56 protein-coding genes and 1 riboswitch (2 of these 57 cut by a window edge) are annotated in these 56,823 nt (G+C 70.7%); of the genes, 31 read left to right on the top strand and 25 right to left on the bottom strand.

Going from position 1 to position 56,823, the window contains the following annotated elements:
• The 4 genes from BA062_RS34080 to BA062_RS34065 form a co-directional block, all read right to left on the bottom strand.
• Positions 1-334, bottom strand: partial view of a GTP-binding protein gene (locus tag BA062_RS34080; protein WP_110343252.1) — the 5' portion only. It extends 275 nt beyond the left edge of the window; only the first 334 of its 609 coding nucleotides appear in the window; it begins with the start codon at positions 332-334; the stop codon falls past the left edge of the window.
• Positions 315-1,088 carry a DUF742 domain-containing protein gene (locus BA062_RS34075; protein WP_110343251.1) on the bottom strand — a complete coding sequence of 258 codons (774 nt, stop codon included), beginning with the start codon at positions 1,086-1,088 and terminating at the stop codon, positions 315-317. The genes BA062_RS34080 and BA062_RS34075 overlap by 20 nt, the downstream gene beginning before the upstream one ends.
• 71 nt (positions 1,089-1,159) lie before the next feature.
• The gene (locus tag BA062_RS34070; RefSeq protein WP_110343250.1) at positions 1,160-1,618 is read right to left on the bottom strand and encodes a roadblock/LC7 domain-containing protein; all 459 of its coding nucleotides are present in this window, start codon (positions 1,616-1,618) and stop codon (positions 1,160-1,162) included.
• A 3-nt stretch (positions 1,619-1,621) separates the two neighbouring features.
• Positions 1,622-4,714: a sensor histidine kinase gene (locus tag BA062_RS34065; protein ID WP_110343249.1), complete on the bottom strand. Its 3,093-nt coding sequence runs from the start codon at positions 4,712-4,714 to the stop codon at positions 1,622-1,624.
• Positions 4,715-5,353: 639 nt separating this feature from the next.
• Between BA062_RS34065 and BA062_RS34060 the strand changes: the two genes are divergently transcribed.
• From BA062_RS34060 to BA062_RS34045, 4 genes are read left to right on the top strand one after another with little or no spacing between them, the layout of a single operon-like run.
• On the top strand, positions 5,354-6,301 hold the full coding sequence (locus BA062_RS34060) for an ABC transporter substrate-binding protein (RefSeq protein ID WP_110343326.1): 948 nt from the start codon (positions 5,354-5,356) through the stop codon (positions 6,299-6,301).
• Positions 6,301-7,071: an ABC transporter permease gene (locus tag BA062_RS34055; protein ID WP_110343248.1), complete on the top strand. Its 771-nt coding sequence runs from the start codon at positions 6,301-6,303 to the stop codon at positions 7,069-7,071. Before BA062_RS34060 ends, BA062_RS34055 begins: the two co-directional genes overlap by 1 nt.
• A gap of 5 nt (positions 7,072-7,076) precedes the next feature.
• Entirely contained in the window at positions 7,077-7,904 is an 828-nt protein-coding gene (locus BA062_RS34050) for an ABC transporter permease (RefSeq protein WP_168214173.1), read from the top strand.
• 48 nt (positions 7,905-7,952) lie between these two features.
• Positions 7,953-8,837: an ABC transporter ATP-binding protein gene (locus BA062_RS34045; RefSeq protein ID WP_210407078.1), complete on the top strand. Its 885-nt coding sequence runs from the start codon at positions 7,953-7,955 to the stop codon at positions 8,835-8,837.
• Positions 8,838-8,853: 16 nt separating this feature from the next.
• Here BA062_RS34045 and BA062_RS34040 read toward each other — a convergent pair whose 3' ends face one another.
• Positions 8,854-9,255 (bottom strand): nuclear transport factor 2 family protein, encoded by a 402-nt coding sequence (locus BA062_RS34040; RefSeq protein ID WP_110343245.1) that lies wholly within the window; start codon positions 9,253-9,255, stop codon positions 8,854-8,856.
• An 83-nt stretch (positions 9,256-9,338) separates the two neighbouring features.
• On the opposite strand from BA062_RS34040, the gene BA062_RS34035 reads away from it, so the two are divergent.
• Positions 9,339-9,890, top strand: coding sequence for a TetR/AcrR family transcriptional regulator (locus BA062_RS34035; RefSeq protein WP_110343244.1), 552 nt, complete (start codon positions 9,339-9,341; stop codon positions 9,888-9,890).
• A gap of 6 nt (positions 9,891-9,896) precedes the next feature.
• Here the strand turns inward: BA062_RS34035 and BA062_RS34030 are convergent, their stop codons facing one another.
• Complete coding sequence (locus BA062_RS34030) at positions 9,897-12,422, bottom strand: sensor histidine kinase (protein ID WP_110343243.1); 2,526 nt, start codon at positions 12,420-12,422, stop codon at positions 9,897-9,899.
• Positions 12,423-12,642: 220 nt separating this feature from the next.
• On the opposite strand from BA062_RS34030, the gene BA062_RS34025 reads away from it, so the two are divergent.
• A complete protein-coding gene (locus BA062_RS34025; protein WP_110343242.1) occupies positions 12,643-14,289 on the top strand; it encodes a DNA repair helicase XPB in 1,647 nt (548 codons plus the stop codon).
• On the opposite strand, the gene BA062_RS34020 is transcribed toward BA062_RS34025, so the two are convergent.
• Positions 14,290-15,141 (bottom strand): SGNH/GDSL hydrolase family protein, encoded by an 852-nt coding sequence (locus BA062_RS34020; RefSeq protein ID WP_110343241.1) that lies wholly within the window; start codon positions 15,139-15,141, stop codon positions 14,290-14,292.
• Positions 15,142-15,331: 190 nt separating this feature from the next.
• On the opposite strand from BA062_RS34020, the gene BA062_RS34015 reads away from it, so the two are divergent.
• Positions 15,332-16,099 (top strand): DUF4253 domain-containing protein, encoded by a 768-nt coding sequence (locus BA062_RS34015; RefSeq protein WP_110343240.1) that lies wholly within the window; start codon positions 15,332-15,334, stop codon positions 16,097-16,099.
• 60 nt (positions 16,100-16,159) lie between these two features.
• On the top strand, positions 16,160-17,071 hold the full coding sequence (locus tag BA062_RS34010) for a DUF72 domain-containing protein (protein WP_245960147.1): 912 nt from the start codon (positions 16,160-16,162) through the stop codon (positions 17,069-17,071).
• 20 nt (positions 17,072-17,091) lie between these two features.
• Here the strand turns inward: BA062_RS34010 and BA062_RS34005 are convergent, their stop codons facing one another.
• Positions 17,092-17,670 (bottom strand): type 1 glutamine amidotransferase domain-containing protein, encoded by a 579-nt coding sequence (locus tag BA062_RS34005; protein WP_110343239.1) that lies wholly within the window; start codon positions 17,668-17,670, stop codon positions 17,092-17,094.
• 85 nt (positions 17,671-17,755) lie between these two features.
• On the opposite strand from BA062_RS34005, the gene BA062_RS34000 reads away from it, so the two are divergent.
• On the top strand, positions 17,756-18,703 hold the full coding sequence (locus tag BA062_RS34000; RefSeq protein ID WP_110343238.1) for an o-succinylbenzoate synthase: 948 nt from the start codon (positions 17,756-17,758) through the stop codon (positions 18,701-18,703).
• Between the two features lie 10 nt (positions 18,704-18,713).
• On the opposite strand, the gene BA062_RS33995 is transcribed toward BA062_RS34000, so the two are convergent.
• The gene (locus BA062_RS33995; protein ID WP_110343237.1) at positions 18,714-21,092 is read right to left on the bottom strand and encodes a xanthine dehydrogenase family protein molybdopterin-binding subunit; all 2,379 of its coding nucleotides are present in this window, start codon (positions 21,090-21,092) and stop codon (positions 18,714-18,716) included.
• 135 nt (positions 21,093-21,227) lie between these two features.
• Between BA062_RS33995 and BA062_RS33990 the strand changes: the two genes are divergently transcribed.
• Positions 21,228-21,434 carry a PspC domain-containing protein gene (locus BA062_RS33990; protein ID WP_110343236.1) on the top strand — a complete coding sequence of 69 codons (207 nt, stop codon included), beginning with the start codon at positions 21,228-21,230 and terminating at the stop codon, positions 21,432-21,434.
• Positions 21,435-21,486: 52 nt separating this feature from the next.
• Here the strand turns inward: BA062_RS33990 and groL are convergent, their stop codons facing one another.
• From groL to BA062_RS33965, 5 genes are all read right to left on the bottom strand, one after another.
• Positions 21,487-23,115, bottom strand: a complete 1,629-nt coding sequence (gene groL, locus BA062_RS33985; RefSeq protein ID WP_110343235.1) for a chaperonin GroEL — start codon at positions 23,113-23,115, stop codon at positions 21,487-21,489.
• A 202-nt stretch (positions 23,116-23,317) separates the two neighbouring features.
• Positions 23,318-24,763, bottom strand: a complete 1,446-nt coding sequence (locus tag BA062_RS33980; RefSeq protein WP_110343234.1) for a serine/threonine-protein kinase — start codon at positions 24,761-24,763, stop codon at positions 23,318-23,320.
• 75 nt (positions 24,764-24,838) lie between these two features.
• Complete coding sequence (locus BA062_RS33975; protein ID WP_110343324.1) at positions 24,839-25,042, bottom strand: cold-shock protein; 204 nt, start codon at positions 25,040-25,042, stop codon at positions 24,839-24,841.
• A 128-nt stretch (positions 25,043-25,170) separates the two neighbouring features.
• Positions 25,171-25,755, bottom strand: a complete 585-nt coding sequence (locus BA062_RS33970) for an AIM24 family protein (protein WP_110343233.1) — start codon at positions 25,753-25,755, stop codon at positions 25,171-25,173.
• A gap of 6 nt (positions 25,756-25,761) precedes the next feature.
• A complete protein-coding gene (locus BA062_RS33965; RefSeq protein ID WP_110343232.1) occupies positions 25,762-26,439 on the bottom strand; it encodes a TIGR00266 family protein in 678 nt (225 codons plus the stop codon).
• Between the two features lie 72 nt (positions 26,440-26,511).
• On the opposite strand from BA062_RS33965, the gene moeA reads away from it, so the two are divergent.
• From moeA to BA062_RS33945, 4 genes are all read left to right on the top strand, one after another.
• Entirely contained in the window at positions 26,512-27,717 is a 1,206-nt protein-coding gene (gene moeA / locus BA062_RS33960; protein ID WP_110343323.1) for a molybdopterin molybdotransferase MoeA, read from the top strand.
• A 284-nt stretch (positions 27,718-28,001) separates the two neighbouring features.
• On the top strand, positions 28,002-28,733 hold the full coding sequence (locus BA062_RS33955) for a phosphatidylserine decarboxylase (RefSeq protein ID WP_110343231.1): 732 nt from the start codon (positions 28,002-28,004) through the stop codon (positions 28,731-28,733).
• Positions 28,734-28,736: 3 nt separating this feature from the next.
• Positions 28,737-29,702, top strand: coding sequence for a CDP-diacylglycerol--serine O-phosphatidyltransferase (pssA, locus tag BA062_RS33950; RefSeq protein ID WP_110343230.1), 966 nt, complete (start codon positions 28,737-28,739; stop codon positions 29,700-29,702).
• A gap of 24 nt (positions 29,703-29,726) precedes the next feature.
• Complete coding sequence (locus BA062_RS33945) at positions 29,727-31,955, top strand: AAA family ATPase (RefSeq protein ID WP_110343229.1); 2,229 nt, start codon at positions 29,727-29,729, stop codon at positions 31,953-31,955.
• A gap of 185 nt (positions 31,956-32,140) precedes the next feature.
• On the opposite strand, the gene BA062_RS33940 is transcribed toward BA062_RS33945, so the two are convergent.
• Together BA062_RS33940 and BA062_RS33935 are read right to left on the bottom strand one after the other, a co-directional pair.
• Positions 32,141-32,812, bottom strand: coding sequence for a LytR C-terminal domain-containing protein (locus BA062_RS33940; RefSeq protein WP_110343228.1), 672 nt, complete (start codon positions 32,810-32,812; stop codon positions 32,141-32,143).
• Complete coding sequence (locus BA062_RS33935; protein WP_110343227.1) at positions 32,809-33,132, bottom strand: DUF3263 domain-containing protein; 324 nt, start codon at positions 33,130-33,132, stop codon at positions 32,809-32,811. Before BA062_RS33935 ends, BA062_RS33940 begins: the two co-directional genes overlap by 4 nt.
• 186 nt (positions 33,133-33,318) lie before the next feature.
• On the opposite strand from BA062_RS33935, the gene BA062_RS33930 reads away from it, so the two are divergent.
• The 4 genes from BA062_RS33930 to thiD (BA062_RS33915) all read left to right on the top strand — a co-directional run bounded on the left by BA062_RS33930 (position 33,319) and on the right by thiD (BA062_RS33915) (position 37,510).
• Positions 33,319-33,882, top strand: a complete 564-nt coding sequence (locus BA062_RS33930) for a peptide deformylase (protein WP_110343226.1) — start codon at positions 33,319-33,321, stop codon at positions 33,880-33,882.
• A gap of 86 nt (positions 33,883-33,968) precedes the next feature.
• Positions 33,969-34,883, top strand: a complete 915-nt coding sequence (locus BA062_RS33925) for a S1C family serine protease (protein ID WP_110343322.1) — start codon at positions 33,969-33,971, stop codon at positions 34,881-34,883.
• Between the two features lie 159 nt (positions 34,884-35,042).
• Positions 35,043-36,689: a phosphomethylpyrimidine synthase ThiC gene (gene thiC / locus BA062_RS33920; protein WP_110343225.1), complete on the top strand. Its 1,647-nt coding sequence runs from the start codon at positions 35,043-35,045 to the stop codon at positions 36,687-36,689.
• A complete protein-coding gene (gene thiD, locus BA062_RS33915) occupies positions 36,686-37,510 on the top strand; it encodes a bifunctional hydroxymethylpyrimidine kinase/phosphomethylpyrimidine kinase (protein WP_110343224.1) in 825 nt (274 codons plus the stop codon). Before thiC ends, thiD (BA062_RS33915) begins: the two co-directional genes overlap by 4 nt.
• On the opposite strand, the gene BA062_RS33910 is transcribed toward thiD (BA062_RS33915), so the two are convergent.
• The gene (locus BA062_RS33910) at positions 37,478-38,578 is read right to left on the bottom strand and encodes a TDT family transporter (protein ID WP_245960141.1); all 1,101 of its coding nucleotides are present in this window, start codon (positions 38,576-38,578) and stop codon (positions 37,478-37,480) included. The two genes, thiD (BA062_RS33915) and BA062_RS33910, sit on opposite strands and share 33 nt — an antisense overlap.
• Before the next feature lie 70 nt (positions 38,579-38,648).
• On the opposite strand from BA062_RS33910, the gene BA062_RS33905 reads away from it, so the two are divergent.
• From BA062_RS33905 to BA062_RS33885, 5 genes are all read left to right on the top strand, one after another.
• Positions 38,649-39,569, top strand: coding sequence for a LysR family transcriptional regulator (locus BA062_RS33905; RefSeq protein WP_168214170.1), 921 nt, complete (start codon positions 38,649-38,651; stop codon positions 39,567-39,569).
• A 121-nt stretch (positions 39,570-39,690) separates the two neighbouring features.
• Positions 39,691-41,367, top strand: coding sequence for a substrate-binding domain-containing protein (locus tag BA062_RS33900; RefSeq protein WP_245960140.1), 1,677 nt, complete (start codon positions 39,691-39,693; stop codon positions 41,365-41,367).
• 55 nt (positions 41,368-41,422) lie between these two features.
• Positions 41,423-41,860, top strand: coding sequence for a nuclear transport factor 2 family protein (locus tag BA062_RS33895; protein ID WP_210407076.1), 438 nt, complete (start codon positions 41,423-41,425; stop codon positions 41,858-41,860).
• 15 nt (positions 41,861-41,875) lie between these two features.
• Positions 41,876-42,709: a bifunctional hydroxymethylpyrimidine kinase/phosphomethylpyrimidine kinase gene (thiD, locus tag BA062_RS33890; protein ID WP_110343221.1), complete on the top strand. Its 834-nt coding sequence runs from the start codon at positions 41,876-41,878 to the stop codon at positions 42,707-42,709.
• Between the two features lie 10 nt (positions 42,710-42,719).
• Complete coding sequence (locus BA062_RS33885) at positions 42,720-43,532, top strand: ion transporter (protein ID WP_110343220.1); 813 nt, start codon at positions 42,720-42,722, stop codon at positions 43,530-43,532.
• 142 nt (positions 43,533-43,674) lie between these two features.
• Here the strand turns inward: BA062_RS33885 and BA062_RS33880 are convergent, their stop codons facing one another.
• The 4 genes from BA062_RS33880 to thiO all read right to left on the bottom strand — a co-directional run bounded on the left by BA062_RS33880 (position 43,675) and on the right by thiO (position 46,266).
• Entirely contained in the window at positions 43,675-44,103 is a 429-nt protein-coding gene (locus BA062_RS33880) for a MarR family winged helix-turn-helix transcriptional regulator (RefSeq protein WP_110343219.1), read from the bottom strand.
• An 80-nt stretch (positions 44,104-44,183) separates the two neighbouring features.
• Complete coding sequence (gene thiG / locus BA062_RS33875) at positions 44,184-44,948, bottom strand: thiazole synthase (protein ID WP_110343218.1); 765 nt, start codon at positions 44,946-44,948, stop codon at positions 44,184-44,186.
• Positions 44,949-44,950: 2 nt separating this feature from the next.
• On the bottom strand, positions 44,951-45,151 hold the full coding sequence (thiS, locus tag BA062_RS33870) for a sulfur carrier protein ThiS (RefSeq protein WP_110343217.1): 201 nt from the start codon (positions 45,149-45,151) through the stop codon (positions 44,951-44,953).
• Positions 45,151-46,266 carry a glycine oxidase ThiO gene (gene thiO, locus BA062_RS33865; protein ID WP_110343319.1) on the bottom strand — a complete coding sequence of 372 codons (1,116 nt, stop codon included), beginning with the start codon at positions 46,264-46,266 and terminating at the stop codon, positions 45,151-45,153. Before thiO ends, thiS begins: the two co-directional genes overlap by 1 nt.
• A riboswitch (TPP riboswitch) is annotated at positions 46,261-46,366 on the bottom strand. Its footprint overlaps the gene before it by 6 nt.
• A gap of 32 nt (positions 46,367-46,398) precedes the next feature.
• Here thiO and thiE point away from each other — a divergent pair.
• Entirely contained in the window at positions 46,399-47,082 is a 684-nt protein-coding gene (thiE, locus tag BA062_RS33860; protein ID WP_110343216.1) for a thiamine phosphate synthase, read from the top strand.
• On the opposite strand, the gene BA062_RS33855 is transcribed toward thiE, so the two are convergent.
• Together BA062_RS33855 and BA062_RS33850 are read right to left on the bottom strand one after the other, a co-directional pair.
• Positions 47,060-47,947 carry a hypothetical protein gene (locus BA062_RS33855; protein WP_210407075.1) on the bottom strand — a complete coding sequence of 296 codons (888 nt, stop codon included), beginning with the start codon at positions 47,945-47,947 and terminating at the stop codon, positions 47,060-47,062. The genes thiE and BA062_RS33855 overlap by 23 nt on opposite strands.
• Before the next feature lie 241 nt (positions 47,948-48,188).
• Entirely contained in the window at positions 48,189-48,944 is a 756-nt protein-coding gene (locus tag BA062_RS33850) for a GntR family transcriptional regulator (RefSeq protein WP_110343215.1), read from the bottom strand.
• A 148-nt stretch (positions 48,945-49,092) separates the two neighbouring features.
• Between BA062_RS33850 and BA062_RS33845 the strand changes: the two genes are divergently transcribed.
• Both BA062_RS33845 and BA062_RS33840 read left to right on the top strand, forming a co-directional pair.
• Complete coding sequence (locus tag BA062_RS33845; protein WP_168214172.1) at positions 49,093-50,109, top strand: SIS domain-containing protein; 1,017 nt, start codon at positions 49,093-49,095, stop codon at positions 50,107-50,109.
• Complete coding sequence (locus BA062_RS33840; protein WP_110343213.1) at positions 50,106-51,041, top strand: N-acetylglucosamine kinase; 936 nt, start codon at positions 50,106-50,108, stop codon at positions 51,039-51,041. Before BA062_RS33845 ends, BA062_RS33840 begins: the two co-directional genes overlap by 4 nt.
• Positions 51,042-51,082: 41 nt before the next feature.
• Here BA062_RS33840 and BA062_RS33835 read toward each other — a convergent pair whose 3' ends face one another.
• The gene (locus BA062_RS33835) at positions 51,083-51,739 is read right to left on the bottom strand and encodes a DUF3159 domain-containing protein (protein ID WP_245960139.1); all 657 of its coding nucleotides are present in this window, start codon (positions 51,737-51,739) and stop codon (positions 51,083-51,085) included.
• 224 nt (positions 51,740-51,963) lie between these two features.
• On the opposite strand from BA062_RS33835, the gene BA062_RS33830 reads away from it, so the two are divergent.
• Entirely contained in the window at positions 51,964-52,770 is an 807-nt protein-coding gene (locus tag BA062_RS33830; protein ID WP_110343211.1) for an SGNH/GDSL hydrolase family protein, read from the top strand.
• Positions 52,771-52,893: 123 nt separating this feature from the next.
• Here BA062_RS33830 and BA062_RS33825 read toward each other — a convergent pair whose 3' ends face one another.
• The gene (locus BA062_RS33825) at positions 52,894-53,253 is read right to left on the bottom strand and encodes a hypothetical protein (protein ID WP_245960138.1); all 360 of its coding nucleotides are present in this window, start codon (positions 53,251-53,253) and stop codon (positions 52,894-52,896) included.
• Between the two features lie 339 nt (positions 53,254-53,592).
• On the opposite strand from BA062_RS33825, the gene istA reads away from it, so the two are divergent.
• The 4 genes from istA to BA062_RS33805 form a co-directional block, all read left to right on the top strand.
• A complete protein-coding gene (gene istA, locus BA062_RS33820) occupies positions 53,593-54,810 on the top strand; it encodes an IS21 family transposase (protein WP_210406951.1) in 1,218 nt (405 codons plus the stop codon).
• Positions 54,810-55,601 carry an IS21-like element helper ATPase IstB gene (gene istB / locus BA062_RS33815; RefSeq protein ID WP_110339647.1) on the top strand — a complete coding sequence of 264 codons (792 nt, stop codon included), beginning with the start codon at positions 54,810-54,812 and terminating at the stop codon, positions 55,599-55,601. Before istA ends, istB begins: the two co-directional genes overlap by 1 nt.
• Before the next feature lie 240 nt (positions 55,602-55,841).
• Positions 55,842-56,519 (top strand): OmpA family protein, encoded by a 678-nt coding sequence (locus BA062_RS33810; RefSeq protein ID WP_110343209.1) that lies wholly within the window; start codon positions 55,842-55,844, stop codon positions 56,517-56,519.
• 14 nt (positions 56,520-56,533) lie between these two features.
• Positions 56,534-56,823, top strand: the 5' portion of a protein-coding gene (locus BA062_RS33805; RefSeq protein WP_110343208.1) for a hypothetical protein. It continues 55 nt past the right edge of the window; only the first 290 of its 345 coding nucleotides appear in the window; its start codon is at positions 56,534-56,536; its stop codon lies off the right edge, out of view.

Here is a 56,823-nt window from a genome sequence, read left to right as displayed (position 1 = left end):
TCGCGCCGAGTGCGAGGTCGTCCCACATGAACCAGAACCGGTGCTGACCCGGTGTGCCGAAAACGTAGAGGACCAGGTCGGAGTCCAGCGAGATACGCCCGAAGTCCATCGCGACCGTGGTGGTCATCTTGTGTGGCGTGGCGGAGAGGTCGTCGACCGAGAGGCTCGCCTCGGTCATCGACGCTTCCGTCGTCAGCGGGGCGATCTCCGAGACCGCGCCCACCAGCGTCGTCTTGCCGACGCCGAACCCACCGGCCACCACGATCTTGGCCGACGAGGTCGGACCGCTCGCCGCAGACGTAGTCGCGTCGGAGTCAAATTCTCCGAAGGCCACTGAGCACCCTTTCCATGAACTCGATACTGGGCCGGTCCCCCACCATGGAGGTCGCGGAGTGCACGAGCACCAGTCCGAGACCTGCAACGTCACCAACCAGAACCCGCACCACACCCAGCGGCAGCTTCAGAAGCGCCGCCACCTCCGCGACCGAGCGGGTGTCCAGGCACAGGCCGCAGATCGACCGGTGCTCCGGCACCCGGACCCGCTCGAGCCTTCGGCCCTGGTCGCTGGTCGACACCAGCGCCTCGAGCGCGAGGTCGTAGGCGGGCTTGGTCCTGCCCTTCGTACGGAAGTAAGGCCGGACCAGACCGGACGTGGTCTCGGCCGGCCGTTCCGGCTCCACGCTCGCCTGCCTCGGCACCGGCGACGGCACGAGGTCCTGCGAAGGCGGGCCACCGTCGAGCGAGCGCTCGGCGAAAGCCGAGAAGGCCGCCGACTCGTCCGGCTCGACGAGCCCGCCGCCGCCCATGCCGTAGAGCTCGGAGCCGGGACCGCTCATCAGCCGCTGCCGGTACTCGCTCACGTCGAAATCGGCAGGGCCCTGCGTGCCCGTGTCCAGCGGGCTGAGCCATTCGCCCGTATCCGCCGGCCTCCCGGTCGCCGGACCGTCGAACCGTGAGGGACGCCAGTCACGGTCGCCCCAGTCGTCCCGATCGCGGTAGGCCACATCGTTGTCCGACTCGTCCGGCCAGCGTCCGGCCGGCTGGCCTCTGTCGAGTCGGCGGTCACCTCGCGAGTGCCCGGAATCCACGGCGGTCTCCTCAGTGTTTTCTCACTGTGCCTGTCGGACGCGTCGTCGCCGCGCGATCTGGCTGCACCGGCTCACCGCCGCACCGCACCCTGAAGCTGAGCACGAAGCTCCGGCGTCATCTGCTGACCGACCCGGTCGACCAGCAACGTCATTTCGTATACGACCAGCCCGATGTCACTGTCCGGCGAGCCGAGCACGGCGAGGCAGGACCCGTCGGACACCGACATCAGGAACAGGAAGCCGTTGGCCATCTCGACCACCGTCTGTGCGACCGCGCCGCCCTCGAAGACCTGGGCCGCGCCCCGCGCGAGGCTGGTCAGGCCCGAAGCGACGGCGGCGAGCTGATCCGCCCGGTCCTTCGGCAGCCCCCGTGACGCCGCGAGCAGCAGACCGTCGGCCGAGACCACGACAGCGTGTGCCGCGCCCGGCACGCGGTGCACGAAGTCCGTGATGAGCCAAGCGAAGCTCCCCTTCTGACCGGAGCCGCCCTGCTTCGGCGCCCCCGGCTGCGCTGCACCAGCCCGTGTCAACTCTTACTCCTTCGCCCCGTTGTCGGTGGATCGATCGCCCGACCCGCTCGACGTAACAGAATCGAACTGCGTCTCTTCGGCCGACGGCTCCTTCAGCGCGTGGCGGCCACTCTGGTACCCGCGCTGGAAGCTCATCATGCGGTTGCGTGCCGCATCGGCCGATCTGGCGATGGCGCCCTGCCCCGGCTTCCCGACCGTGGTGTCCCTGAACGCGTCGCCCTCGGTCGGCCGGATCGAGCCCGGCACCAAGTATGCGTTGGGCACCCTCTTGGGTAGGCCGGCGGGCGTGATCTCCTCGTTCTTCGACTCCAGCAGGGCGTGTGCCGCCTGCCATCCGCTGTCCGAGACACTCCGCCACTCTTCCTCGGACGTGGCCTCCGGCTCCTCGGCATAGCTGTCCGGCTCCACTTGCTGCTCCGGTTCGGCTTGCTCCTGCTCCGGCTCTTCCTCGCTGAACCAGCGCGAGAGTACGGACTGATAGATCGGCAACCTCCTGGTGGGAACGTCGTCCTCCAGTGCGCTGCCGTCGCCCCCTGCCGGCTCCTGCTGGGCCGGCTGTTCCGGCGTGACCGGAACGTAGCGCGGTTCGCGCTTCGGCAGGGCGAGCGTGTAGTCACTGTCACCGGACCCGTGTCCGCTGCCGTTGGCGGTCTCCGCCTCCGGCTGCTCTGCGGGCCACTGGGGCTCCTGCTCCCGCGCGGGCGGGGGCGGCTCCGGCGGCGAGGGGCTGACGAACGGACCGGCCGCCCTGGTGGTACCGCCGACGAGGTCGTCGAGGCTGATCGGCTGGTCGAGCGGCACCAGCCCGTTCGCGTCGCGCTGCGGCTCGCCGGACGACGGCGAGGCAAGCGCCTGCGGGTTCGCGGGCGCGGGCGCCGTCGGCGGCAGCTGTGTGGTCTCGGCCGGATCGGTGAAGCTCGTGATCGGCGGCAGCGACGGCGACGAGATGTCCTCGTGAGAGCCGTTGCGCTGGGCGCTGATCCTCGGCGGTGCCACCGGTTCCTCGGCCTGGGGCGGGCTTGTGAGCAGTTCGGTCGGGACCACGACGCGGGCGATGACACCGCCTTCGATGTCCTCGTTCTCCCGCAGCCGGACCTCGATGCCGTGCCTCTTGGCCAGGCGCGCGACCACATACAGCCCCATGCGCCTCGTCACCGACACGTCCAGGTCAGGCGGATCGGCCAGTCGCTCGTTCGCCTCGGTCAGCTGCTGCTCGGTCATGCCGACACCGCGGTCGGTGATCTGGATGGCGAGGGCGTGCCGCCTCGTCACCACCGCGCGCACGCTGATCTTGGTATCGGGCTCCGAGAAGTACGTCGCGTTGTCGAGCAGCTCCGCGAGCAGGTGCACGAGGTCGTGGATGGCGCGGCCCTGAACCGCGACGTCCGGGATCGTGCCGACCTCGACCCTGGCGTACTGCTCGATCTCGGACACCGCGGCGCCGACCACATCGGCGGCGGGCACCGGCCGGGAGACCGACTTCGCCAGGCCGGCGCCGGAGAGCACCAGCAGGCTTTCACCGTTGCGCCGCAGGCGGGTGGCGAGGTGGTCGAGCTCGAAGAGGCTCGCGAGCTGGTCCGGGTCCTGTTCGTCGGCCTCGAGCTGGTCGATCACGCCGAGCTGCCGCTCCACCAGGCGCTGGCTGCGCCGGGACAGGTTGACGAAGATGCCGTTGACGTTCTCGCGCAGAAGCGCCTGCTCGGCCGCCATCCGGATCGCCCGCTCGTGCACCACGTCGAACGAGCGCGCGACCTCGCCGATCTCCTCCCTGGTGTACACGGGCACCGGGGCGATGGCGTTGCGCGACGCCTCGATCGGGTTGGGGTCGGCGAGGATGCGCCGGACCGTCTCGGGCAGCCGGACGTAGGCGACCTCCAGCGCGCTGCTGCGCAGCACGCGAAGCGGTCCCAGCATCAGCCGGGCGATGGCGAGCATCAGCAGCAGCGCGGCGGCGAGAGCGGCGAGCACGATGCCGGAGTCGCGCCACGCGGCGGTGGTGGCCGAGTCGGCGAGGTTGCCCGCGTGGGCCCGCAGGTTGTCGAGCAGCTGCGATTCCACCGTGCGGAACTTGTCGAGCGTGACCGTCGTGTTGTTCGCCAGCTCGTTGCTGTTGATGAACAACGGCTCGTCCAGCTCGGCGCGGACGAAGGACTGCTCCCTGATCCGCTGCCGTCCGTCGACCTCCGGACCACTGACGGTGTCGGAGAACAGCTGACGCTGCTCGGGCGAGGAGAAAGCGTTGAACGTCTCGACGGCCGCCTCACCACCGGCGAACGCCGACCGCGCCTGGTCGAGGAGGTCGGCGGGAAACTCGTTGTGCAGAGCGGCGATCTGCAGGGCGGCGTCCTGGCGGGCGACGAACTCCTTCGCCTCGCTGACCGCCTGGATCGTCGTGCCCTCGCGCAGCAGGTCCTGGTCGGTGACCGCGGTGTTCACCTCGCGGCCGAGCCGCACCAGTTCGTCCAAAATCGACGAATAGGTGGACAGCGCGGAAACATCCGAGTAAGGCGAGGAGTTGATGGCGTTGCGAAGGGGCCCCAGCGCGTCGAGCCGCTGGATGCCCCTGTTGTACCGGTCTCTGGCGGCGGGGTCCTCGGTGTCGATCTCGTCGGCGACGCCGCGCAGCTGCGACACGGCCCGGTCGACCTGCAGGATCTGCGCGTCGAGCGCGCCGCGTCTGCGAGGGTCGCCGTTGGAGGCGACCGTGGCCACGGCCAGCGTGCGCTCGGCCTGCAGCTCGTGCACGACCGAGGTGATGCTGATGGCGAGGTCCACCTGCTCCGCCGTCTGCTGGAACTCGTCGGCCCTGTCCAGCGCGTCGAACGCACGCAGGCCGCCGAGCACGAGAGCCGTCGCCGTCGGAATGATCAGCACCAGCGCGAGCTTCGAGCGCACGCGCCAGTTGCGTAGTCCCCGGCGAGAGCGCTCCTGTTCCGCGGCGCCTTCCCGGGCCGACTGGGGAGCATTCGGCGCGGCAGGCGTGCCGGCGCCCGCCGCGCCGGTTCCTTCCTCCGCGTTCTGGTCGAGCACTACGAGCACACTCCCAAGACTCGAGCCAGCAGGTCCTCGGACATCCGCGGCTCGAACGGACGCCATCCACCAGATAACAAGCCTGTTCTCGGCACGACCGCACCACAGGGACAGGGCGACGGGGTTCGCTTCAGCGCAAGCATCGTGTCGGGGCCTTGCCCTTGCACAACTCGCCCGACTACCTAGCTGACCAGGTAGTAGCTCGTCGCCGCCGTCTCGCCAGCGTCTCCGACCTGCGGGAAACGCCCCGTCCGCTCAGCCATGACAGGCACTCTCTCACTGAAGTGGTGGTCTGTACCGAGTTCGCAGAGGCAGAGAGTAGCGAAGACCTGGTGAACATGTAACCCTTACAGGCGAGGGCTGTGCATAAGCACCAACAGGCCTACCGCCAACCGGCGCAATTTTCTTCGCGTCGAGCAGGACGAACACGCTAAGTAGCGCAGCTCACTCATTGGTTCGAACAATCTAGTGACGTGCACCACTTGACCCGGGCCGGTGAGCACCCATTGTGATGTGTTCACTCCGTTCTCTAGAGTGACCGCGTACTGCGATGGTCCAGCTTTGAACCATCCCCAATCCACTCGGTACACAACTACAGTGACCTCTTTGTTCCTCTAGGAGTTGGCCTTGCTTCGACAAACACTCCGCTTGGCACGAGGCTCCAGACGGCGCGCGAGGGTCGGCGTCTTCGCGACCGCCCTCGTCATGCTGGCCTCCACCAGTGGCTGCGGCATGCTGGGCGGATCCGACGACTCGTCGGAGGGCGGCAACGGAAATCTGGAGAAGTCCAAGATCTCCGTGTCGGTCATGCCGACGATCGACCTCGCACCGTTCCATCTCGCGATGAAGAACGGCTATTTCAAGGACGAGGGTCTCGATGTCGAGGTCGTCAACGCCCCGAGCGGCCAGGCATCGCTGACCAAGCTCATCAACGGCGAGGTCGACGTCGCCTACAGCAGTTACACCCCGTTCTTCATCGCACAGAGCAAGGGCGCGGCGGAGTTCAAGTTCGTCGCCGACGCCTCCTCCGCGGGACCGAAGAGCACCATGGTCGTCACCATGCCGAACTCGCCGGTGAAAAAGGTTCAGGACCTCCCCGGCAAGTCGATCGCCATCACCAGCGAGAACACCATGTCCGACACGCTCACCAAGTCGGTCATGAAGACCAACGGCGTCGACTTCTCCGACGTGCAGTGGGTTTCGCTGCCGTTCCCGGAGATGGCGGGTGCCCTTCAGCGTGGTGACGTGGACGCGGCATTCATGACGGAGCCCTTCATCACCTCCGCGGCCAAGACGATCGGCGCCGTTCCGGTGTTCGACACCGCGACCGGCCCCACGAAGGACTTCCCGACGGCGGGCTACGCGTCGCAGGCGCAGTTCGCCGACGAGAACCCCAACGTCGTCGCCGCGTTCCAGCGCGCGCTGGACAAGGCCACGCGCGAAGCCGCCGACCGCAGCAAGATCGAGCCGCTGATGGTCGAGTTCGCCAAGGTGGACAAGGAGATCGCGTCGATGACGAACCTCCTGACCTTCCAGTCCAAGTTGGACGCTCGGCGCCTGCAGCGCGTTCCCGACCTGCTCCTGGAGTTCGGTGGTATTCAGGAGAAGATGGACGCCTCGTCGATGATCGCGCAGCCGGCGGCTGATAGTTAGTGCGCTCCCTGTACCGAAACCTGGCCGGCCTGATCGGCTTCTTCCTCATCTGGGAAGGAGCCGTGAGGGTCGGCCTGGTGCCAGAGCTGTTCGTACCGCCACCGTCCGAGGTTCTGGCGACCACGGTGGACCTGCTCGGCCAGGAGCCCTTCATCCGGGACGTGATCGCCACGGTGCTGGCGTGGGCCATCGCGCTGGGGATCTCGATCGCCGTCGCGGTGCCCGCGGGCCTCGTGCTCGGCAGCGTCGCCTGGCTGCGCACTGCGACCAGGGCGATCGTGGAGTTCCTGCGTCCGATCCCTTCGGTGGCACTGATTCCGTTGGTGCTCCTCGTGGTCGGTGGCGGACCGGAAGCCAAGATCACGCTCGCCGTGTACGCCGCGGTGTGGCCGATCCTGTTCAACACCATCTACGCCCTCGCCGAGATCGATCCGGTGCTGATGGACACCGCCCGCGCCTGCGGCACGAGCCGCTCGCGCATGCTCACGTCCGTCGCACTGCCCCACGCGGCACCGTTCGTCTTCACCGGCATCCGGATGTCCGCGGCCATCGCGCTGATCCTCGTGGTGAGCACCGAGTACGTCGCCGGTGCGTCGAGCGGGCTCGGCAACTTCATCCTCGAGGCCAGTTCCGGTGGGACCAACATGGACCAGGTGCTCGCCGGCACGGTGGTCGCCGGCGTGATCGGGTACCTCATCAACGACGGCCTCGAACGGATGGGCAGGCGCATGTTCCGCTGGAACGAGGCCGTGGGGGAGGCTGCGAAGTGACCCAGGTGACCGACCGCGCCACTCGGCTTCGCAGCCAGGCGGCCGCGGGGATCTCCGGCTTCGCCCGCAACTGGCTGGTGTTCATCGGCGCGGTAGCTGTGTGGGAACTCGCCACCCGCCTCGCGGCGAGCGTCTTCTTCCCGCCACCGAGCCAGATCGTCACCACGGCAGTGGAGTTGTGGTTCTCCGGACCTGCGTCGCAGCTGTTCCTCTCCGAGACCGTCTTCGACCACATCCTGCCCAGCATCGGCAGGTGTCTCGGCGGGTGGGCCATCGCCGTGGTGCTCGGTGTCGGCCTCGGCACGGCGCTGGGACGTTCGCGGACCGGCATGGAGTACGTCGGCCCACTGTTCGCGTTCTTCCGCGCCATCCCACCGCCGACCCTCGTGCCCGTGTTCATGGTGTTGTTCGGGCTCGGCCCCGGGATGCAGGTCGCCACGATCATCTTCGGAGCGATCTGGCCGATCCTGCTCAACACCGTCGACGGGGTCCGCTCGGTGGACTCCGTGAAGGTCGACACGGCGCGGTCGTTCCGCACGCCCGCTCCCTACTGGATCGGCATGGTGGTGCTGCCCGCGGCGCTGCCGAAGATCTTCGCCGGGCTGCGCCTGAGCCTGTCGATCTCGCTGATCCTGATGGTCGTGTCGGAGCTGATCGGTTCGCTGAACGGAATCGGGCACGAGCTCATCTCGTCCCAGCAGCAGTTCGACTTTCCCCTGATGTGGTCGTGGATCGTCCTGCTCGGCATTCTCGGCTACGGTCTGAACGCGGTGCTGCTCACCGTCGAGCGTCGCGTACTCCGCTGGCAACCCACTCGGAACGACGATGGGTGACCGCCCGTTCCGTTTCCTCGCAACCCACAGGAGGCTGACGTGCCGACCATGCTCGAGGTGACCGGCCTCAACCACCGCTACGGCAAGGGCGACGGCGCTCATGTGGCCGTGCGAGAGCTGTCCTTCTCCGTCGACGCCGGCGAGCTCGCCTGCATCGTCGGCCCTTCCGGCTGCGGGAAGTCCACGCTCCTGCGGTGCATCGCGGGCCTGATCCCGCCGACCGGCGGCTCGGTGCGGCTGCATGGCGACGAGGTGTCGGGTGTTCCGGACGACCTCGCCGTGGTGTTCCAGGACTACAGCCGGTCGCTCTTCCCGTGGCTCACCGTGGCCCGCAACGTGGAGTTCCCGCTGCGCTGGCGCAAGCTGAGCAAACAGGAACGGGCCGAGCGTGCTCAGGAAGCCCTCGACGCAGTGGGCCTTTCCGGTGTCGGCAAGAAGTTCCCCTGGCAGCTCTCCGGCGGCATGCAGCAGCGCGTCTCGATCGCCCGTGCCCTCGCGAGCAAGCCGGCTCTGCTGATCATGGACGAACCGTTCGCGTCCGTGGACGCGCAGACTCGGTTCGAGCTGGAGGACCTGCTGCGCCGGGTCCAGCGAGAGCAGCAGAGCACCATCCTGCTGGTGACCCACGACATCGACGAGAGCGTGTACCTGGGCGACCGGGTGCTCGTGCTGTCGAAGTCGCCGGCGACGATCGTCGCTGACCTGGCCGTGGACCTGCCTGCCGAGCGGGACCAGATCGCCACGAGGGAGTCCGCGAAGTTCGTGACGCTGCGCGGCGAGGTCGCGCGGCTGCTCCAGGGCGGGCCCGCGGCCCCGGAGACCGCGGCAGAGACGTCCGACGAGGCCACCGCCACCGCGGACGCCGCCGAATGGGAGGCCACCGAGGAGGCGGCCGCCGAGACCGGCGACTCCGCCAAGGAAGCCAGCCACTGACGGGAACGGCATCACGTCACCCCAGTGCTCCGGCGAGCGCCACGGGGTCGTGGTAGTCGCGCGACCGGACGATCCGGCCGTCGCGCACCCTGACCACGAAGATGTTGTGAACGGAGAGCTCGCGACCGCTCGTCGTGACGGTCACGTCGTAGTCGCACTCGGCGACGATCACCTCCGGATCGGTGGTCTCGTACACGACGAGGTCGCGAGCCCGCATCTCCAGCGGAAGCCCTGCCGCACCAGCGAAGTGCTTCCTGATCGCCTCGCGCCCCACGAGCCGCACCTCTCGCGGCTTGGCGAAGGGCTGCTCCACCACCGCGTCCTCCGCGTAGAGCTCGGGAACCGTGTCCCACTCCCCGTTCATCACACCGCGCAGCTGTGCCTCGAAGACCTCGCGCGGGCTCCTGACTTCGACCATCGGCCACCTCCCGGTAGTATCGGAGTCATGACTCCGCTTGAAGAATACGGAGCCGCGACTCCGGTTGTCAACGAGGTGCCGCGGTGAGCCCGCGCGCGGACGCACTCCGCAACAGGGCCAAGGTGCTCACGGCCGCGGACGAGGTATTCCTCGAGCAGGGCACGACGGCATCCACCGAGGAGGTCGCAAGAAGAGCCGGAGTCGGCGTCGGCACGGTGTTCCGGCACTTCCCGACCAAGGAGGCGCTGCTCGAAGCCGTCTACCTGGAACGGCTCAGGCAGGTGGGCGCGGACGCCGCCGAACTGGCCACCCGCGACGACGCCGGTTCCGCCTTCCACGAGTTCTTCGAGCGGCTCGTCGGGCAGTCCGGCCCGAAACAGGCACTCACGGAGGCGCTGGCCGCGGAGGGCGTGGACGTCGCGGACACGGACTCCCCCGTTCGCCAGGAGGTCCGCGAGTCGCTGGCGACCCTGCTCGAACGTGCCCAGCAGGCGGGCAGGGTGCGCGAGGACGTCGGCGTCGACGAGGTGATCGCATTGCTGATCGGTGCGAGCCAGGCGACGAGGTGGACCACCGACGTCTCGATGCGGGGCCGCACGCTGAACGTCATCCTCGACGGGCTGCGCCCGCACTGAGCGGGATCACTCGGCGCGGGCGTGCCGTCCCCGCCGGACCCCGTCCTGCAGGCTGGTCATCCTCGTGCGCACGTCCTCCGGCGAGCGGCTCACGGTGGGGCTCTCGTCGTCCTCTGTCGGCCACTGGACATGCTCGGCCAGCGGTTCGTCCGAGGTCTGGAACCACTGGGTCAGGACCTCCTGGTACGCGGGCAGGCGGTCGGTCGGGGTGTCGATGGCGAGCGCGGGCTGCGGCTCGGTGATCTCCTCCGGCGACGGTTCGTCGGGCTCGACCGGCCACTCCGGAGGCGGCGCCCACCGCACCGCGGCCCGGTGCGCCGCGGGTTCCCGCCACGCGTCGACCGGTTCCGGGGGCACGGGCAGAGGCTCCGCCTCCGGCCAGTGCCTGGGCTCGACCGGGGGCCACTGCTCCTCCGGCGACGGCCGGGGTTCCGGCTCGGGCTCCGGCTCGGGCTCGGGCTCGGGCTCGGGCTCGGGCTCGGGCTCGGGAGCAGGGACGTGCGCCGGCTCCGGTGACACCGGGGCGGCCGCCTCGACCGGCAACGGCGGCGACACGGGGTCGCCGGGCTGGATCAGGGTGGCCGGCACGACCACCGTCGCGGTCAGCCCCCGGATGTCGGCGGCCGAGAGCCGGACGCGGATCTGGTGCCTGCGAGCGAGGCGCGACACGACGTAGAGCCCCATGCGCCGCGAAACCTCGACGTCGACCTCGGGAGGCTCGGCCAGACGCGCGTTGGCCCTCCGGATCTCGGTCTCCGGCATGCCCGCACCGCGATCGGTGATGTCGATGCGCCACTCGCCGTGTTCGGTCACGGAGCTGACCACCGACACGGGCGCGTCGTCGCCGGAGTAGTCGGTGGCGTTCTCGAAGAGCTCCGAGATCACGTGCACGAGGTCGCTCACGGCCTCCCCCAGCACGGCCAGGCGTGGTGTCGCGGCGACGTTGATGCGCTGGTAGTGCTCGACCTCGGACAGTGCCGCGCCGATGATCTCGTCGGCCGACACCGAGCCGGGCAGCGGACGCCCCGCGTCCTGGCCTGCGAGAACGAGCAGGTTCTCGCTGTTGCGCCGCATGCGCGTGGCCAGGTGGTCCAGCTCGAACAGCCCGCCGAGGATGTCGGGGTCCTGCTCGTGCTCCTCCATGCGGTCGAGCACCGACAGCTGGCGTTCGACGAGGTCCTGGCTGCGCCGCGAGAGGTTGACGAACATCGAGTTGACGTTCTCGCGCAGCATCGCCTGCTCGCCCGCGAGGCGCACCGCCTCGCCGTGCACCGCGTCGAAGGCCCTCGCGACCTGGCCCAGTTCCTCCCTGGTGAACACGGGAACCGGTTCGACGGCGCGACGATGGGCGTCCTCGGGCCGGGGGTCCGGGTCGGCGAGGATCCCCTTGACCGCCTCGGGCAGCCGGTGCTGCGCCACGTCGAGCGCACTGCTGCGCAGCACCCGCAGTGGCCGCAGCAGCGAGCGCGCGATCAGCACGGCGAGCACGGCCGCGACGAGCAACACGCCCAGGATCACGCCGCCGTCGGTCATCGCGGATCTTCGCGCGTCAGCGGCGAGCGCGTCCGAGCGCTGCTGGATCTGGCCGTACAACGAGTCCTGGACCTGCTTGACGAGGTCGACGGTCTCGGTCGCGGCGGCGTCCCACTCTCCAGGGTCGATCTCGGGGAACGCCTCGTTCGCCTCGGCGCTGCTGAGCACCGACTCGACCATGCCGTTCCCGGCGTCGACGGCGGGTCCGCGCACGGTCTCGTCGTACCGCGCCCGCTGGTCGTCGGTCGCGAACTTCGTGAAGTCCTTGTGCGCGGCCGCCAGCTCCGCCTCGGCGCCGAGGAGCGCCCGCATCCGGTCTGAGGGCAGGTCCTGCGCGACCAGGGACTCGGCAACGAGCGCGCGCCGCACCGACAGCTGGTCCTTGACCCTCGCGAGCGCGTTCGCCGCGAGCCGCGTGCGGGCCAGCTCCTGGTCGCTCTGGCCGGGGGCGGCCTGGTCGCCGATGTCGAGCAGCCCGGAGATCAGTTCGTTGTACGAGCGCAGCACGACCTCCGCCGGCGAGGTCGAGTTCTCGCCCTCGAACCGGAGATCGGTGAGCACGCCGAGGCGTTCGTCCAGCAGCCGGAAGCCGTCGGCGGCCTGCTGGGAAAGATCCGGGGTCGCGGAGCCCAGGGTGCGGTCGAAGTCGCCGATCGCCGCGTCGACGCGCTCGCGCTGCGCGCGCAGCCCGGCGAGGTCGCCCAGCCGGTCCTCCGCGACGTACCGCACGGTGAGGGCACGTTCCCGCTGGAGCTCGTGCACCACGGCGGCGACGGTGGTGTCGACGCGGACCCGCTGGGCTCCGTCGGCGAACTCGTCGGCGCGGTCGAGGTCGGCCGCGATGCGGACGCCCACCAACACCACGACGGCGAGTACCGGGATGAGCAACATCGCGAGCAACCGGGTCCGCAGCTTCCAGTTGCCGAGTCGCCAACGGCCTCCGGCAAGCCCGGAATCCGTCGCGTCGGCCCGTTGGGGACGCTTGCTGCGACGGGTCACCTGGCTTCCTTTGCACACCTGTGGGGCTGGTCCCCGGGAAACCACTGGAGGGTAGCGGCCCGCGCGATGGCCGCCGACGACGCCCGCAGGTCCAGCGGGGGATGCCCGGCGATGGTATTGCGTTCCCCTGCCCGAGCTCCACCAGATCGGAAAATCCCTCCCGCCTGCTGGGATCCGAGGGCCGGGCACTTTCCGGCCGGGGGAACGTATAAAGGAGGGCGTGACTGATGGCCCCCTGATCGTCCAGTCGGACAAGACCGTGCTGCTCGAGGTGGATCACGAGCGCGCGGACGACGCCCGGATCGCGATCGCGCCGTTCGCCGAGCTGGAACGCGCCCCCGAGCACGTCCACACCTACCGGGTCACGCCGCTGGCCCTGTGGAACGCGCGCGCCGCCGGGCACGACGCGGAGCAGGTGGTGGATGCCCTCACGTCGTACTCCCGCTTCCCGGTGCCGCAGCCGCTGCTGATCGACGTGGTCGACACGATGGGGCGCTTCGGCAGGTTGCAGATCCAGAACCACCCCGCGCACGGGCTCGTGATGGCGACCACCGACAGGGCCGTGCTCGAAGAGGTGCTGCGCAACAAGAAGATCAACCCGATGCTGGGTGCGCGCATCGACGACGACACGGTGGTCGTGCACCCGTCCGAGCGCGGCCGGCTCAAGCAGATGCTGTTGAAGATCGGCTGGCCCGCGGAGGACTTCGCGGGCTACGTCGACGGCGAGTCCCACCCGATCTCGCTGCACGAGAACGGCTGGGCGCTGCGGCACTACCAGCGCGAGGCGGCGGACGCGTTCTGGGCCGGCGGCTCCGGTGTCGTGGTGCTCCCCTGCGGGGCGGGCAAGACGCTGGTCGGCGCGGCGGCGATGGCGAAGGCGGAAGCGACCACGCTGATCCTCGTGACCAACACGGTCGCGGGCAGGCAGTGGAAGCGCGAGCTCATTGCCAGGACGTCGCTGACCGAGGACGAGATCGGCGAGTACTCGGGCGAAAAGAAGGAGATCCGCCCGGTCACCATCGCCACCTACCAGGTGATCACCCGCAAGAGCAAGGGCGAGTACCGGCACCTGGAGCTGTTCGACTCCCGCGACTGGGGCCTCGTCGTCTACGACGAGGTGCACCTGCTGCCGGCACCGGTGTTCCGGATGACGGCGGATCTCCAGTCGCGGCGAAGGCTCGGCCTGACGGCCACGCTCGTGCGCGAGGACGGCCGCGAGGGTGACGTCTTCTCGCTCATCGGCCCGAAGCGCTACGACGTCCCGTGGCGCGACATCGAGGCACAGGGCTGGATCGCGCCCGCCGACTGCATCGAGGTCCGGGTGACGCTCACGGACGCCGAGCGGTTGTCCTACGCCACGGCCGACAGCGACGAGCGCTACCGGCTCGCGTCGACGGCGCACACCAAGACCGCGGTCATCAAGTCTATTGTGGACAAGCATGCCGGGGAGCCGACCCTGGTGATCGGCGCCTACCTCGACCAGCTGGAGGAGCTCGGCGCCGAGCTAGACGCGCCCGTCATCCAGGGCTCCACCAAGAACAAGGAGCGCGAGGCGCTGTTCGACGCGTTCCGCAAGGGCGAGATCGACAAGCTCGTGGTGTCGAAGGTCGCGAACTTCTCGATCGACCTGCCGGAGGCGTCGGTCGCGATCCAGGTGTCGGGCACCTTCGGCTCCCGCCAGGAGGAGGCCCAGCGGCTCGGCAGGCTGCTGCGCCCCAAGGAGGACGGCAGGCAAGCGCATTTCTACTCGGTGGTCTCGCGCGACACCCTGGACACGGAGTACGCGGCGCACCGGCAGCGGTTCCTCGCCGAACAGGGCTACGCCTACCGGATCATCGACGCCGACGACCTGCTGCGACCCCTGTAGCTACGCGCCGAGCGCGGCCAGCACCTGCCGCGCCTGGTTCTGGGCGCCGAGCGCGTTCGGGTGCACCGGCGCGGCCGGGGACCCGAGCAGGATGCCCTCGACCCACCTGACGCCCGCCGGCGCGCACATGTCGTGCCCGATGCTGCTGGTGTAGGTGTCAACGAAGGTGGCGCCGTGCGTGGCGGCCTGTTCTGCCAGCACCTCGTTGAGCAGCTTGGTGATATCGCGCAGGTAGGGCGCGTCACCGGCCGCGATGGGCACGAGCGGCCAGCACGCGGCTCCCGAGTCCGGCAGCAGGCTGGGGTAGCCGACCAGCACGACGTGCGCCTCGGGCGAACGGTCCTTGATGCCCTGCAAGACAGCGCCGACCTGCGGGCCGACGGCGCGTACCTTCTCGACGAGCCGGTCGGTGCCCGCGGCGTTGTAGTAGGTCCTGCACGGGGCGCCCTTCGGGGCGGTCGCGCTCAGCGCGGCGCAGGTCGTCACCACCTCGATGAACGGGATGTCGTTGCCGCCGATGCCCACGCTCACCAGCTGGGTGTCGGGGCGCAGCGCGTCGAACTGGGGCCGGTTGGCGATGCCCCACTGCGGGCGCGTCATGTCCTCCGTGGTGGCGCCGCCGCAGCTCACGTCGATGAGCTCCGCGGGAGCAAGCGCTTGCGCGACGAGTGAGGGGTAGTTGCGGTCCGACCGCGTGCAGGCGAGGTCGACCTGGTTGGGGATCAGGGAACCCGAGGTGTAGGAGTCCCCGAGCGAGACGTACGAGGAGTAGGCCGGTTGGGCTGCCGCGGCGGGTGCGGCGACCAGCATGGCGGTGAGCGCGGAAAGAACGACAGCCAGGACCCGGCGCATGGGGCCTCCTCGACGCTGAGCGGCTGGCTACTTCTCGGTAGCCTACTGAAAAGTAACCAGAGAGCCCTTGGTTTCGTCAGTCCCCCACCTGAGTGAACCGCGAGCAGATCTCCGCTCCGGCGGCAAAACTGTCACACCCTCGAACTAGTGTTCGAATCACCAAGAGATCGCCAGTACAGAGGGGTTGACCATGACCGTTGTCCACTTCCGTTCGCGCCGCCTGATCCATCCGTCGTCCGACCTCGAGCTGCCGCCTGGCCGGATGCACAACGACCTCTGGCTGTCCGACGAACCGATCGCCGACGCGAACCTGTACCTCGCGTGCGTGGCCGCCTACCCGCGTACGGGGCGCTGGCCGGTGCTGATTCCGCGAGACCCGCGATTCGAGCTGACCGGGGAGGACTGGATCGACGACCGTGGCTGGCTACCACCGGCAGGCGACGACGTGGACCACGTCGACGCCGAGCAGGCCCTGGCCGGCTGGTGGACGGCGCCCTGCTGCGAGGGCAAGTGCCTGGATCCCTTCGACACGGCGTTCCCCGGTCTCGCCCGCAAGTCGCCGCGCCGGGCCGATCCGCTGGCCGAGGCGGGCAACACCGGCTCCATCCTCGCAGCGCGCGGTGACTGCAGGCTCGGCATCGTCGAGTCGCCACGGCCCGCCGACGTCCCGGCTGTACTCGGATGGCAGGGCATGCGGAAGATGACCGAGCAGGTCGCTGCGATCTCGGCCGTGCTGCGCAGCTGGGAGGACCGGTTCGGCGCGGTGCTGATCTCACTCGGCTTCGACACGCTGGACCTCTCGGTGGCGGCAACGCCGAAAAGCCGCGACCGGGCTCTCGTGGTCGCCGCCGAGCACCGTGCCTTCTGCCTCGGCAACTTCACCGAGCAGCCCGGAAGCCTGCGGGAGTTCGCCACCAACCTCACCGGCAAGCGCCTGTGGTCGTTCTGGTGGGACTGAGCGAAATGGGCCGGTTCGTGTCAGTCTGGAATCGGGGCACACGCGCGGGAAGAGGTGGCGATTCCGGTTCACGGCAAGGGAATCCACATCGGCACGTCGGGCTGGCTGTACCCGCCGTGGCGGGGGACGTTCTACCCGAAGGGCCTCGCCCACCGCCGGGAGCTGGAGTACCTGTCGAGGCGCGTGAACTCGCTGGAGATCAACGGCTCGTTCTACTCGCTCCAGCGGCCGGAGCGGTACCGCGGCTGGTTCGAGCAGACTCCCGACGAGTTCCTGTTCTCGGTCAAGGGCGGCCGCTTCATCACGCACATGAAGCAGCTGCGGGATGTGGAATCGGCACTCGGCAACTTCTTCGCCTCGGGGGTGCTCGCGCTGGACCACAAGCTGGGGCCGCTGCTCTGGCAGCTGCCGCCTCGGCTGCGGTTCGATCCTGAGCGGCTGGTGGGCTTCTTCGATCTGCTGCCCCGCTCGACCGAGGAGGCCGCCGCGCTGGGAAAGCGGCACGACGAGAAGCTGAAGGCCGTGCCCTACCTGCGGATCGACGAGAACCGTCCGCTCCGGCACGCGTTGGAGGTGCGGCATCCGAGCTTCGCGAGCGCCGAGGCCGTGGAGCTGTTGCGGCGGCACGACATCGGGCTCGTCGTCGCCGACACGGCGGGCACGTGGCCGTATCTGGAGGACGTGACGTCGGACTTCGTCTACGTGCGACTGCACGGCGACGAGGAACTCTACGCCAGCGGCTACACCGACGCCGCGCTGACGGACTGGGCCCGGAAGGTCACGGCGTGGAGGGCGGGGCGGAGCCCGCGCACGGAGCACACGGTCGCCGGGCCTGCCGAGCGGAAACCGAGGGAGGTGTACGTCTACTTCGACAACGACATGAAAGTCAAAGCGCCCGGCGACGCCATCGCGCTGGCCGAGAAGGTCGGCCTGCGCGTGACGTCACCGGACGCGAACGGGGACGGCGGCTAAGACCCGCTACACGCGGCTCGTCAGGCGCTACGGGCCTGGCCGGCGTGGGCGCCCTCGGCGATCTCCTCCACCAGCTTGTCGCAGAAGGAGGGCAGGTCGTCGGGCTTGCGGCTCGACACGAGCCCCTGGTCCACCACGACCTCCTCGTCGACCCATTCGGCGCCGGCATTGCGCAGGTCCGTCTGCAGGCTCGGCCACGACGTGATCCTGCGACCGCGGACGACATCGGCCTCGATGAGGGTCCACGGGCCGTGGCAGATCACCGCGACCGGCTTCTGCTTGGAGAAGAACTCGCGGACGAAGCGCACGGTGTCGGGGCTGGTGCGGAGCTGGTCGGGGTTGGCGACGCCGCCGGGCAGGACGAGCCCGTCGTAGTCGTCCACCGACGCGTCGGTGACGGCCTTGTCGACGGTGAAGGTGTCGGCCTTGTCCAGGTGGTTGAAGGCCTGGATACTGCCGGACTCGAACGAGATCAGCTCCGGCTGTCCGCCCGCGTCCTGCACGGCCTGCCATGGCCGGGTCAGCTCCACCTGCTCGGTACCTTCCGGTGCCACCACGAAGGCGACCTTGCGGCCGGTGAGCGTGTCGGCCACGTTCATCACTCCTCTCACACTCAGGTCCTTCCTGGGTTTACCCCCGGCACACCCGCACCGAAACACGACGAAGGGACGAGACAATGAACAGGTGACAACCGAGCACGTCTACGCGATCCCGCTGCGGACCCGCTTCCGGGGCATCACCGTCCGCGAGGGGGTACTGCTGCGCGGTCCGGCGGGCTGGGGAGAGTTCTGCCCGTTCCTGGACTACTCCGACGCCGAGTGCGTGCCGTGGCTGGCGGCCGCCGTCGAGGCGAGCGAGCAGGGCTGGCCGGAGCCCGTGCGCGACCGCGTCGAGGTCAACGCCACGGTGCCGGTGGTGTCGCCGGAGCGCGCGCACGAGCTGGTCGCCGCGTCCGGGTGCCGGACCGCGAAGGTGAAGGTCGCCGATTCGCGATCGTCGCTTGTGGACGATTGTGAGCGGGTGGCCGCCGTGCGCGACGCGCTGGGGCCCGCGGGCGCGATCCGCGTGGACGCCAACGCCGCCTGGGATGTCGAGACCGCCGCCACGGCCATCGGGGAACTGGCCCGCGCCGCGGGCGGGCTGGAGTACGTCGAGCAGCCGTGCGCGACGATCGACGAGCTCGCGATGGTCCGCCGCAAGGTGGACGTGCGCATCGCGGCGGACGAGTCGATCCGCCGGGCCGAGGATCCGCTCCGGGTCGCGGTCGCCGGTGCCGCGGACGTGGCCGTGCTGAAAGTGGCGCCGCTGGGCGGTGTAGGCAGGGCCCTGCGGGTGGCGGAGGCGTGCGGGTTGCCGTGCGTGGTGTCGTCGGCCGTCGAGAGCAGCGTCGGCCTGGCGGCCGAGCTGGCGCTCGCCGGGGCCTTGCCGTCGCTGGAGTTCGCCTGCGGGCTGGGCACCCTCTCGCTGTTGACGGGTGACGTCACGACGGCATCGCTGTCAGCTGTGGACGGTCACCTGCCCGTGCCCCGGCGCGCCCCCGAACCGGATCTCGTCGGCGGCGTCGCGGCTGACGACGAGACCCGGCGGCGGTGGCTGGGCAGGCTCGCCCGGGTGCGGGAGCTGAGCGGCTAGCACAGGGTGATCAGACGGCGGCCTCGTCGGCGTGCGGGTTCGGCCCTTCCGCGCGCACCGGCAGGGTGTCGAACGCGGTCGGCGGCTCCCGCCACGGCGACGGCAGCTGCCCCGCGCGCGCCTGCTCGACGGCCCGCCAGACGCGCTGCGGCGTCAGGGGCATGTCGAGGTGACGGACGCCGAGGTGCTTGAGCGCGTCGACGACGGCGTTCTGCACGGCGGGCGTCGAGCCGATGGTCGCGGACTCGCCGATGCCCTTGGCGCCCAGCGGATTGCGGGGTGTCTCGGTCTCGGTGTTGGCGACCTCCAGGTCGGGGATCTCCATCGCCGAGGGCACCAGGTAGTCGGCGAGGGTGCCCGTGACCGGGTTGCCGTCCTCGTCGTAGGTCACCTGCTCCCACAGCGCCTGCGAGATGCCCTGCGCCGCGCCCCCGTGCTGCTGGCCGCGCACGATGAGCGGGTTGAGGATCCGGCCGCAGTCGTCCACCGCGGTGTGCCGGAGCGGGCGGACGTACCCGGTCTCGACGTCGACCTCCACCACCGACACGTGGGCGCCGAACGGAAACGTCGCGCCGTCGGGCTTGAAGTCGACGTTAGCGTCGAGGGTGCCGCCGTCCTCCTCGGCGGCCCGCGCCAGTTCCGCCCAGCTCAGGCTCGTGCCCGGGACACCGACCACGCCCAGCGTGCCGTCCTCCGTGAGCTCGATGTCCTCGACCGCGGCCTCCAGCCGGGAGGCGGCCAGCTCCTTCGCGCGCCGCACCAGCAGCTCGCTCGCCTCGCGTACCGCGCTGCCTCCGATCTGCAGCGACCGGGAGCCGCCCGTGCCGCCGCCGCGGGGGATCACGGAGGTGTCCGACTGCACGAAGTCGATCGACTCCATCGGGATGCCGAGCGCGTCGGACACGAGCATCGAGAACGACGTGGGATGGCCCTGACCGTGGCCGGATGTGCCGACCTTGATCGTCGCCCTGCCCTCGGGGCTCATTTCGACGGAGGCGTACTCGCCGCCGCCCCCGCCGCCGGTGATCTCGACGTAGGTGCTCACCCCGATGCCGAGCAGCGTGTGCTGCCCGGCCTCGATGCGGCGGACCTGCTCGGCGCGCAGCTCGTCGTAGTCGGCCAGCCGCAGCGCCTCGCGCAGGGGCAGGTCGTAGTCGCCCGAGTCGTAGCTCGTGCCGACGACCGTGGTGTAGGGGAACTCGTCGGGCTGCAGGAAGTTGCGCCGCCGCAGCTCCACCGGGTCGAGGTCCAGTTCCGCGGCCGCCATGTCGATCAGGCGCTCCAGCAAGGCCGCGGCCTCCGGCCGCCCTGCTCCGCGGAACGCCCCGGTGGGCGTGGTGTTGGTGAGCACGGCGAGCGCGCCGAAGCTGATCTTCGGGATCCGGTACACGCCCTGCGCCATCGTCCGCGTCGGGCCGAGGGCGAAACCACCGCCGAAGCCCGCGTAGGCACCGGAGTCGCCGATGATCCGGCAGTGCAGTCCGGTGATGGTGCCGTCCGACTTGAGCCCCAGCTCGGCGTACTGCACCTGGGCCCGGCTGTGCGGCATGGCCTGCAGGTTCTCCGAGCGCGTCTCGACCCACTTCACCGGACGGGACAGTGCACGGGCGGCGCCGATCGCCACCTCGTGCTCGGCGATCAGGCCGAACTTGCCGCCGAACGCGCCGCCGACGTGCGGGGCGACGACCCGCACCCGCTGCTTGGGCAGGCCGAACGCCTTCGCGGCGAAGGCCCACACGGCGTGCGGCGCCTGCGTGGAGACGTGGATGGTGAGGTCGTAGTCCTCGTCCGGCCCGCCGGGGACCACGGCGATCGCGTTGCCCTCCAGCGGCACCACGGCCACGCGCTGGTTCTCGATCCGCGCGCGGACCACCACGTCGGCGTCGTCGAGGATCTCCGAGCCGGCGGCGTCGCGCTCACCGGCGGCGATGTTGGAGCCGAGGCCGGGGAACTGGAGCGGCGCGCCCTCCTCGAGCGCCTGCTCGAGGTCCACCACCGCGGGCAACGGCTCGTAGTCGACGTCGACGAGCTCCACCGCGTCGGCGGCCGCGGCCGCACTCTCGGCCACGACGGCCGCCACCGGGTCGCCGACGAAGCGGACCCGGTCGGTCGCGAGCGGGGGCCGCACGCAGTCGGGGTTGATCTCGATGAACTGCCGCACGGGCGGAAGGTCCAGGTCCGCCGCGGTGTACACGGCGACCACACCTGCCGCCTTCTCCGCCTCGCTGACGTCGATGGAGGTGACCTCGGCGTGGGCGAACGGGGACCTCACGAAGGCGAGATGCAGGACACCCTCGACCTCGAGGTTGTCGACGTAGGAACCCTGTCCGCGCAGCAGCTCGGGGTCCTCGACCCGCCGCACCTCGGTTCCGAGCACTGATCCGGGCATGCATCCGACCCTAACGGCGCCAAGCGATCATGGACAGTTTGAGTAACTCCAGGGCGGTCTCGGGGTCGGAGGTTCCGGGATCACTCCGGGTCGCTCCCCGATGTCCCGGCAGCCGCGCCCGCGCAGCATGGAGTCATGACCGACAACGTGACGATCAAGAAGCTCCGCCGCAGCCGCGGCGACCGGATGCTGGCCGGCGTGTGCGGCGGCTGGGCCCGCCTGCTCGGCGTCGACGCCGCGATCCTGCGGATCGGGCTCGTCGCCACCACGATCTTCGGCCTCGGCACTCCGGTCCTGCTGTATGCGGCCTGCTGGCTGCTCATGCCGGAGGAGGACGCATAAAAAGATCCCCGAGGGCACGAGTGCCCTCGGGGATCGAGAAAGGGGGTTGGACTCAGAAGTCCATGCCGCCCATGCCACCGGTCGGGTCACCGGCCGGGGCCTTCTCCTTCTCCGGCTTGTCCGCGACCACGGCTTCGGTGGTCAGGAACAGGCCGGCGATGGAGGCGGCGTTCTGCAGCGCCGAGCGCGTGACCTTCGTCGGGTCGGGCACGCCGGCCGCGAGCAGGTCCTCGTACTCGCCGGTCGCGGCGTTGAGGCCGTGGCCCTGCGGGAGGGACTTGACCTTCTCCACCACGACGCCACCCTCGAGACCGCTGTTGATGGCGATCTGCTTGAGCGGAGCCTCGACGGCGATCTTGACGATGTTCGCGCCGGTCGCCTCGTCGCCCTTGAGCTTCAGGCCGGCGAAGGCGGCCTCGGCAGCCTGCAGCAGAGCCACGCCACCACCGGCGACGATGCCCTCCTCGACGGCGGCCTTGGCGTTGCGCACCGCGTCCTCGATGCGGTGCTTGCGCTCCTTGAGCTCCACCTCCGTGGCGGCGCCGGCCTTGATGACCGCGACACCACCGGCGAGCTTGGCGAGACGCTCCTGCAGCTTCTCCCGGTCGTAGTCCGAGTCGCTGTTCTCGATCTCGGCGCGGATCTGGTTGACCCGGCCCTGGATCTGGTCAGCGTCGCCCGCGCCCTCGACGATGGTGGTCTCGTCCTTGGTCACGACGACCTTGCGGGCCTTGCCCAGCAGGGAGATGTCGGCGTTCTCGAGCTTGAGGCCGACGTCCTCGCTGATGACCTGGCCACCGGTGAGGATGGCCATGTCCTGCAGCATCGCCTTGCGGCGGTCACCGAAGCCGGGGGCCTTGACGGCGACCGACTTGAACGTGCCGCGGATCTTGTTGACGACCAGCGTCGCGAGGGCCTCGCCCTCGACGTCCTCGGCGATGATCAGCAGCGGCTTGCCCGACTGCATGACCTTCTCGAGCACCGGCAGCATGTCCTTGACGTTCGAGATCTTCGAACCGAACAGCAGGACGTACGGGTCCTCGAGAACTGCTTCCTGACGCTCGGCGTCGGTCACGAAGTAGCCCGAGATGTAGCCCTTGTCGAAGCGCATACCCTCGGTGAGCTCGAGCTCGAGGCCGAAGGTGTTCGACTCCTCGACGGTGACGACGCCTTCCTTGCCGACCTTGTCCAGCGCCTCGGCGATGAGCTCACCGATGGTGCGGTCGGCGGCCGAGATCGAGGCGGTAGCAGCGATCTGCTCCTTGGTCTCGACCTCCTTGGCGGCCTTGTGCAGCTGCTCGGTCACGGCCTCGACGGCCTGCTCGATGCCCCGCTTGAGGGCGATCGGGTCGGCGCCGGCCGCGACGTTGCGCAGGCCTTCCTTGACGAGGGCCTGGGCGAGCACGGTGGCGGTGGTGGTGCCGTCACCCGCGACGTCGTCGGTCTTCTTGGCGACTTCCTTGACGAGCTCGGCCCCGATCTTCTCCCACGGGTCCTCGAGCTCGATCTCCTTGGCGATGGAGACACCGTCGTTGGTGATGGTCGGCGCGCCCCACTTCTTCTCGAGCACGACGTTGCGGCCACGGGGGCCAAGCGTCACCTTGACGGCCTCGGCGAGGGTGTTCAGGCCGCGTTCGAGACCGCGGCGGGCGTCCTCGTCGAACGCAATCAGTTTGGCCATTGCGGTGTGGTCCTCCGGTAATCGGACACGTCCTCGGCCAGGCTCGGTGCCCGCGACGGACGACCAGTCCGGGATCCCCCGAACGTGGCCTCACCGTCCCGACCTTCAGGCGGCCGGCCCTCGGCCGACCACCTAGCACTCGACGGTGCCGAGTGCCAATTCCGTGTTTAGCACTCTCAGGGGGAGAGTGCAAGAAACACGCTCACCCGCCCGTGCCGGGAACCACCGGGATCGAGGTCGGAGGCGGGTTGTTTCCGCCGGTGTCGTCGCTGCCGGTCGACGTGGGCTCGTTGCCCTGCGAACCGGGGCCGACGGGGATCTCGGGTGCCTGCGAGTTGCCCGTCGGCTCGGCGGGCCGGTTGGTGTTGCCCTCGCCCTCTTCGTCACCGCTGGTGAAGATGATGATCGCCGCGACGGCCGCGCCGATCACGACGACGGCCGCGATAACCCAGCCGATCCACGCCTTGCCGCCCTTCTTCTGCGGCGGCGGGAACCCACCCTGGGGAGGCGGGCCGTAGCCGGGCGGCGGCCCCTGTGGGGGCATGCCCATGCCCTGTCCGGCGGCGCCGTACTGAGGCGGCGGACCCTGCGGCTGGCCGTAGCCGGGCGGCGGGGGCGGCTGCTGGCCGAAGCCCTGTTGCTGCGGTGGCGGCTGCTGTCCGGGTTGCCCATGCTGTCCGGGCTGTCCGGGCTGACTTGGCTGCTGTCCCGGCTGCTGACCGTAGGGATGCACCGGGCCCCCCTCTCCGTGTTGGGCGACCGCGACAGGATGCCTGCCCGGTCGCGGAGCCGACATCGCCGGGTCCGGCTTGAGCGCGTCACGCGCGGCCGAGATCAGCTCGACGCAGGTGGCGTAGCGGTCGCCGGGGTTCTTGGCCATGCCCTTGCGGACGACCTCGTCCACGACGGCGGGCAGCGAGGGGACCATGCGCGACAGCGGCGGCGGGTCGCCGTTGAGATGCCCCTTGATCACCGTCTGCACGTCGCCCTGGAAGGGCGGCTTCCCGGCGAGGCACGCGTAGAGCATGCACGCGAGGGCGTACTGGTCGGTGCGCCCGTCGAGCGGCTCGCCGCGCAGGTGCTCCGGGGCGGCGTAGGTGGGCGAGCCCAGGAAGTCGCCACCGCGCGTCCGGTGCCCGGTCGCGCCGCGCCTGGTCAGCCCGAAGTCGGCGACGTAGACGTGCTCGCGCGCCGACTCGCGGCTCGTCACGAGTACGTTCGCGGGCTTGACGTCGAGGTGCACCAGCCCGCGGCCGTGCAGCGTGTCGAGCGCGTCGGCCACCTGGTCGAGCAGCCCGATGGCGCGCTCCGGCTTCATCGGAGCGCCGCCGATGAGGCTGGCCAGGTCGGAACCGTCGACCAGCCGCATGGCGATGTAGAGCATCCCGTCGAGCTCACCGAAGTCGTACAGCGGCACGATGTTCGCGTGATCGATCGCCGAGGTGTTGCGTGCCTCGTCGACGAAGCGCTCGCGGAACTCCGCGTCGGCACCGAGGTGTTCCCCGATCACCTTCAAGGCCACCTTGCGCCCCAGACGCACATCCGTGGCCTTGTACATCACGCTCATGCCGCCACGACCCAGCACACCGTCGATGCGGTAGTTGCCCAGCCGCCGACCGGTGAGGTCCCCCGACACATCGCCTGTCACAGGGCGCAGCCTAACGCCCACGCCCCAGGTGTAGCGCGAAGTGTCGGTAGTTCAGGTACGCGGTGGTCCCGCCTACTAGACCTTTCGGACGTCAGCGGCCTGGCTGCGACCGTCGCGGCCTGCCGTGATCTCGAACTCCACCCGGTCGCCCTCGTCGAGGGTCCGGAATCCGTCCGCCTGAATGGCGGAGTAGTGTACGAACACATCGGGCCCCTCAGGGGACTCGATGAACCCGTAGCCCTTTTCCGCGTTGAACCATTTGACCGTGCCGACAGCCACGGCGTCCTCCTTGTACCAAACCAAAACGGTGCAGTCCCGCCTGCCCCCGTTCCAAGCCTGGATCACGCTACCGGATTAACAGCGCTCGGCAATGGTCAATTTGCGGTAACTACGACGACCGGCGGCCGTTACTTCCGCGCCTGGACGAGAACGGTTCCCGGACCGGCGAAGTCCAGCGCTAGACCTTCACCGGTTCGCACCGACTGCTGAGCCGCCGGGTCCACTGCGCGCAACCGCACCTGGATCGCGTCGGGGTAGGCGACGAGATACGCCGGGCGCACCGTGATCACCTCGCCCGCCTCCAGGGTCAGCGCGTCGACCGGGCCCTTGCACGCCAGCACGAGCTGGCCGGTTCCGCTGAAATGCTCCAGGAATCCGGTGTCGCCGCCGAAGAGCGCCTGCAATGCGGGCCACGGCTGGTCGCGTTTGACCGTCGCGGGCCGGGCGAGCACCTTGTCCAGGGCCACCGACCAGCCGCTCCGCCCGCTGAACTCCAGCGGGTAGATGTCGCCGGCGTGGCCCGGTGCCAGGTCGAGCCACCCTCCGCCCGCCGGAGCGGTGAAGATGGAGGGACCCTTGCGTCCTGGGCGCGTCTCGGTGACGCCGAAGCTGTTCGCGAGCAGCGTTTCGGCGTCGGCCTGGACAGCTTCTCCTTGCGACAGCACGATCCTGGCCACTCCGAAGGCCGGCGTGTGCCGCGTGTGCACCTGCATGTCCGGCTACCGCGAAGGCACCTGCGCGACCACCCACGCGGCGAGTGCTGAGGGATTGCGCGTCTGGGTCAGGATCTGCCCCGGCCCGGCGAAGTCGAACACGAAGCCCTCGCCGCTCTTCAGCGTCTGGACCAGACCAGAGGAGACCTTGCGCAACTGCGACTGCACGGTTTCGGCGTAGGCGACGACGTGCCCCGAGTCGATCGTGATCATCTCGCCCGGCTGCAGGTTGACCACGTCCATCGCGCCGTAGCAGGCGACGAGGAGCTGGCCCTGGCCGGTGGCGTGCGTCAGGAACCCGCCCTCGCCGCCGAAGAGCTTGCCGAATCCGCCCCACTTGGTCTCGGTCTGCACGCCGTAGGAGGAGGCGAGCCACGACCCCCTGGTCACGCACCAGCCGGTACGCCCGTCCAGGTTGATCACCTGGATGTCGCCGGGCAGGTGCGCCGCGACGTCGACCCAGCCCCCGTTCTGCGGGGCGGTGTAGGTGGAGATGAACAGCGACTCGCCCGCGAGGAACGCGCGGCCCAGCCCCTTCATGACCCCGCCCTGCGCCTGCGACTGGACGTGCACGCCGTAGCTGGTCGCGGCCATCGCGCCCGACTCGACCTGCGCGGGTTCCCCCGGAGCCAGCACGAGCCTGGCGACGGCGAACGACGGCTGGTGCCGGAGCTGTACCTGCATGAATCCTCCCCTGTTGCTCTCCTCGGCGGGGAGAGTCTTGCACGGGGGCCGAACCGGGGGAGGATGGTCCGCGTGATCTCCGTCGACGAACACCGCGCCACCGTGACCGAGCTGCTCGGCACGCGGCCCGCCGTGGAACTCCCGCTCGCCGACTGCGCCGGCCTGGTGCTGGCCGAGGACGTGCGCGCGAAGGTCTCGCTGCCGCCCTTCGACAACTCCGCCATGGACGGTTACGCGGTCCGCTCGGTGGACGTCGCGGGCGCCACCGATGACTCGCCCGTCACGCTGCCGGTCAGCGAGGACATCCCCGCCGGGCGCACCGACGTGCCACCCCTGCTGCCGGGCACGGTGGACCGGATCATGACGGGCGCGCCGATGCCGACGGGCGCCGACAGCGTCGTGATCGTCGAGCGCACCGATGGCGGCACCGGCGAGGTCAGGATCTTCGCGGACGCGGCACCCGGTGCCCACATCCGGCGCACGGGCGAGGATGTCGCCGCCGGCACGGTCGCGCTCACGGCGGGCACCGTGCTCGGCCCCGCACAGCTGGGGCTCGCGTCCGCCGTGGGCATGGACCGGCTGGCCGTGCACGCCCCGCCGAGGGTCCTCGTGGTCTCCACCGGCACCGAGCTGGTGCTGCCGCCGGAGCCGCTGCGCCACGGCCAGATCTACGAGTCCAACAGCGTGATGCTCGTGGCCGCGCTGAAGGCGCTCGGTGCCCGCGTGGAGTCGGTGCGCAGCGTGGCCGACGACGTCGAGCAGTTCCGCGCCGCCATCGAACCGAGGCTCGCGGACGCCGACCTCGTGGTGACCTCGGGCGGTGTGAGTGCGGGGGCGTACGAGGTGGTCAAGGATGCGCTGGCCGGGGCGGGCGTGGAGTTCTCGAAGGTCGCCATGCAGCCAGGCGGGCCGCAGGGCTGCGGACGGTGGAACGGGGTCCCGGTGGTGACACTGCCGGGGAACCCCGTGAGCGTGCTCGTGTCCTTCGAGGCGTTCCTGCGGCCCGCGCTGCTCGCCTCGCTGGGGCACACCGGCGTCGACCGGCAGCACGTGCGGGCGAACCTCACCGAGTCGCTGGAGTCGCCCAAGGGCAAGCGGCAGTTCCGTCGCGGCTACTACACCCACAGTGAGGGTCAGGTCACCGGTGTCGTGGGGCCGAGGGGCGGCCCGGGTTCGCACCTGCTGGCCTCGTTCACGCAGGCCAACTGCCTCATCGTGCTGCCGGAGGACGTCACGGAGGTGGCCGAGGGCGAAGAGGTGGACGTCCTCCTGCTCTGAGCGGTCGGGAACTCCCTCACCACGGCGACGGTTTGTAACGTTTACCGCACGCGGGGTTATCTTGGCTGGCCTCCAGGGCTTAGGATCGGCCATCCGTGGCCGGGTGGCGTACGGCGTCGGGGGGCGCACGCCACCCGGCCCGTCCAGCTCTTGACCTTGGCGTAGCGTGGTGCATGGCAGTCCCAACGGACGATATGGGAACTTCGACCGGAATGAGCCGCTCCGGCCCGCAGCACGCACTCCCGCGGGCGCAGGCCGTCTGAGCAGCGGAAAAGAAGAAATTCGTGAGCACCTCACACGCATCGCCGGACCGCGAGGCGCAGGGCCACACCCTCGGCCACGCCCTGCAGCTCGCCCGCGAGACCCTGCCGCCCATGCACCCGGCGGGCAGGCCCTTCGTACTCGGTGGCGCCGTCGCCACGCTCGCCCTGCGCAAGGTCTCCAAGCGCCTGGGCCTGCTCGCCGGCCTCGGCACCCTCGCGACGGCGGCGTTCTTCCGCGAGCCGCGCCGGGTTCCCCCCGCTCGCGACGGCCTCGTGCTCGCGGCGGCCGACGGCCTCGTGTCCCTCATCGAGGAGGCCGTCCCGCCCGCCGAGCTGGGCCTGCCCGACGAGCCGAGAATGCGGGTGAGCGTGTTCCTCTCGGTCTTCGACGTGCACGTCCAGCGCGCGCCCGCGACCGGCAAGGTCGAGCGGGTCGCCTACCGGCCCGGCAAGTTCCTCTCCGCCGACCTCGACAAGGCCAGCGACGAGAACGAGCGCAACTCGGTGCTGCTGCGCACCGACGACGGCCACGAGCTCGTCGTCGTCCAGATCGCCGGCCTCGTGGCGCGGCGCATCGTCTGCCAGGTCGGCGAGGGCGACCAGGTCGCCGCAGGCTCGACCTACGGCATCATCCGGTTCGGCTCGCGGGTGGACACCTACCTGCCGCCGGGCAGCCGCGTGCTGGTCGGCAAGGGCCAGCGCACCATCGGCGGGGAGACGCCGATCGCCGAGTTCCCGTCCGGGAGGGGCTGAGCGATGGCCACGCCCGGCGTTCGGTTGCTGCCCAACGCGATCACCGTGCTCGCGCTCTGTGCGGGCCTGTCATCCGTGCAGTTCGCACTCGTCGGCGACTACGTGCTGGCGATCGGGGCCATCGGGGTCGCCGCCGTGCTCGACAGCCTCGACGGCCGGATCGCCCGGCTGCTCGACGCGACCTCCAAGATGGGAGCCGAGCTCGACTCGCTCTCCGACGCGATCTCGTTCGGCGTCGCGCCCGCGCTCGTGCTCTACGTCTGGCTACCGGAGTCGAGCCGGTTGGGCTGGGTCGCGACACTGATCTTCGCCGTGTGCATGGTGCTGCGGCTCGCGCGGTTCAACACCCTGCTCGACGACACCGAGCAGCCGCCGTACGCGAACGAGTTCTTCGTCGGCGTACCGGCACCGGCAGGCGGGCTGCTCGCCCTGATGCCGGTGATCCTGACCCTGGAGTTCGGCGAGAGCTGGTGGTCGTCGGAGGGCGTGGTCTGGATGTGGACCGTCGCCGTGGCGGGACTGCTGATCAGCCGCATCCCGACGCTGTCGCTCAAGAAGCTGCGCGCCCCGGCCAAGGCGGTGGCGCCGCTGCTCGTCGGCGTCGGCCTGCTCGCGGCCGCGATCATCCAGTACCCGCTGATCGCGCTGGCGAGCGCGTTGCTGCTGTACCTGGCACACATTCCCTACTCGGTCCGCCGCTACCACTGGCTGGCCAATCACCCCGAGGCGTGGGACGTCCCGCCGCGCGAGCGCCGCGCCATCCGCAGGGCCCGCAGCCAGCGGCGGCTCGGCCTGCGCAGGCCGCAGTTCCGCCGGGTCGCCGGTGCGGCACGGCGAGCGGTCCTGCGCCCGCGGACGCCTCCGACGCCGCCGCCCCACGTGCCGAGGGTCTACGGGCCGGACGCCGCCGGCCGCGGACCCCGCCGCCGCAACTGGCGGCGGATCGGGCTGCGCCAGCGCGGCGAGTGACCTCACGCCTCTAAGGTGGGCGATGTGACGTCGCCGCAGCTCGCACTCACCGTCCGGCACACCCCGTCCGCGCTCGACACCCGCCGCGGGGTCGTCCGCCTCCACCCAGAGGTGCTCGACGCACTGGGGCTGCGGGCCTGGGACGCCGTCCGCCTCACCGGGGCGAGGGTCAGCGCCGCTCTCGCCGCACCGGCGACGGGCGAGAGCGCACCGGGCGTGGTGCTCGTCGACGACGTCACGATGGCCAACCTGGGCGTCACCGAAGGCACCGAGGTCGTGGTGGCGCCGTGTGACGTCACGGTGGCCCGCACGGTCACCGTCTCGGGATCCCGTCTCGCGAGCATGTCGCTCAACCCGGGCACGCTGCGGCTCGCGCTGATCGGCAAGGTGCTCACGGTGGGCGACGCCGTGTCGCTGCTGCCGCAGGACCTCGCGCCGCCGCCCGGCTCCGACGTCTCGGCGGTGCGGGGGCAGCTCTCCCGCGCGATCGGCGCCTCCTGGACCACCGAACTGCTGACCGTCACGGCCACGGAGCCTTCCGGCCCCGTCGCGGTCGGACAGTCCACAGTGGTCGGCTGGCGCGGAGCGGCCCCGGCGCCTTCCGCTCCCGCGGAGGCTCCTACCGCCGTCACCCCGGTTCCTGCGCCCGCCGAGATCGTCGTGGAGGACACCGAGGATCCGCCCCCTCCGATCGCCGATCTCGCGGGCCAGGGCGCCGTGGCGCGACGGCTCGGCGAGTGGATCGACCTGGCCTTTCACCGGCCCGACCTGCTGGCCAAGCTCGGCACGTCCGGCAGGCTCGGCGTGCTGCTGTCGGGGCCCGAGGGCGTCGGCAAGGCCACGCTCGTCCGCTCGGTCGCGCACACGGAGCAGGTCAGGGTCGTGTGCCTGGCCGCGCCGACGGTGGCCGTGCTGGAGCCAGACGCGGCGCTGAACCGCGTCGCACAGGCCGTCGAGGCCACGATGTCCGGCGACGGCGCCGGAGTACTGCTGGTGACCGACATCGACGCGCTGCTGCCCGCTCAGCAGCCGCCGCCCGTGGCTACGGTGATCCTCGACCGCCTGCGTGCCGCGCTCGGCAGGAACGGGTTCGCGCTGGTCGCCACCACCGCGCACTCCGAGTCCGTCGACCCTCGGCTACGCGGCGTCGACCTGCTCGACCGGGAGCTGATGATCGGCCTGCCCGACGCGCAGGTACGCACCGAGCTGCTGCGGATCCTGCTGCGGGACACGCCCGTGGAGCCCGGTGTCGACTTCGGGGTTATCGCCGAGCGCACGCCCGGGTTCGTTGCCGCCGACCTCATCGCGCTGCGCAGGGACGCCGCGTTGCGGGCCGCGCTTCGGCATCGCGACGACGACACAGAACCGCGGATAGCCGAGCAGGACCTGCTGGACGCGCTGGAGTCCGTCCGCCCGATCTCGATGTCCACTTCGGACACCCTGGCGACGGGCGGGCTGACCCTCGACGACGTGGGCGACATGACCGAGGTGAAGCAGTCGCTGACCGAGGCGGTGCTGTGGCCGCTGCGTTACCCGGACTCGTTCTCCCGGCTCGGTGTCGCCCCGCCGCGTGGCGTGCTCCTCTACGGGCCGCCCGGTAACGGCAAGACGTTCCTCGTGCGGGCGCTCGCGGGCACCGGCGCGCTGAACGTGTTCGCGGTCAAGGGCGCCGAGCTGATGGACAAGTGGGTCGGCGAGTCGGAGCGGGCCGTGCGGGAGCTGTTCCGGCGGGCCGCCGAGGCGGCGCCGTCGCTGATCTTCCTGGACGAGGTCGACGCGTTCGCCCCGCGGCGGGGGCAGTCGAGCGACTCCGGGGTGTCCGACCGGGTCGTCGCCGCGCTGCTGACCGAGCTCGACGGTGTGGAGCCGCTGCGCGACGTCGTGGTGCTGGGCGCCACCAACCGGCCCGAGCTGGTGGATCCCGCGCTACTGCGGCCGGGACGGCTGGAGCGGCTCATCTACGTGCCGCCGCCGGACACCGAGGCGCGCGCGGCGATCCTGCGCTCGAGCGCACGCAACACCCCGCTGGCGTCCGATGTGGATATCGACGACCTGGCCGCGAGCCTGGACGGCTACTCCGCGGCCGACTGCGCCGCCCTGATCAGGGAGGCCGCCCTCAGCGCGATGCGCGAGTCACTGGAAGCCGCCGAGGTCACGGCCACCCATCTGGCGAAGGCCCGCGACGCCGTGCGCCCCTCACTGGACCCGGCTCAGCTGGCCACCCTCGAGGCCTACGCGAACCGAAACCGCTGACCCACTCGCGAGTCGTGCACTCACGACCGCGAGTCGTACGCCCAGGACCGCGAGTTGTGCACTCGCGCAGGTGGGCCGGTCGCCAAGACGGGCAGCGTGGCACGCGAACGCACGACTCGCTAGCAGGAGTGCACGACTCGGCGTCGGGAACGCACGACTCGCGAGCAGGAGTGCACGACTCGCGGCTACTTGCCCTTGCTGGCGCCCTGGTAGTCCATGGTCACTATCACGATCACGCCGGCGCTCGAGTCCTTGATGCCGTCGAAGCGGGGTTCCACGCGGAGCCCGAACGCGGCGGCCAGCGCACGCGCCGCCTCTTCCTCGCCGGTGCCAGGGCGGTAGTAGGCGGTGCTGGTGGGGATGATGCCCGAGGGGTAGTTCGCCACCTGCACGACGTTCCAGCCCTGCGCGCGGAAGTCGTCGGCCGCCTCGGAGGCGAGCCCCTTGATGTTGCTGTTGTTGTAGACGCGCACGCCCACCGACTGCTGGACGCCTGCCTGCTGGTCGTCGCCGCTCTGGCCGCCATCGGTACCGTCGCCGTCGCCCTGGTCGCCGTCACCGTTGCCACCGGGGGCCGGGGTGTCGCCGGGCCGCGAGGTGGCCGACCCCGGCGCGGAGGGCTGGCCCGTCGTGGTCGAGGGCGAAGCCTGGCCCGACGTCGGCTCCGGGCGCGAGGTGCCGTTGCCGCCCGTCGGCGACGGCTGCGCCCGCGAGGTGGTCGGCTGCGCGGTCTCGTCGGACTCGCCGTTGCCGGTCAGCAGCGTGATGCCGCCGACGAGGGCCGCGACCAGTGCGACCGCGAGCAACCCGAGGCCTGCCGCGCGCATCGGCCTGGACAGCCCGTCGAAGATGCTCATGGCAGTTCAATCCCCAACCGCCGTGCCGCGCGGGTGCGCTGCCTCGCGGCGCGCGTCTTCCGCAGTCGCTTGACCAGCATCGGGTCCGCGCGCATGGCTTCCTGCTTGTCGATGAGCCGGTTCAGAATCTGGTAGTAGCGGGTCGGCGACATGCCGAACAGCTCGCGGATCGCCTGTTCCTTCGCCCCGGCGTACTTCCACCACTGACGTTCGAACGCGAGCACCTCCTGCTCGCGCTGCGACAGTCCCTCCGCAGGTTCACCGGCCGGCGCGGGCGGGGACGGCTGGCCGTTCTTGGCCATCGACTCCGCGGCGTCCATCTGGCTCCTCGCAATCTCGGCGAAATCACACGGCTGTCGTTCCGCTGCGCCATTAGATCACGCGGTCAGGACTCGCGCCCGTACCATGCCCGGCGCGTCCCGGTTCCGGATCGCGGGTCCGACCGGCCCGTCGCCCGGCCACCACCCCCCACGGAGACGCTCCGCGCCGCTGTGTTCAATTGAGTCGTGACCATCCACGCCATCCGCATCGCCGGCGACCCCGTCCTGCACACGCCCACCCGCGAGGTGGAGAAGTTCGACGCCGAACTGGCCACGCTCGCCGAGGACATGTTCGAGACGATGTACGCGGCCGAGGGCGTGGGGCTCGCCGCCAACCAGATCGGCGTCGACCTGCGGATCTTCGTGTACGACTGCCCCGACGACGAGGGCGTCCGGCACAAGGGGCTGGTGGTCAACCCCAAGCTCGAGACCTCCGAGATTCCGGAGACCATGCCTGACCCTGACGACGACTGGGAGGGCTGCCTCTCGGCGCCCGGCGAGTCGTACCCGACGGGCCGGGCGAAGTGGGCCAAGGTCACCGGCTTCGACCTGGAGGGCAACCCGATCGAGGTCGAGGGCACGGGCTACTTCGCGCGCTGCCTGCAGCACGAGACCGACCACCTCGACGGCTACATCTACCTCGACCGGCTGGTGGGCCGTCACGCACGCGCCGCGAAGAAGATGCTCAAGGCGAACAAGTGGGGTGTTCCCGGCAACAGCTGGCTGCCCGAGCCCGCTACGGAGGACTGATTCGCCCACGGCGAACGGAGGGCACGCCGCCGCGAACCGAGCGCACAATCGAGTGTGTAACGGTGTAATCGAAGGCGGTGGTCGCGGTGTCCGATGCCGAAGCGCTCGACGCCTACTCCCGCACCGTGAGCGCCGTGGCCCGCACGGTGACCCCGCACGTCGCGAGCGTGCGGCTCGCGCGCGGCGGCGGTTCCGCGGTCGTGTTCGACGTGGGTTACCTGCTCACCAACGCGCACGTCGTCGGCGGCGACCAGCGCGGGACGGCGACTTTCACCGACGGCACAGAGGCCGACTTCCGGGTCGTCGGCGCCGACCCGCTCTCGGACCTCGCCGTGCTGCGCGTGCGCGGGCCGGCTCCCGATCCCGCCGAGCTCGGGGACGCCGACCGGCTCGTCGTGGGCCAGCTCGTGGTGGCCATCGGCAGCCCGCTCGGCTTCTCGGGTTCGGTGACGGCCGGAGTGGTGAGCGCGCTCGGCCGCGCCCTCCCGGTCCGCCAGGGCAGGACCGCGCGGGTGATCGAGGACGTGATCCAGACCGACGCGGCACTGAACCCCGGCAACTCCGGCGGCGCGCTCGCCGACTCCTCGGGCCGGGTGGTCGGCGTCAACACCGCGGTAGCCGGGTTCGGGCTCGGCCTGGCCGTTCCGGTCAACGCCACCACCCGGCGCATCATCGACACCCTCCTCGTGGAGGGCCGGGTGCGCAGGGCCTACCTCGGCGTCGTGGGGGTGCCCGCGCCGCTGCCGGACGACGTCGCCGAGCGCACCGGGCAGACCGCGGGCGTGCGCGTGGTCGAGGTGGTCGCGGGAGGGCCCGCCGACCGCGCCGGACTGCATTCGGGTGACCTCGTGCTGACCGTCGCGCGCTCCCCCGTCTCCGACGCGCAGGGCATCCAGCGCCAGCTCTTCGCCGAGGTCATCGGCACGCGGCTGCCGGTGACGGTGTTGCGCAACGGCGCGATGGTTGACGTCTACGCCACACCGACCGAACTTGTGGGTTGAGGTCTGCCTCGCCGCATGGCATGGTCGGTGGGACAACCGAACATCGCGGGAGCTCGCGCCTTGGCGGGCTGAGAGGGCGGCTGGTGTCCGTTTCGTGGACCCGGCGCCGCCGACCGCAGGAACCTGACTGGGTAATGCCAGCGTAGGGAGTGACTTTCTTTGACGACCCTGGAAAACAACGCCGCCGTCCAGCCGACCGTCACCACGGGTCCCATCACCGGTTCCCGCAAGGCCTACGTCCACACCGAATCCGGCCTGCGCGTTCCCGTTCGCCGGATCGACCTCTCGAACGGTGAGCACTTCGACGTCTACGACACCTCCGGCCCCTACACCGATCCGGACGCCGTCATCGATGTCCACAATGGACTCCATCCGATGCGTTCCGGCTGGATCGACGGCCGCGAGCACCGCACCCAGCTCGGCTGGGCCAAGGCCGGCGTTATCACGCGCGAGATGGAGTTCATCGCCGCCCGTGAGCGCGTCGAGCCCGAGTTCGTGCGGTCCGAAGTGGCCAGTGGCCGGGCCGTGATCCCGGTGAACCGGAGGCATCCGGAGTCCGAGCCGATGATCATCGGCAAGAACTTCCTCGTCAAGATCAACGCCAACATGGGCAACTCGGCCGTGTGGTCGTCGGTCGAGGAGGAGGTGGACAAGATGGTGTGGGCGACCCGCTGGGGCGCCGACACGATCATGGACCTCTCCACCGGCAAGCGGATCCACGAGACTCGGGAGTGGATCCTGCGCAACTCGCCCGTTCCCGTCGGCACCGTGCCGATCTACCAGGCGCTGGAGAAGGTCAACGGCGAGCCGGAGAAGCTCACGTGGGAGATCTACCGCGACACCGTGATCGAGCAGTGTGAGCAGGGTGTCGACTACATGACCGTGCACGCGGGCGTGCTACTGCGGTACGTGCCGCTCACGGCCAACCGCGTCACCGGCATCGTGTCGCGCGGCGGGTCGATCATGGCCGCGTGGTGCCTCGCACACCACCGGGAGTCGTTCCTCTACACCCACTTCTCCGAGCTGTGCGAGATCCTGCGGGAGTACGACGTCACGTTCTCGCTCGGCGACGGCCTGCGCCCCGGCTCGATCGCCGACGCCAACGACCGCGCGCAGTTCGCGGAGCTGGAGACCCTCGGCGAGCTGACCCACATCGCCCGCGAGCACGACGTGCAGGTGATGATCGAGGGGCCTGGACACGTGCCGATGCACAAGATCAAGGAGAACGTGGAGCTGGAGGAGAGGCTCTGCGGCGAGGCACCGTTCTACACACTCGGTCCACTCGCGACGGATATCGCGCCCGCCTACGACCACATCACGTCCGCCATCGGCGCGGCCCAGATCGGCTGGTACGGCACCGCGATGCTGTGCTACGTCACGCCGAAGGAACACCTGGGCCTGCCCAACCGCGACGACGTGAAGACCGGCGTGATCACCTACAAGATCGCCGCGCACGCCGCCGACCTGGCGAAGGGGCACCCCTACGCGCAGCGGTGGGACGACGAGCTGTCCAAGGCCCGCTTCGAGTTCCGCTGGCACGACCAGTTCAACCTGTCGCTCGACCCGGACACCGCTCGCTCGTTCCACGACGAGACACTGCCCGCCGAGCCCGCGAAGACGGCGCATTTCTGCTCGATGTGCGGGCCGAAGTTCTGCTCGATGCGCATCACCCAGGACGTGCGCAAGTACGCCGAGGAACACGGACTGTCCTCCGTGGAGGCCATCGAGGCGGGCATGCGCGAGAAGTCAGAGGAGTTCGGCGAGCACGGCAACCAGGTGTACCTGCCGGTGGTCGACAGGTCATGAGCGCGACCCCGAGAACCGCCCTCACCATCGCCGGATCCGATTCCGGCGGTGGTGCCGGCATCCAGGCGGACCTGCGCACGTTCTTCGCCTGCGGGGTGCACGGGATGACCGCCATCACGGCGGTCACCGTGCAGAACTCGCTGGGAGTGCAGGGATTCAGCGAGGTACCCGTCGATGTCGTCACCGCGCAGATCAGGGCGGTGGCCGGCGACATGGGCGTGGACGCCGCGAAGACCGGCATGCTCGCCACGGCCGAGATCATCCGCGCCGTCGCCGAGACGCTCGACGAGGTCCACATCGGACGGCACAGGGAGACACCGTTCGTGGTGGACCCCGTCGCCGCGTCGATGCACGGCGACCCGCTGCTGCGGGAGGAGGCGCTCGAGGCGATCCGCACCGAGCTGTTCCCCCGCGCGACGCTCGTGACGCCGAACCTCGACGAGGTGCGGCTGCTCACCGGCGTGGAGGTGACCGACACCGCGAGCCAGCGCGCGGCGGCGGACGCATTGCTGGAGTTCGGGCCGCAGTGGGTGCTGGTCAAGGGCGGGCACATGTACGACAACCCCGAATGCGTGGACCTGCTCTCCGACGGCGTGCAGTACGTCGAGCTGAAGGGTCCCCGCCACGACGTCGAGCACACGCACGGCGGCGGGGACACGCTCGCCTCGGCCATCACGGCGTCCCTGGCCAAGGACCTCGGGGTGCCGGACGCGGTGTCGGCGGGCAAGCGGTTCATCGAGCGGTCCGTCGCCGAGGCGTACCCGCTCGGCAAGGGGATCGGCCCGGTGTCACCGTTCTGGCGACTGGACCACGAGGCGTGAGGTGCGGGCGGCGACCGTCGCCCACGCCACCACCAGCAGCGCGTAGAGCGCCACGGCGACAACGCCGAACAGCCCGGAGTGGATCCTGGCGGCGAGCGCGCTCGTGCCCGTGACCACGGTGCCGAGCGGGAACGTGAAGCTCCACCACGTGAGCGCGAAGGGCAGCCCCACCCGGGCCGTGCGCAGGGTGAGTGCGGCGGCCAGCACGAGCCACATCATCGCGAACCCCCAGGTGGGCACGCCGTAGAGCAGGCCGAACGCGGCCGCCGCCGCACCGTAGGGCGCGGGCAGTGCGCTGTCGGCCACGCTGCCGAGCAGGTTCGCCGCGGTCACCGACTGGCCCAGCGGGCCGAGCACGATCCACACGGTGGGCACGGTCGCCGCCGCGCCGGTCTTGTGGTGCACGAGCCGCTGCCACACCTGCGGCACGAGGCACAGCGTGGCGAACAGGCTGATGCCGAACATCGCGTAGCAGGCGAGCAGCATCGCGGTGCGCGCGCCACCCTCGGGCAGGTGCGGGACGAGCAGCGCGCCGTTCGCGGCCGAGACCATCGGCGGCACCACGGGCATCAGCCAGCCCGCGAACGTGCTCTGCGGCGTGACGTCGTGGGTGGTCATCATCCGGTAGGGGATCCACACGGTGGTGACGAGGCCGAGCAGGGTGCCCGCGCTCCACAGCACCCAGTCGATCGTGAGCGCGGCACCGAGGCCGAGCACGTCCTGGCCCAGCAGGAGGGTCCCGGCGCCGACGGTCATCAGCGCCATCGGCGGGGCGCCCCAGAACTGGGCGAGCACGGGGTCGTGGGCGAACCCGCGCGCGACGGCGCGATGCCGGGTCCAGAGCACGCCCCACGCCGCGGTGAGCCCGAGCAGCACGAGTGCCGCGAACGCCCAGACGACGGTGGCCGCCGCGCGCAGCCCGGGGAACTGGGCCGGCAGTGTCGCCGCGGCGTTCGCCACGATGCCGGTGCCCATCACCGAGGCGAACCAGTTGGGTCCGAAGCCCGTGACCCGGGAGGCCCTGGGGTTGGGAGGGGCAGGGGCCGGGGCGGGGAGAGTGCTCGTCACCCGTTCACGATGCGACCGCTCGCGCCGCCCTGGTAGTCCCCGATCCGCGATGGATGCATAGGCTACGGTTATGCCTTTGCCATCCCGGGTGACCGACCTGACCAGCTTCGACCTGCTGCTGAGCGTCGCCGAGCTGGGCAGCATCGGCCGCGCGGCGAAGGCACACGGCATCTCCCAGCCCGCGGCGAGCGCCCGGCTGCGGCAGCTGGAGCGGCAGGTGGGCGTGCCCCTGCTCGAACGGGCCACGCGCGGGGCGCGGCTGACGACGGCGGGTGAGCTGGTGGCCGGCTGGGCGCTGCCGGCGGTGGAGCGGGCCGCCGACCTGGAGGCCGGGATCGCGGCGCTGCGCGCCGACCGGCACACGCACCTGCGGATCGCGGCGAGCCTCACCGTCGCCGAGTACCTGCTGCCGCGCTGGCTGATCGCGCTGCGCGCGGCCGATCCGGACACGGTGACCGCGCTCAGCTCGGGCAACTCCCACGAGGTGGCCGCGCAGGTGCTCGCGGGCGACGTCGATCTCGGCTTCGTCGAGGGTCCCGAACTGCCGCCAGGGCTGCGGGCCAGCGACGTGGCGACCGACGAGCTGGTGCTCGTGGTCGCGCCCGGTCACCGCTGGGCGTCCCGGAGGCGCCGCCCGCGCGCCGCCGAGCTGGCGGGCACGCCGCTCGTGAGCAGGGAACCGGGCTCGGGCACGCGGCAGGCGTGGGAGTGGGCGCTGCGGGCGTGCGGGGAGACCGAACTGGCGGCGCCGCTGCTGGAGGTCTCCTCCACCACCGCGATCAAGGCGGCGGCCATCGGCGGCATCGGCCCCGCGGTGCTCAGCGCGCACGCGGTGGTGCCCGAGCTGGACGCCGGAACGCTCGTGCGCGTGCCGGTCCCCGACCTCGACCTGCGCAGGCGGCTGCGCGCCGTGTGGCCGTCAGGGCAGACGCTGCGCGGCCCCGCAGCCGACCTGCTCGCCATCGCGCTGCGCAGCCGGACCGAGGGGTGAACGCCCGATGAACGGATGGGTTTTCCCGGCCACGCCGGCCTGATCCGCTCCTAGGCTTGTTGATCCACAGCGAGCCGAGGAGTGAGCGCCGGGAATGAGCCTCGGACAGAGGTTGGAGTCGATGGCCGAGCTGCTCCTCTCCAACCAGGGCAGCCTCGTACTCGGGATCGCGGCGCTGCTCGCCGTCGTGGCGCCGTTCGCCGACCGGTACGTCATCCGGCGCAAACGCCTGTACTACCGCGTCCAGTACAACTCGAAGCTCGGCCTCAGCCCCGTCGACCTCAAGGACGCCGACAACACCGTCAAACACGCCGACGCCGAGCTCGAACCCATCGCGGAACTGCTCGACCGCATGAGCATCGTGGTGATCCGCGTGCGCAACACCGGCATCGACGACATCACCAAGGACGACTTCGACGGCAATCCGCTGGAGTTCACCTTCGGCGGCAGGGTGATCTGGAACGCGCGGATCTCCGAGCCCTCCGTGGAGACCCACCGCAAGCAGCTCACCGACGGACTGGAGTTCTTCAGCACCACCGAGTCGAACGGCGAGGCGGAGCAGCACAACTCCCTCGACGCGGTGCGCACCACGCTCCGCCAGAAGCTGCTGGCGTGGTGGCGAAAGCCGCCCGAGCAGCGGGAGCCCGCACCACCGGCTCAGGCCCCGCAGTGGGACGGCGTGCGGCTGAAGGACCTGAAGCTGGTGCGCAAGGAGAAGTTCAAGCTCGTCGTGGTCCTGCGCGAGCCGGACCACAACCGCAAGGGCCCGCTCACCAAGGCCGTCCAGTGCTCGGGGCACGTCTCGGGCGGACGGATCCTCGACGAGCGCACGCAGCGCAAGGCCACGTGGCCGCGCGTGGCGGCCACGCTCGGCATGCTGCTCACCGGCGCGCTCATCGCGACCCTCATCGCCGGCGCGTCGCGGTCCGAGACCGAGCCAGGGCTCACCTGCGCCGACGGCGCGCTGCGGATCGTGGGCTCCAGCGCGTTCTCCCCCATCGCCGCCGGCATCGCGCAGGGCTACACCCACGCGTGCGGTGGCGCCGAGGTGAGCGCCGTCGCGACGGGCAGCATCAACGGGGTGCGGATGCTCGCCGACGCCGACGCCGACGAGAGCGACGAGCTCGCCGCGCTCTCGGACGGCGAGACCGGCGTCGCGACCGACGAGCTGGTGCCGCACCCGGTGGCGGTGATCGTCTACACCGTGGTGGTCAACGACTCCGTCGGCGTCGAGACACTGACGAGGGAGCAGCTCGCCGGGATCTACTCGGGCCGCTACCGCGACTGGAACGAGGTGCGCCCGGGACCGTCGCTGCCGATCCGCATCGTCGGGCGTGGCCAGGAGTCCGGGTCCCGGCAGACGTTCGAGCGCACGGTGCTGGGCGCGTCGGAGGGCGGGCTCACGTCGGACTCCTGCGAGCGGGCCGACCGGGGCGCGCCCGCGCCGACGATCCGCTGCGAGCGCGGCACCGAGGCCGAGGTGGTGGGCGAGATCGCGGCGACGGGAGGGGCGATCGGCTACGTCGACCTCCCCTCGGCCAACGAAGCGCGGGCCGACGGGCAGCCGATCGAGATCGTGGAGCTGGACGGCGCCTACCCCGACGCGAGCACCGTCTCGCAGGGCTATCCTTTTTGGACGATCGAGTACCTCTACACGAAGGGCGTTCCCGCCGAGGGCACGGTCCTGCGGACGTTCCTCGACTACCTGCGCAGCGGCACCGCGCGCGCCGAGCTGCGCGACGCCGGTTACACGCCGTGCGTCGGCAGAGACGGCGACCTGCACGAGCTGTGCCGCTGAGCCGTTACCCGCGGGGTAATCGCCAGAATCCGCTGGCGGCGCCAGGATCGACGTCATGCCGATCATGACCACGCGGGACGTGGTGACCGAGCTGCTGACCCGCATCGCCGGTGGCGACCCAGCGCGCATCGCCGAGCTGTACGCCGAGGACTGCGACTGGAAGCTGAGCTGGCCGGAGACCGAGCACGGGCGGCCCGCGACGCCGTGGATCCGGCACCGCTCCACCCGCGCCGGTATCGCCGCCCACTACGGCGAGCTGGGCGCGCACCACGTGCCCGAGGCCGTGGACACGCGAATCGAGCGCGTGCTCGTCGACGGCGACGATGCCGTGGTGCTCGGCGAGATCCGCCAGACCGCACGGCCCACCGGGGTGGCCTACCGGGCCCGGTTCGCGCTGCATCTCACGGTCGAGCACGGCCTGGTGACCCGTCAGCACATCTACGAGGACAGCCTCGCCGTGGCGCGGGCCTTCGGGGGTGAGCAGGCGGGGTGAGCGACACTGGAGGTCATGAGCCAAGCCCGACCGCCCGCCGTGCTGACCATCGCCGGATCCGACTCCGGAGGCGCCGCGGGGCTGCAGGCCGACCTGAGGACGTTCCTGACCTGCGGCGTGCACGGCCTGGTGGCCGTCACCGCCGTGACCGTCCAGAACACGCTCGGCGTGCACGACCGCACGGACGTCCCCGCGCGCATCGTCGCGGCGCAGATCGAGGCCGTCGCCGACGACATGGGGTTGCAGGCGGCCAAGACCGGGATGCTGGCGTCCGCCGAGATCATCCACGCGGTCGCGCGGGCGTGCGACAAGGCGGGCGTCGGGCGGGACGCCGAGGTGCCGTTCGTGGTCGACCCGGTGGCGGCGTCGATGCACGGCCACCCGCTGTTCGACGACGCCGGGCTCGCCGCGCTGCGACAGGAACTGCTGCCGCGCGCGACCGTGGTGACGCCGAACCTCGACGAGGTGCGCCTGCTCACCGGCATCGAGGTCACCGACCGCGAGCGCATGCGCGAGGCGGCCGTCGCGCTGCACGGGCTCGGCCCCCGGTACGTGCTGGTCAAAAGCGGCCACCTGGTCGAGGACCCGGAATGCGTCGACGTGCTCTACGACGGCGAGACGTTCACCGAGCTACCCGGCCCGCGCTTCGCGACCCCGCACACCCACGGAGCCGGTGACGCGATGGCGTCGGCGTTCACCGCGGGGCTCGCGCGGGGCATGGAGGTGGCCGAGGCGGCGCGGTTCGGCAAGTGGTTCGTCAGCAACGCCGTCGAGCACTCGTATCCCATGGGCGCCAAGGTGGGCCCGGTTTCCGCGTTCTGGCGGCTGGCGCCTGATCCTTTTGCCTAGGATCGCCCGCGTGAGTATGCGCGAGCGGGTGCGGCGGATCGTCGAGGACAAGAGGTTCCAGAACTTCATCATCGCGGTGATCATCTTCAACGCGGGCACGCTCGCACTGGAGACCTCGCGGAGCATCCTCGCCGGCTACGGCACGCTGCTGCACTCGCTCGACTACGTTGCGCTCGCGATCTTCGTGGTGGAGCTGCTCGCCAAGTTCTACGTCTACCGCAGGGACTTCTTCCGCGACGCGTGGAACATCTTCGACGTCGTGGTGGTCGGCATCGCACTGGTCCCGGCCACGGGACCGTTCGCGGTGCTGCGGGCGCTGCGCATCCTGCGGGTGCTGCGGCTGGTGTCGCTGGTGCCGTCGATGCGCAAGGTCGTGGCGGGCCTGCTGGCCGCGGTGCCGGGCATGGCGTCGATCGCCGCGCTGCTCGGCCTGATCATCTTCGTGGCCGGGGTGATGGCCACCAAACTCTTCGGCGCCATCGCGCCCGAGGACTTCAGCGATCTCGGCACGTCGCTGTTCACGCTGTTCCAGGTGATGACCGGCGAGGCGTGGCCGGACATCGCCGAGCGCGTGATGGAACAGGCGCCGATGGCGTGGATCTTCTTCGTCGTCTACATCCTCGTGTCCAGCTTCGCGGTGCTGAACCTGTTCATCGCCGTGGTGGTGAGCGCGATGGAGGACCAGCTGCGCGACGAGATCCGCGAAGAGGAAGACAGGCACGCCGCCGAGCAGGCCGCCGTGAGCGCGGAGATCCTCGCCGAGCTGAGGGCCCTGCGCGCCGAGGTGGCGCACCTCCGCGAGCGCCAACCCGACCCGAGCTAGCCGGAACCCTCGACTGCCTAGGCCGCGTGACTGCCTTGGGTCGCCTGACTGTAGTGAAGGCCACCTTCACTGCGTTCAACGCAGTGAAGGTGGCCTTCACTGCGGCTGGGTGACGCCGCTCAGTGCCGCCGCCCGTCGCCGCTCAGTCCTCCTCGGTGAGGAGGGCTTCCAGTGCGGGCAGCGCGGCGGCGAGGGCCTCGCGGTGCTGCGGGGAGAGCCGGTCGATGCGCGTGCTCAGCTCGTGGATGCGGGTCGAGCGCACCCCGGAGAGCGCACGCTCACCCTCCTCGGTCACCGTCGCCAGCCAGGCGCGGCGGTCGACCGGGTCCGACTCCCTGCGTACGTAGCCTGACTCGACGAGCGCGGCGACGATGCGCGACATCGTCGCCGCTGCCACGCCCTCCTTCGCCGCGAGGTCGCCCAGCCGCAGCTGGCCGTAGGCACTGAGCGTGGCCAGTGCCGAGATGGCACCGTGGCCGGGCCCCGGCGAGCCCGCCTGCCGCAGTGAGCGCGAGAGCCTGCCGATGGCGAGGAACAACCTGCCGGGGACGTCTTGCGACGACGTGGTCACCTAACGCTCCTTCGGGTACGCGCGCGCCGGAAATTGCGGTTCACCATACGTTGCGGCAGGTACGGCTGCGCGTGAACCCGTCAGCGTGGCGGGCTCGACGCCTGCGCCCAGAACCGCTGCGGGATGCGGCCTGCCGCACGGGCCAGCCTGCCCGCGGTGACGGCCGAGCGCATCGCGCAGGCCATCCGTTCGGGGTCCTGCGCCCGGGTGACGGCGGTGGAGAGCAGCACCGCGTCGCAGCCGAGCTCCATCGCGAGCGTCGCGTCCGAGGCCGTGCCGATCCCGGCGTCGAGGATGATCGGCACGTTCGCGCGGGCCACGATCAGCTCGATGTTGTGCGGGTTGCGGATGCCGAGCCCGGTGCCGATCGGCGCGCCCAGCGGCATCACGGCAGCGCAGCCGGCCTCCTCGAGGCGCAGGGCCAGCACGGGGTCGTCGTTGGTGTAGACGAACACCGTGAAGCCGTCGGCGACGAGCTGCTCGGCGGCGTCCAGTGTCTCGACGGGGTCGGGCAGCAGCGTGCGGTCGTCGGCGTGCACCTCGAGCTTGACGAGGTCGGTCTCCAGCGCCTCGCGCGCGAGCCGCGCCGTCAGCACCGCCTCGGCCGCGCTGCGGCAGCCCGCCGTGTTGGGCAGCAGCGTGATGCCCAGCCGCCGCAGCAGCTCCAGCACACCGGAGCCGCCCTCGGCGTCGGCCCGCCGCATCGCGACCGTGGTCAGCTCGGTGCCGGAGGCCACGAGCGCCCGCTCCAGCACGCTGAGGTTCGCCGCCCCGCCGGTGCCGATGATGAGCCGCGACGTGAGCTTGTGGTCACCGATCACCAGGTGATCGCCTTCGTCGATCATCTCTACCCTCCCTGCACGGCCGTGAGGATCTCCAGCCGTGCGCCGTCCGGCACGACGACCTCGGCCCAGTTCGCCCTGCGCACGACCTCGCCGTCGAGCGCCACCGCGACGCCCTGACGCGGCGTGCCCAGCGCGGCCAGCAGGTCGGCCACCGTGCTGCCGTCGGGGAACTCCCGCTCCTCGTCATTGATGTGGATGTGCATCAGACTCGTTCCTCGCTGCGGATCCGGTCGGGGTGTGCTGCCGCGGCTCCCGGCGGCGGGGGCGCCTCCGCGAGCAGGGCGAGCACCGCGTCGGCGGTGACGGGCGCGAGCAGCAGCCCGTTGCGGTGGTGGCCGGTCGCCGCGAGCACCCCGGAGTCGAGTTCGCCCAGGTAGGGCAGGTTGTCGGCGCTCGCGGACCGCAGCCCCGCCCTGGTCTCGGTGAGCTCGTACTCGGCGACGGCCGGAAAGATCCGTTCGGCGCCCTCCAGCAGCTCGCGCACGCCGCGCGCGGTGGGGGCCAGATCGAACCCGGCCTCGTACTGCGTCGCGCCAAGCACCAGCTCGCCGTTGGCGCGGGGCACGAGGTAGACGGGCCTGCCCTCGACGAACGCGCGGACCGTGCGCTCCGGCGGCGGCAGTGTGGTCCGCCGGGCCCGCAGGCGCAGGATCTCGCCCTTCAACGGGCGGACGTGCCCGGCCAGCTCGGGGGCGAGCCTGCCGCTCCACGCCCCGGCCGCGAGCACCACGGCGTCGAAGCGGCGCTCGCCTGAGGCCGTGCGCACCGTCCGGCCGGTGACGTCCTCGGCCGCCTCGGTCACGAGCTCGGCGCCGTGCCGCCGCGCCGCGCCGAGCAGCGCGTCGAGCAGCCTGCGGTTGTCGACGGCGAGGTCGCCGGGCACCACCAGCCCGCCGCGGACCGCACCGGAAAGGCCGCTCTCGGTGCGGCGCAGCTCGCGGCCGGTCACGTACGTGGCCTCCCGGCCCAGGTCACGCAGGTACTCGCCGAGGATCCGCAGCTGCTCGGAGTCGGCGTGGTCGAACGCGGCGACGACCGTGCCCGCGTACGAGAGCCCCGGGTCGAAGCCATCGGCGGCCAGCGCGGCGGCGAAGGCGGGCCACCGCCGTAGCGACTCCTCGCCCAGCTCGAGCACGTCCTCCTCGCCGGGCCATGCCTCGGTGACCGGCGCGAGCATCCCGCCCGCCACCCAGGAGGCACCGCGGGCGGGGTCGGGGTCGAACACCGTCACGCGGTGTCCGGCGGCAGCGGCACGCCACGCGACGGCCAGGCCGATCACGCCGGCACCAACGATCGCGAGGTGGGGCTTGCTGGTCATCAGAATCACGCTCCCTGCGCCGGCATGATCCGGATCAGGTTCCACGGTCGGAGCGGCGACTCCCTCTCAGCCCGTGCCTCGGGCTCCCGTGCGGACGTCCCCCACCGTACAGGGCCGTACTACGGTGACGCCATGCCCGGCCTCAACGGTGATCAGATCCGCCAGCGCCTCGCGGACGCCCGCCTGTACCTGTGCACCGACGCCCGCCTCACGCGCGGCGACCTCGCCGAGTTCGCCCGTGCGGCGCTCGCGGGCGGGGTCGACATCATCCAGCTGCGTGACAAGACCGGCGGGGCTCCGCTGGAGGCGAGGCACGAGCTGGCCGCGCTGGAGGTGCTCGCGGAGGCGTGTGCGGAGCACGGTGCGTTGCTGTCGGTGAACGACAGGGCAGACGTCGCGCTCGCCGCGGGCGCGGACGTGCTGCACCTCGGGCAGGACGACCTGCCGGTGACGGTCGCGCGCCGCGTGCTCGGAGACGACGTGGTGATCGGCCGCTCGACGCATTCGGCCGAGCAGGCGCGGGCGGCAGCGGCGGAGCCCGGCGTCGACTACTTCTGCGTCGGCCCGTGCTGGCCGACGCCGACCAAGCCCGGCCGCGAGGCTCCCGGGCTCGACCTGGTGCGGTCCGTGTCGAGCGGCATCGACACGGACCGTCCGTGGTTCGCCATCGGCGGCATCGACCTGGGCAGGCTGCCCGAGGTGCTGGCGGCGGGAGCGGACCGGGCCGTGGTGGTCAGGGCCATCACCGAGGCCGACGACCCGCGGGCCGCGGCCGCCGAGCTGCGCAACGGCCTCACGGCACCGCCTGTGGCGTGAGCTCGGCCCCGCCGCTGCCCTGTTCTCCCTGTTCGCCGGGCAGATCGCCAGGCAGGGGCAGCTGCTCCTGCGTCGGTGTCGGCTCGGAGGAGCCGCTGCTCGGCGAGGACTCCGTCGGCGCGGGTTGCTGCTCCTCGGTCGAGCTGGGGGCGCTCTCCTGCGTGGGGGCGCTCTCCTCGGTCGGCTCGGTCGAGTTCGTCGGCGCCTGCTGCTCGGTGGTCGGCTGCTGACCGGGCTGCTGCTCCCGGTGCTCCGACTGGCCCGAGGTGTTGCCGACCAGCTCACTCACCGTGCTGCGCCCGTCGCCGGACAGGGAGCTGCCGGTGGCCAGCTCGAAGCCGGTCACCACGAACATGCCGATCACGAACGCCGCGACGCTCGTGCCGAGCAGCAGCGGCCAGCGGCGCTTCCACCAGGCCCGCCGCTCCTCGGCCGAGGCAGTCTCGCCCTCCTCACCCGGTTTGGGGAGGAACACCGTCTTGGTCTCGTCCGGCCTCGGCAGATACCTCGTCCGCTCGTCGCCGGGCACCGGCATCCGGGCGGTGGGCACCGTGGGCTGGTCGGCCACCGCCGTGCGCTGCTGCACCTTGGTCTGCCAGCCGCGCGCGTCGGTGATCGCCGCGGCCATCGCCTTGGCCTTTTTCGTCGCTTCCTTCGTGGTCTTCAGCGAGCGCAGGTAGAGCTCGCTGCCCACGGTGGTCACGATGCTGACCACACCGGCGCCCAGCACGGTCCCTGCCACACCCAGCGACGACCCCAGGAACGCCGCGGTGATCGCGGCCAGGGCGGCCGCGATCACCTGTGCGGGTTTGAGGCCGGACTTCTCCGATTCCTCTTGCGCTTCTTTCTTCTTCTCCTCAGTCATGATTCCGATCGCTCGCGCGGACTCGCCGTCTCCAGAACCCTCAACGTATTCATCGCCGGAGATGCTCCCGGCGTTGCCAAGAGTGAGCACGGACACGGAATCGTCCACAATGGACGCTCAGAATCTCACGCCGACTTGACGGTAGACTCCGAAGATCACCGCACCGCGCCGAAAACCGCCAAGGCCTACGCGTACCCAGCGGCGGATCTCATCAACCCGCCGGCCGGAAAACGATCAAAAATCAGGGCCTGCTCAGCGTGGTGACGAACTTGTAGCGGTCGCCCCGGTAAATGGAACGCACGAACTCCACCGGTTTGTCGCCCGCGAACGAATGCCGGGAGAGCAGCAGCACCGGCATTCCGACATCGGCACCGAGCAGCTCGGCCTCCTGCGGCCCGGCGAGCGAGGTCTCGATGGTCTCCTCGGCCCGGTCGAGCACCACTCCGTAGCGTTCGCGCAACGCAGCGTAGAGGGAGCCGCCCTCCGTGATCTGTTTGCGCAGGCCGCGGAACCGCGCGAGCGGCAGGTGGGTCGTCTCCAGCGCCATCGGCTCCCCGTCGGCGAGCCGCAGCCGCTTGAGCTTCAGCACCTTCGCGCCGGTGCGGATGCCGAGCAGCTTCGGCAGCTCACCCTCCGCGACGATCTCGTCGATCTCCAGCAGCTTGGACGAGGGCTCACGGCCCTGCGCCCGCATGTCCTCGGTATAGGAGGACAGCTGGAGCCGCTGCGCGACCTTCGGCTCTGCGGCGAACGTCCCCTTTCCCTGGACGCGGTGCAGCCTGCCCTCGGCCGTCAGGTCGGCGAGCGCCTGGCGGACCGTCGTCCTCGACACGCTGAAGTCACCGGCGAGCGCCCGCTCGGTGGGAATGGGTGAACCCGCGGGTAGCGCCTCGAGCAGATCGAGCAGATGCTGTTTGAGCGCCCAGTACTTCGGCTCGCGCTGGCCACGTGTGCCGGATACCGAACCCGACGAACCCCCGGAAACCGTCTCCAACATGACCGACTCCTTACCGGAACGCCTCACTGCCTCACACCTCACTTGCAAAACTACCCTGCGCACCCGCCGATGGACCCGTCTACTATTGGTCTAGACCTCGACGGGTGACGAGAGGACCATCGTGATAGAGGGCAAACCCGGCCGGAATATGACGGCCGAGATCGATGAGCAACCCGACATCCTCGCCGGGCTCGTCGAGCACCGGGGCGACATCGCCGAGGTCGCCCGCGCGATCGCCGCCAGCCCGCCCAGGTTCGCCTTGCTCGCGGCCCGTGGTTCGAGTGACCACGCGGCGTTGTACGCGAAATACCTCATCGAGGTACTGCTCGGGCTGCCCGCCGGGCTCGTGTCGCCGTCGGCGACCACCCTCTACGGCGCCAGGCCCGACCTGCGCGACGTGCTGCTGATCTCGGTGAGCCAGAGCGGCGGCTCCCCCGACCTGCTGGAGGTCACCGAGTCGGCGCGCAAACAGGGCGCGCTGACCGTGGCCGTGAGCAACACGCCCTCGTCGCGACTGTTCTCGGCCGCCGAGCTGGCCGTCGACGTGCGCGCAGGCGAGGAGCACGCGGTGGCCGCCACCAAGACCTACACGGCGACCCTGCTCGCGTTGTACCTGCTCATCGATGCCGTGCGCGGCGGGAGCGGCGAGGACGTCCGCGACATCGGCGAGCTGGCGAGGCGGACACTGGACGGGTCGCGGGCCGGGATCGGCCGCGCCGTGGACCGGTACCGGTTCGCCGGCCGGGTGCTCGCCGCCGCGCGCGGCTACTCCTACGCCACGGCGCTGGAGGCGTCGCTCAAGCTCGCCGAGACGAGCTACCTGGCAACCCGCGCCTACAGCGGCGCCGACCTGCTGCACGGGCCGGTGGCCGCCGTCGACGAGGAGACCGCGGTGCTCGCGGTGACGAGCAAGGGCAGGGGCGGCGCCGCGATGGGCGAGGTCCTCGGCGCCGTCGCCGAGCGGGGCGCCGACGTGCTGACCGTGGGCTCGGCGGCCTCGGACATGCCGGGTGCGCTGCACATCGACGTCCCCGAGACGGCGGAGGAGGTGGCGCCCGTCCTGGAGGTGCTGCCGGTGCAGCGGCTCGCGCTGGGCCTCTCGCTCGCGAGGGGCGGCGACCCGGACAACCCGCGCGGACTGCGGAAGGTGACGAAGACCCGGTGAGGTACGTGGTGGGCGTGGACGCGGGCGGCACGGCGACCCGCGCGCTGGCGCTCGGCGCCGACGGCACCGTGCTCGGCACGGGCAGGGCGGGCGGCGCCAACCCCAACTCGCACCCGCCCGAGCAGGCCGCCGCCGCCATCGCGGGGGCCGTGACGGCCGCGCTCGGCGGTCTCGGCCCCTCGGAGCCGAGTGCGTTCGTGATCGGCATGGCCGGAGCGAGCAAGCTGACCGATCCCGCCGTCGCCGACGTGTTCGACCGGGCGTGGCGAGGTGCGGGCTTCGGCGTGACCCCGCGCGTGGTGTCCGACGCTGAGGCCGCGTTCGCGTCGGCGACCGAGGACCCGGACGGCACGGTGCTGGTCGCGGGAACCGGCTCGATCGCGGGCCGCATCCGCAAGCGGCGCATGGTGTCGGTGGCGGGCGGCTACGGCTGGCTGCTCGGCGACGAGGGCTCCGGGTACTGGATCGGCAGGGAGGCCGTGCGGGCCGCGCTCGACGTGCTGACCAGGGGCGGCGAGGCCGGGCCGCTCGTGAGGGCCGTGCTGGCCGAGACCGGCGTCGAGCAGGACGAGCCGAAGGCGCACCACCGGCTCATCACCGCGGCCAACGCCGAGCTGCCGGTGCGCCTTGCCCGCTTCGCGCCGCTGGTGAGCGAGGCCGCCGGTACCGATCCCGTCGCCGACGAGATCGTCGGCAGGGCCGCGGCCCACCTCGTCGAGCTCGCCCTCGCGGCGAGGGAGCCGGGCGAGCGCACGCCGGTGGTGCTCGTCGGCAGTGTTCTCGCCGCGAACGGCCCGGTCGGAGCCGCCGTGCGCGAAGGGCTCACCGGGCTCGACGTGCGCAGTGACACCGACGGCGTGCTCGGCGCGGCGTGGCTCGCGGCGCTGGACGTTTTCGGCGAACACGCACCGCGTCCGAAACGGGTACCGTAGGCAACGGGGCCCCCGGACCTCCCCCTCGCCGGGGGCCCTCGCTACCGCGGCCGAGGGTGCCGCAGCCCAGGGTGGTTCTCCGGCAGCGTCCGGTACAACACCCAGCCACTCACCGCGACCGTCACGGCCACCAACGGCCACGACAGCACCGTGCGTGCGACGCCCAGCGCCACCACCTCGCCGGCCCACCACAGCGAGCCGTACACGAGCACCCGCAGCGTGTACTGCAGGAACACCCAGATCCAGCTCGCCCGCGAGTAGGCCTTCAGCAGCGCCGGATCCTTGCGCCACCTGGTCTTCTGCCCGAGTGCGAAGCCCACGACGACGCCGAGCAGCGGCCACCGCACCACGATGCTCGCCGCCCACAGCAGCGCGCTGGCCACATTGGACAGCAGCTGGATGAGGAAGAAGTCCTCGGCCCTCCCGGTGTGCAGCGCGATGAGCGCGGCGGCGACCACCGCGGCGAGGCTCACCACCACGGCGCGGGCCTTGTCCCCGCGCACCAGGCGGAACGCGCCCACCGCGACACTCACCACGATCGCGGTCAGCGCGCCCCAGCCGATGGACGAGCCGGTGGCGAGCCAGCCCGCCACGAACGCGACGGGTGGCAGGCTCGCGTCGATCGCACCCTTGCGCCCGCCCAGCAGGCTCGCGAGCGACTCGCGGGCGGGAGCGGGTTCGGTCGGGGTGTCAGTCACGTGTCCAGCCTGCCTCATTCGCGAAGTTAGGTCACCCTTTGCAGGTTACCTTCGCCACACGCCTGAGCACGATCTTGTAATACGGCTGCGTAAGTGGCCGACGAAGGAAGAAACTATGACGTCCGATCAAACCGCCGGGCACTCGTAGGTGGGACTGCGGGCGGGCGTCCGGTTGTTGATCGACAGCAGAAGGGGTTCACAGGGCGTTGTCGGAGGGAGACCTCGTGACCGGATACAACAGCTACGTCGCCATCGGAGACAGCTTCACGGAGGGGCTCAACGACCCCTTGCCGGATGGCAGCTTCCGAGGATGGGCCGATCGCCTCGCCGAGATCCTCGCCGGCGGACGCCCCGAGTTCGCCTACGCCAACCTCGCCATCAGGGGCAAGCTGCTCGCCGAGATCATGAGCGAACAGCTGCCGATCGCGCTGGAGACCCGCCCCGACCTGGTCACGGTCTGTGCGGGCGGCAACGACATCATCGTGCCCGGCGCCGACGTCGACGCCGTCGCGGCCGCCTTCGAGGAGGGCATCGGCGCGCTGCGCGGGGCCGGCATAGAGGTGGTGATCTTCACGGGCCCCGACACCAAGCGCATGTCGGTGATGAGCATCCTGCGCGGCAAGGTCGCCATCTACAACGCGCACCTGTGGGCCATCGCGGAGCGGCACGGCGCGAAGGTCGTCGACCTGTGGGCGATGGACGCGCTGCACGACGTCCGCGCGTGGAGCGACGACCGCCTGCACTTCACGCCAGAGGGCCACCGGAGGATCGCGCTGCGGACCGCCGAGGCGCTCGGGGTGCCGACCCCGGCCGACTGGCGCGAGCCGTGGCCGGAGACCGACGGGCACCCGAACTGGCTCACGCTGCGCCGCTCCGACCTCGAATGGACCAGGGTGCACCTGCTGCCGTGGATCCGCAGGCACCTGCGCGGGGAGTCGATGGGCGACGGCATCACCCCCAAGCGCCCGCGCCTGACCCCGCTGGTCGAACGCCCCGCCGCCACGACCCTGATCGAACCCGCGGAGAACTAGCCCCCAGCCCTCAGCACCCGGCCGCCGCGGTGAAGGCCACCATGCCTGCGTTGAACGCAGGCATGGTGGCCTTCACTGCGGAGGGGCCATGCGGCGGCGAGCCACCACGCCGACTCGAACCGGTCAACGGGTCGACGGCAGTTCGGCCGTGAAGGCCGGGCTGGGGTTCTCAATCACCACTGAGGCGCCATCGGGCGAGGTCTGCGCCCTGGTCAGCCGGGGCAGGCTCCCCAACACGAACGGGACCGCGGCAAGTGGCATCAGCACGAATCCAGCGACGGCCACGCCGGCCAGCCACGGCATGCCATCGGCGATCGCGCTCACGATCAGCGAGCCCGCGAAAGCCGCCAGGCCGCCGAAGAACAAGGCGGAGGCGGCAGCCAGCCAGAGTGCCCTGGTACGGACGCACTTCCGGCAGAGCGGCCAGCCCTTGACGTCGGTGGTTCGTACCTTTTTCCCATGCTGATCGAGCCGTTCCGCCATCCCGAGAACACCCCGGCGACCCACTTGAGTGAACCGATTTCCCTCGATCTTCACCTTTGACTGGAGGACGAAGTCCCTCTCCCGGACGGCACGCAAACCGTGTCGCGAACAATGGCGTGGCAGGTTTCCCGGTCGCCCGACGAAGTCGGCTGGCAATGTGACGACACCAGCGTGATGCGACATGCGGAACCCCTGTCAACCTGGCGAAACGCGAACGGACGCGGAAGTGTAGCGCCCTGGTCGCCGTCCGCGGTTGATCGTCTTGGACGGTGTCGACGACGCTCGAAAACGAGGCCGTAGCGACGCTCGAAAACGAGGCCACCCAGACAGATTGGATGGGTGATCTCGGTGGAGGACTGGGCGTTGATCCGGCGGCTGGTCGCGGACGGTGTTCCGCGGCGGCAGGTCGCGCGGCAGTTGGGTATCGGGCGGGCGACGGTCGATCGGGCGGTGGCGTCGGACCGGCCGCCGAAGTACGAGCGCAGGCCGGTGCCGACGGCGTTCACGCCGTTCGAGGCAAGGGTGCGGGCGATCTTGGCGGAGCATCCGGAGATGCCGGCGACGGTGATCGCTGAGCGGGTGGGCTGGACCGGCTCGATCACGTGGTTCCGGGACAACGTGCGCCGGTTGCGGCCGGGGTATCGCCGCCCTGATCCGGCTGACCGGCTGGTCTGGGAGGCGGGGGACGCGGCGCAGTGCGATCTGTGGTTCCCGCCCAAGCGGATCCCGTTGGAGGATGGGTCCAGCGCGTTGTTGCCGGTGTTGGTCATGGTCGCCGCGCACTCGCGGTTCATCACCGGGCGGATGCTGCCCACTCGGCGGACCGAGGACTTGCTGCTCGGCTCTTGGGAGTTGATCGGGCGGCTTGGGCGGGTGCCACGCCGGCTGATCTGGGACAACGAGCCGGGCATCGGTCGCGGTGGTCGCCTGGCCGCCGGCGTCGCGGCGTTCACTGGCACGCTGGCCACGAAGGTGGTGCAGCTGCCGCCGAACGACCCGGAGTCCAAGGGCATTGTCGAGCGCCGCAACGGGTTCTTTGAGACTTCGTTCATGCCCGGCCGTTCCTTCACCTCACCAGCCGACTTCAACACCCAGTTCGACCAGTGGCTGAGCCGCGCGAACGCGCGCATCGTGCGCACGATCAAGGCCCGCCCGGTCGACCTGATCGAGGCTGACAGGGCACGGATGCTCGCGCTGCCGCCGGTTCCGCTGCTGCTGGGTTGGCGGCACCGGGTCCGGCTCGGCCGCGACTACTACGTCCGCCTCGATGCCAGCGACTACTCCGTCGACCCGACCGCGATCGGGCGGATGGTCGAGGTGAGCGCGGATCTGGACCGGGTCCGGGCCCGCCTCGACGGCCGCGTGGTCGCCGACCACGCCCGGGTCTGGGCCCGCGGCGCCACCGTCACCGACCCGGCTCACAAGCGGATCGCGCAGGCGCTGCGTGAGCAGGCACGACAGCCACGGGTCGCCGCCACCGCCACCAACGCGGATGACCTGACCCGGGACCTGGCCGACTACGACCGCGCATTCGGGCTCAGCGGGGAGGTCGCGTGATGGCTGCCAAGACCACCCCGGAGTCGGTCAAGCAGATCCACTACCTCGCCGCCGCACTCAAGGCACCGCGGATCACCGAGACCGCGCAGCGGCTGGCCGACCAGGCCCGTGACGCGGGCTGGACCCACGAGGACTACCTGGCCGCCGTGCTCGAACGGGAAGTGTCCGCGCGCAACGCCTCCGGCGCCGAACAACGCATCCGCTCGGCCGCCTTCCCCGCCCGCAAGACCCTCGAGGACTTCGATTTCGACGCCCAACCCGCCATCCGGGCCCAGGTCGGCTCGCTGGCCTCAGGCGCCTTCCTGACCGAGGCACGCAACATCGTGCTGCTCGGCCCACCTGGCACCGGCAAGACCCACCTGGCGATCGCACTCGGCGTCGCTGCCGCCCGCCACGGCCACCGCGTGCTGTTCGCGACCGCGACCGATTGGGTCACCCGGCTCACCGAAGCCCACCGCTCCGGCCGACTGCCGCAGGAACTGACCAAACTGCGCCGCTACGGGCTGATCATCGTCGACGAGGTCGGCTACCTGCCCTTCGAGCAAGACGCCGCGAACCTGTTCTTCCAACTCGTCTCGTCCCGATACGAACACGCCTCGCTCGTGCTCACCAGCAACCTGCCGTTCTCTGGCTGGGCCGGCGTCTTCGGCGACCAAGCCGTCGCCGCCGCGATGATCGACCGCATCGTCCACCACGCCGACGTGCTCACCCTCAAAGGCGCCAGCTACCGCCTCCGCGGACGAGGAATCGACAGCCTGCCCAGCATCAGAACACAGAACCAGGCAGACTAGACACACCGACCGGTGGCCTCATTTTCGAGCGTCACAACGGCCTCAGATTCGGGCGTCGTCGACAGACGGGCTCGTGAACGCAAGCACCCTGCGAAGACGAGGTAGATGCCCACCTCAGCGCCCGGCTGCCGCAGTGAAGGCCACCTTCACTGCTTTGAACGCAGTGAAGGTGGCCTTCACTGCGGAGGGGCCAGGCGTTGAAGTTTCGCGGTTGCGCGAGGGCGCGTTTACAGTCGGTTCATGTCCGGTGGTGGAGGCCGGCGGTGGCTGGTTCCGCTCGCGCTGCTGGTGACGGGCGTGCTCGCCTTCCTCGCGACTCGATTCGAGGCCGATGGGATCGAGTCGGATCTGCTTGCCCGGTCACGGTCCGCACTCGCCCACGCCGGGCTGTCCGCGGCCTCCGTCAGCTTCGACGGCAGGGACGGGACCGTGTCCGGGGTGTCCGGCCGCGAGGCCGAATGGGCGGTCGGCGTGGTGGCGGGTGTGGAGGGGGTCCGCACCGCCGAGGCCGCCGAGCCCACCACGAAACGGAAACCGGGGGTGCCTCAGGATGTCCGGCAGCGGTTGCAGGCCGAGCTCGACGGGCTGCTGGCGACGCAGCCGATCTCGTTCCAGCCGGACACCGCCGTGCTCACCCCTGAGGGGGAAAGCGCGATGACCGCCGTGCTCGACCTGCTCGGTACCACGCCCACCGATGTGCGCTTCGACGTCGGCGGGCACGTCGCACGCCTGCCCGGCGGAGACCCCGCCGGCGCGCGGGCGCTGTCGCAGGCGCGGGCCGACGCGGTGGCCCAGCGGCTGATCGCGTCGGGCATCGCCAACACCAGGGTCACGGCCATCGGCTACGGCGACACACGTCCACTCAGTCCGAGCGGGGACACCAGCGCCGACCGGCGGGTGGAGATCACGGTGCGGTGAGAAGGGGGAGATCGATGCTGTGGTTGTTCGGTCAGATCTGGCTTTGGCTGCTGATCTCGTTCGCACTCGGCGCCGGGCTCACCGCGCTGCTGTTCCGGCGCCCTTCGCGGCAACGCCCGTACGAGCGGCACTCCCCGCCCCTCGCGGCGCCGCCACCGGCCGAGGAAGAGGCGACCCGGCACCTGCCCACCGTCGGCGCGCTGCCCCCGGTGGTGCCGGACGCTTCGGAACCCCCGCCTGACCTCGGCCATCAGGAGGGCACGCTCCCGCCCCGGCGGGCGTGGCACGTCCGCAACGAGTGGCC

This window comes from Prauserella flavalba (assembly GCF_003202235.1).
GTDB lineage: Bacteria > Actinomycetota > Actinomycetes > Mycobacteriales > Pseudonocardiaceae > Prauserella_A > Prauserella_A flavalba.
Note: the sequence above shows the minus strand (reverse complement) of the source record. Positions and strands in the feature narration are given on the sequence as shown.

Excerpts from the sequence above, each read along its gene's own strand:
- BA062_RS34065 (WP_110343249.1), bottom strand. The coding sequence starts at position 4,714 with ATGGCGTCCGTTCGAGCCGCGGATGTCCGAGGACCTGCTGGCTCGAGT.
- BA062_RS34060 (WP_110343326.1), top strand. The coding sequence starts at position 5,354 with ATGCTGGCCTCCACCAGTGGCTGCGGCATGCTGGGCGGATCCGACGAC.
- BA062_RS34045 (WP_210407078.1), top strand. The coding sequence starts at position 7,953 with ATGCTCGAGGTGACCGGCCTCAACCACCGCTACGGCAAGGGCGACGGC.
- BA062_RS34040 (WP_110343245.1), bottom strand. The coding sequence starts at position 9,255 with ATGGTCGAAGTCAGGAGCCCGCGCGAGGTCTTCGAGGCACAGCTGCGC.
- BA062_RS34020 (WP_110343241.1), bottom strand. The coding sequence starts at position 15,141 with ATGCGCCGGGTCCTGGCTGTCGTTCTTTCCGCGCTCACCGCCATGCTG.
- BA062_RS34015 (WP_110343240.1), top strand. The coding sequence starts at position 15,332 with ATGACCGTTGTCCACTTCCGTTCGCGCCGCCTGATCCATCCGTCGTCC.
- BA062_RS34005 (WP_110343239.1), bottom strand. The coding sequence starts at position 17,670 with ATGAACGTGGCCGACACGCTCACCGGCCGCAAGGTCGCCTTCGTGGTG.
- BA062_RS33995 (WP_110343237.1), bottom strand. The coding sequence starts at position 21,092 with ATGCCCGGATCAGTGCTCGGAACCGAGGTGCGGCGGGTCGAGGACCCC.
- BA062_RS33990 (WP_110343236.1), top strand. The coding sequence starts at position 21,228 with ATGACCGACAACGTGACGATCAAGAAGCTCCGCCGCAGCCGCGGCGAC.
- groL (WP_110343235.1), bottom strand. The coding sequence starts at position 23,115 with ATGGCCAAACTGATTGCGTTCGACGAGGACGCCCGCCGCGGTCTCGAA.
- BA062_RS33970 (WP_110343233.1), bottom strand. The coding sequence starts at position 25,755 with ATGCAGGTGCACACGCGGCACACGCCGGCCTTCGGAGTGGCCAGGATC.
- BA062_RS33965 (WP_110343232.1), bottom strand. The coding sequence starts at position 26,439 with ATGCAGGTACAGCTCCGGCACCAGCCGTCGTTCGCCGTCGCCAGGCTC.
- pssA (WP_110343230.1), top strand. The coding sequence starts at position 28,737 with ATGGCCACGCCCGGCGTTCGGTTGCTGCCCAACGCGATCACCGTGCTC.
- BA062_RS33940 (WP_110343228.1), bottom strand. The coding sequence starts at position 32,812 with ATGAGCATCTTCGACGGGCTGTCCAGGCCGATGCGCGCGGCAGGCCTC.
- BA062_RS33935 (WP_110343227.1), bottom strand. The coding sequence starts at position 33,132 with ATGGACGCCGCGGAGTCGATGGCCAAGAACGGCCAGCCGTCCCCGCCC.
- thiD (WP_110343224.1), top strand. The coding sequence starts at position 36,686 with ATGAGCGCGACCCCGAGAACCGCCCTCACCATCGCCGGATCCGATTCC.
- BA062_RS33905 (WP_168214170.1), top strand. The coding sequence starts at position 38,649 with ATGCCTTTGCCATCCCGGGTGACCGACCTGACCAGCTTCGACCTGCTG.
- BA062_RS33900 (WP_245960140.1), top strand. The coding sequence starts at position 39,691 with ATGGCCGAGCTGCTCCTCTCCAACCAGGGCAGCCTCGTACTCGGGATC.
- BA062_RS33895 (WP_210407076.1), top strand. The coding sequence starts at position 41,423 with ATGCCGATCATGACCACGCGGGACGTGGTGACCGAGCTGCTGACCCGC.
- thiD (WP_110343221.1), top strand. The coding sequence starts at position 41,876 with ATGAGCCAAGCCCGACCGCCCGCCGTGCTGACCATCGCCGGATCCGAC.
- thiG (WP_110343218.1), bottom strand. The coding sequence starts at position 44,948 with ATGATCGACGAAGGCGATCACCTGGTGATCGGTGACCACAAGCTCACG.
- thiS (WP_110343217.1), bottom strand. The coding sequence starts at position 45,151 with ATGCACATCCACATCAATGACGAGGAGCGGGAGTTCCCCGACGGCAGC.
- thiO (WP_110343319.1), bottom strand. The coding sequence starts at position 46,266 with ATGACCAGCAAGCCCCACCTCGCGATCGTTGGTGCCGGCGTGATCGGC.
- thiE (WP_110343216.1), top strand. The coding sequence starts at position 46,399 with ATGCCCGGCCTCAACGGTGATCAGATCCGCCAGCGCCTCGCGGACGCC.
- BA062_RS33855 (WP_210407075.1), bottom strand. The coding sequence starts at position 47,947 with ATGACTGAGGAGAAGAAGAAAGAAGCGCAAGAGGAATCGGAGAAGTCC.
- BA062_RS33850 (WP_110343215.1), bottom strand. The coding sequence starts at position 48,944 with ATGTTGGAGACGGTTTCCGGGGGTTCGTCGGGTTCGGTATCCGGCACA.
- BA062_RS33845 (WP_168214172.1), top strand. The coding sequence starts at position 49,093 with ATGACGGCCGAGATCGATGAGCAACCCGACATCCTCGCCGGGCTCGTC.
- BA062_RS33825 (WP_245960138.1), bottom strand. The coding sequence starts at position 53,253 with ATGGCGGAACGGCTCGATCAGCATGGGAAAAAGGTACGAACCACCGAC.
- istB (WP_110339647.1), top strand. The coding sequence starts at position 54,810 with ATGGCTGCCAAGACCACCCCGGAGTCGGTCAAGCAGATCCACTACCTC.
- BA062_RS33810 (WP_110343209.1), top strand. The coding sequence starts at position 55,842 with ATGTCCGGTGGTGGAGGCCGGCGGTGGCTGGTTCCGCTCGCGCTGCTG.